Source organism: Streptomyces flavidovirens DSM 40150 (assembly GCF_000429085.1).
Classification (GTDB): domain Bacteria; phylum Actinomycetota; class Actinomycetes; order Streptomycetales; family Streptomycetaceae; genus Streptomyces; species Streptomyces flavidovirens.
In genome coordinates, this window is sequence record NZ_AUBE01000015.1 from 114,859 (window position 1) to 172,529 (window position 57,671).

Sequence of the window (57,671 nt, forward strand, 5' to 3'; positions counted from 1 at the left end):
TGCCCTTGACCTGCTCGGTCTTGGCCTTGGGCTTCTCGCCCTTCTTCCCAGTCACAGTGCTCACGTCCTGCCGGTCGAACGAATCGGACGCTGTTGCGTCTCACCGCAAACGCGTCGGTCAAACCTGCCGACGAGACAGGACGCGGAGATTCCGCTACATGTCTTGTGCATGCCATGACCCGTGATTACGGTCCCGGTTACGTGTCCGATCGGACAGCGCTCGGTTCCTCCGCCGTCCACGAGACGCGAGGCCGCCGGGGCAGGGCTTCACTTGGCAGGAGTTCATGTGACCGCTTCGTTCCGACCTCACCGCAGACGCACCACGCTCGCCGCCGCCGCGGCCACCGCCGTCGCGTTCGGCCTGCTTCCCACCGTCATCGCCCCGCCCGCCGGAGCAGCCGGAGCAGCCGGGGGCTTCCCGGTCCAGCTCGTGACCGTCGATACGCCGAACCGGGCCGCGAAGGCCCTGCTGAGCGGACTCGGCCTCGACATGACCGAGCACGCGGGCCACGACTACGTCGAGGTGGTACTGCACCGGGCGGCCGACGCCGAAGCCCTGCGGGCCGCCGGCCTCACCTGGAACGTACGCATACCCGACCTCGCCGAGCGCGAGTCCGAGATCAACACGGCGAACCGCTCGTACGCCGCCGCCACCCAGGAGTCACCGCTGCCCTCAGGCCGGGACACGTACCGCGATCTCGCCGACTACAACGACGACCTCGGCCGGCTGGCCGCGATCCGGCCCGACCTCGTGAAGAAGTTCGCCCTCAACCACAAGAGCCTTGAGGGCAAGGCGGTCTACGGCGTGGAGATCGGGCACAACGTGCGGGCCGCGCAGGACGGCCGGCCCGTCTTCCTCATGATGGGTGTGCACCACGCCCGCGAATGGCCGTCCGGTGAGCACGCCATCGAGTTCGCCTACGACCTGGTCAAGAACTACGGCAGCGACGACAGGATCACCGGTCTGCTGAAGAAGGCCCGCGTCGTGGTCGTGCCCGTCGTCAACGTCGACGGCTTCGAGAAGTCGGTCAGCGACGGGCACTTGATCGACCTGCGGTCGGTCGACGACGGCGGTACGGCGTCGATCCTGGCCACGCCCGGCAACGCGTACAAGCGCAAGAACTGCCGCATCGTCGACGGCCAGGCACCGGTGGCGGGCGAGTGCGCGCTGGTGTCCAGTCCGGGCGGCTTCGGGGCGGGCGTGGACCCCAACCGCAACTACGGCGGATTCTGGGGCGGTCCGGGCGCGGCCGCGGAGCCCGTCCAGGCCACCTACCGGGGCGCCGGGCCGTTCTCCGAGCCGGAGACGCAGAACATCCGGGAGCTGGTGAGCACGCGGCAGGTGACCGCACTCATCACCAACCACACCTTCTCCAACCTGGTGCTGCGCCCGAACGGCGTCGCGCCCGACACCACCGGGCCCGACGGGCAGCCCGTCGGCGATCCGCCCGACGAGGCGGCTCTGAAGGACCTCGGCGACCGGATGGCGGCGCAGAACGGCTATACCAGCCAGCACAGTTGGCAGTTGTACGACACCACCGGCTCGACCGAGGACTGGTCGTACAACGCGACCGGCGGCTTCGGTTACACCTTCGAGATCGGTCCCGACGAGTTCCACCCGCCGTTCCCGAAGGTGATCGACGAGTACCTCGGCGCCGGTGCGTTCGCGGGGAAGGGCAACCGGGAGACGTACCTCATCGCGCTGGAGCACGCGGTCGACGCGCGTACGCACTCCGTCATCGCGGGCAAGGCGCCCGCCGGCGCCACGCTGCGGCTGAAGAAGACCTTCGCCACGCCGACGTGGTCGGGTGCGATCAAGGACACGCTCGACACCACGATGGTGGTCGGGGCGGGCGGCAAGTACAGCTGGCACGTGAACCCGTCGACCCGCCCGGTGGTCAAGGCCAGGCAGATCAAGGTGATCTCGTCCGAGCCGCTGAAGCGGGAGACGTTCACCGGTACGACGTTGCCCGCCATGCCGACGGACAAGGAGTTCACCGTCGACCGGGCGGCCGACGTCTTCGAGGTGAAGCTGGACTGGCCGACGCCCGACGACCTCGACCTGCGCGTGTTCCGCAAGAACGCCGACGGGACGCTCACCGGGGCCGGCAGCTCGGCCGGCAGTGTCGGAGTGAAGGAACGGGTGTTCCTGGAGAACCCCGAGCAGGGGACATACGTACTGCGGGTGGAGAACTGGGCGTCGGTCGCGCCCTCATGGACCATGACCGCCGCGCTGTTCGACGCCGGCGAGCGGACGGCGGGAGGCCTCATCGAGAACTGGACGCTGTCCTGCGAGAAGAACGGCAGGGTCCTCCAGCAACTGCCGGTCGTCGTGGACCGGAACCAGCAGGTCAAGGCGGACCTCGGCCTCTGCGCGCAGAAGTGGACGACCGGATGACGGCCGCCCGCGTACGGACGGGCCGGCTCGCATCCGTCGTCGTCTCGCTTCTTCTCCTCGCCCCCCTCTCGGCGGGCCCCAGCTCGGCCACGACCAGCACCGCCGACGTCGCGGTCAGCACCGTCGGCGGGCAGCAAGTCGTCGACGGCAAGGTGCCGAAGGCGCTCAGCGGTGATGTGCCGGTCACCGGTACGGCGAGACCGGGCGCACCCGGTGAGCCACCGGCCGAGCCCGCGCCGCTGGTGGCCGACGCCGGTGACAGCGCCTTCGTCGCCTCGGGTGAGAAGGCCGTGCTGCTCGGCGCGGCGCACGGCGGTACGGCGCCGTACACCTGGGCCTGGTCGGCGGTGCGGGGCAAGGTGGCCGGTGCGGACTCGGCGAGCGCCGAGTTCGACACCGCCGGCCTCGCCCCGGCGACGTACGAGCTGCGGCTGGCCGTCACCGACGCGCGCGGCACCACGGTGAGCGACGACGTCAAGGTCGTCGTGGTCGAGGAGACTTCGGACCAGCTTCTCAAGGAGACGAAGACCGACCCGACACCGGGCGTCTTCCCCGCCGGGACGGCCGTGGAGTTCCCCTTCGCCGTTCCGGCCGGGGTGAAGTCCTTCGACGTCACCCTGTCGTGGAAGACGACGGCCCAGGACTACGACCTGCGGGTGGCCGATCCGTCCGGTGAGGTCGTGGCGCGATCGGAGTCGGGTGAGCATCCGGAGCGTACGTCGGTCTCCTCGCCGGTGGCCGGGACCTGGAAGGTCGTCGCGGTCAGGTGGGCCACGGTGACGGACGAGGTGACGGCCGAGGTGGTGGCGCGTACCCGGCCGGCCGATCCGCGTCCGGTCGTGAAGGCGGGCGGTCCGTACGAGTTCGAGACCGGAGCCGGGCAGCGGCTCAGCGGCTCGGTCTCGGGCGGCGCCGATCCCGTACAGGCGGCCTGGGACCTGGACGGCGACGGGCGGTTCGACGACGGTGACGGTACCGCCGTCACGCCTTCGCTCCCCGAGGGCCGGCATCTGGTCACGCTCAAGGCGACCGACGCCCATGGCCTGGAGCGGCGGGAGACGACCTCGGTGCTCGTGGGTACGGCGGACCGGCTCGCCGCCGGACCGCCCGTCACGGTGATCGGCATCGCCGACACCGGCATCAACCCGTACCACCTGGAGTTCTTCGCGCGGACGTACCCGGACCCCGATGTCCTGGCCCTGACGAAGAACTTCACGCGCCACCCGTCGGAGTACGTCCCCGGCTATCCGGCCGCCGCACCGGCGATCCCCGTCACCCTCGGCAAGGGCTACCTGCCCGAGGAGGACAAGGACCTCTGGACCACCGGGCGGACGACGGGCGGCACGCTCCACTGGATCCCCGGCACGAAGATCATCGGCGCGTACTCGTCGAGCATGGACGGCGCCCACCCGGTCCTCGACGACCACGGGCACGGCACGGGCTCGGCGTCGGTCTCGGCCGGCAACCGGTACGGCTACTGCCCGTCCTGCCTGCTCGTCATGGTGGAGGGGCTGGACGAGACCGTGGCGGTGAAGTACCCGTGGATCGACATCACTTCGCACTCGTTCGGTTACGTCGCGGGCGCGCCCGTCGGCCCGGTCGTGAGCGGCGAGGAGGCCACGAAGAAGGCCGCCGAGCGCGGCCAGACGGTCCTCTTCGCCGCCGGGAACGGCGTCGGGAACGCCTTCGACGTACCGGTCAGCACCTGGCACTCCGACCAGACAGGACCGGACTGGAACATCACCGTCGGGGCGCTGCGCCGCAACGACCAACGTGCGGTCGTCGGTGACGGGATCCCCGTACACCTGTCGTCGTGGGGCATCGGCAGCCTGCCGTCCGCCTGCCATACGGCGGTGTACTGCCAGGACCAGTTCAGCGGGACGTCGGCGGCGACGCCGTACACGGCGGGTGTCTTCGGTACGACCCTTCAGCGGGTACGTGAGGCGATCGGGGACGCGAGACCGGGCCAGAAGCCCGGCCAGGTCGTCGCCGAGGGCGCGGCGCTGGAAGGCAGCGTCTACCTCGACGACGGCAGGCTCACGCGCGGCGAGCTGCGTGAGGCCGTGCTGAAGAACGCCTTCCCGCTGGGCAAGGACGACCTGCCGTCGCCGTCCTGGCCGGCGGGCGCGCCGTACACGCCCGCGAACGTGCTCTTCGAGGGGTACGGCGCGGCGACACCGGAGAGCGGGCGCCGGGCGGTGGACGTCCTGCTCGGCCGTGCGCTGCTGCCGGAACGGCCGGTGGAGGACGACTTCTTCGCCGCCGACCGGGCGATCCGGGACAGTGTCTGGGGCGGTTACGACCGGGACGGCGACGGCACAGCGGATCGTGCGCCGATACCGTCCGGTGTGTCGGTGGGGCTCGATGACGTGGCGACGCTCGACGGCTCGCTGGGAGTGCTGCGTACGGTACTGGCCGCGCGGGGCAGCGGCGGAACGCGAGTGGCGGACGGCCCGCTGTCCGCCGACGCACTCCACTACTACCTGCACCAGCGGCCGGACTGCGGCGGCGAACGGACCATGGAAGCCACCGACAGCGCGGGCGACCCGGACGGCTGCCCGGCCGGGGACACCCTTTCGTCGGCGGCGCCGTACTTGCCCGTGTCGGCGTACCCGGCCACGGACGAGCTAGGCGAGCCTCTCGCGTCCGGATCGCGGGTACGGGCGGAGCTGTATCTACGGACGCGCGCGCCGGCCGTGGTGACGCCCACGGCGGTGCTGATGGCTACGGACCGGGAGATCGGCCGTGGAAAAGCCGCGACTCAGCCGGTCGTCGGAAGTGTGCTGTGCGGTGCCTCGGGCTCGCCCTGCTGGGTGAAGTTCACGATCGACTTCACGACCGCGCGGCCCGCGTTCACGGGCGAGCAGCTCGCCGTGCAGCTACTGATGGACAATACGGCGCTGACCGAGGTCGGTTACGAGGACGGCCACGCGTCGAGGATCTCGGTCGACCCGGCGCCGCTGCCGCCGACCGGACTGGAGTTCGGCGTCACGGTCACCGCGCCCTCGGACGGTTCAGAGGTCGCGGCGGGCGAGACGGTCGTCGCCGGCGGCGGGTACGCCTTCCCGGACCTCGGGAGCGACCCGGACGGCGTCGGCGGCCGGCCGGAAACCCGGCGGGTGCAGGTGTCGGTCGACGACGAGTCGTTCGGCTCACCGCTGTCGGCGAAGCTCGACGAGGCCGCCGGGGTCTGGCAGGCGTCGGCCGGAAAGCTCGCCGTCGGAGAGCACGTGCTGTACGTCCGCGCGGTACGGGACGGCACGCCGTCGGCGGTCGCACGGACGACCTTCCGCGTCACGCCCGACGCGCGGGTCGAGTGGCAGGTCGTCGACCGTAACGCCCCCGTGGACCCGGCGGCGTGGCGGCAGGCGACGGGCGTCGACGACTGGAGGTTCGATTTCGCGACATCGGCGTACGGCACCGGCCACAAGACGCTCGTCGTCCGTCTCGTAGAACGCGGCACAGAAACGGCACGAGAGGCGGTACGGGCACGGCTGCGCTGAGACGACGCCCCCGAAGGCGCTCCAGGTCCGGGCCCCGCCCCCGCGCGGATAACCAGCCCGTCCGGCGATTGAGGACCGGTGTCCGGGATCCGGGGCAGCGCCCCGCACCGACAACCAGCCCGCCCGACGACCGAGGACCGGGGCCAGGATCCGGGACAACGCCCCCGCACCGACAACCAGCCCGCCCGACGACCGAGGACCGGGGCCAGGATCCGGGACAGCGCCCCCGCACCACTAACCAGCCCGTCCGGCGACTGAGGACCGGGGCCCCCGGGGTCCGGGGCAGCGCCCCGCACCGACAACCAGCCCGTCCGGCGACTGAGGACCGGGGCCAGAGTCCGGGGCAGCGCCCCCGCACTACTAACCAGCCCGTCCGGCGATTGAGGACCGGGGTCCGGGGCGGCGCCCCGGTTGTGGGAAGGGGCGGGTAGGGGAAAAGCCCCGCAGGGCCCCCGCCCCCCACCCCCGCGCCGGGCGGGCGGGGGTCCTCCGGGGCCCGGCCGTCTCCTCCGTCCGGGGTCAAAGGCGGCAGGCCGGTCAGGCGGAGGACGAGGACACGCGCGCGCCCGCGTACAGCGCTGAGTCCACCCGGCCCACAGCCGATCGGGCTTCGCCGGCCAGGGACCGCCGGTCGGTCAGCGGCAGCGGTGGGTGGGGGGTGATCCGTACGGTCAGAGCTGACGCGCCGGCCACCCGGCGCAGCGAGGTGACGAAGTCCTCGTCGCCGAGGAACGCGGCCACCGTGCTGGGGGCGCCCAGTTGCTCGTACGCGATCGTCACCGGCCGGACCGGCGCCCCCGCATCGAGCGCCGCCTGGAACGTCGCCCGCCGGAACCGGCCGCCGGGCGCGGAGCACCAGGTGGTGGCCTGGGGGAAGACCAGCACGGAGCGGCCTGAGCGAAGGGCCGAGGACAAGTCGGCCACCGCACGGGGGAGTTCGCGCAGCCCCTCCCGGTCGATAAAGCGTGTGCCCACGCGTCGCGCCAGGGTACCGATGACCGGCCACTGGCCGATCTCCCGCTTCGCGAGGAGGGTCACGGGCTCCACGGCGAGTACGGCGATGACGTCGAGCCAGGAGACGTGGTTGGCCACGATCAGGGTGCCCGTACCGCCGCCGGGCACGGTCAGCGGTTCCAGGCCGGCGTCCAGGCGGATTCCCAGCGCGGCGAGGATGCTCCTTGCCTGGCCGCGCAGCGTGCCCGGTTCGGCGAGCCGTTCACCACGGGCCGCGCCCCTGGTGATCGCGTACGCCAGGGCAGCGCACCGGCGTACGGACTCCGCCATCGGGACCCGGGGGGCGGCATGGGCCGCGCAGTCGGGAGTGCACCCGGCGTCCACGGCCCAGGGGCCCCCGCTCACCGGGTTCACGGGGTTCACGGGGTTTCGCCCAGGAAGTAGCGGCGGTAGCGGTCCCCGAGCCGGTCCATGTCCAGCAGGACGAAGAAGTCGGCGACGTCGAACTCGGGGTCGTGGGTGGGCGCCCCGCACATCCACGCGCCGAGCCTGAAGTAGCCGCGCAGCAGCGGCGGCAGGCCGGCGTAACCGGGCTGCTTGGCCGGCAGTGCGTCGGGCCTCCAGGGCCGTCGCGGGTGGACGCGCAGTTCGGGCGGCGAGGAGTGCTTCGCCGTGCCGAGCAGCCAGGCGCCGGCCGCGGCCGTGCCGCCGTCCGACAGGGGTACGGAGGCACAGCCGGCCAGGTAACGGTGGCCGGAGAGCAGGACGTAGCGGGCGAGCGCGGACCACATCAGGTTGATCACCGCGCCCGAGCGGTGGTCCGGGTGTACGCAGGAGCGGCCCGCCTCGATCATGGCCGGGCGCAGGCCGTCGAGGGCCCGCAGGTCGAACTCGCTGTCGGAGTAGGACCGTGCGGTCCGTCCGGGCGGCAGGAGCCGGTAGGTGCCGACCACCTCGCCGGTCGTGCTCTCGGTGACGATCAGGTGGTCCACGAGGTCGTCGTACGGGTCGATGTCGTGCCCGGCCAGGGGCGAGTCGAGGGTCGCGCCCATCTCCTCGCCGAAGACCCGGTACCGCAGCCGCTGCGCCGCCCGGATCTGGTCCTCGGAGTCCGCGATGGAGGTGACGTACGAGCTGGCGGGCGTCGGGGCGGTGGCTGTGGTGTGCATGAGGCGCATGGGTGCCGTTCTCCGTCCGGTTCGGGGCCGATCGCGCAAGGAGCATGGCGGGGGCGACGGTCGTACCGGTGACAAGGAGGACTGGCCGCCGGATCCGTCGCATGAACAGCGGGGTTCGGGGCCGGACGGCTGTCGCTTCGAGGCGCGGGTGAGTAATACTCTCCGTATGGGCTCACGCATTACCCGTGTCCGACGGGCGACCTCACGGGACGCGAAGCGGCTCACGCGGCTCGTACGGACCTCCCGCGCCTACGAGGGCCCGTACGCCCCGATGGTGGCCGGATACCGGGTGGGGCCCGACTACATCGAGACGCACCGGGTGTTCGTGGCCGTCGGTCCGGACGACGACCGGCTGCTCGGCTTCTACGCTCTGGTGCTGGACCCGCCGGAGCTCGACCTGATGTTCGTGGCCGACTCCGCCCAGGGCCTGGGCATCGGCCGCCTGCTCGTCGCGCACATGCGCGGCGAGGCGCGCGCCGCGGGGATCTCCGGCGTGCGGGTGGTCTCGCACCCGCCCGCCGAGGGTTTCTACCTCAGCGTGGGCGGCGAGCGGACCGGAACCGAACCCGCCAACCCGCCCGCGGTGATGTGGGACCGCCCGGAGCTCGTCATTCCGGTCGGATGGGACCGCCATTCGGAGGACTGAGGGCGATCGGCGGGAACTGAGCGGGCCGCGCAAGCGTTGGCGGGTTGGGCAAAGAGATCGTCAAAGGGCGCGGCCCGCGCCGGATTGAGCAGGGATCTTCATGGGTGTCAGTCTCTCCAAGGGCGGCAATGTCTCGCTCTCCAAGGAGGCCCCCGGCCTGACCGCTGTCATGGTGGGCCTGGGCTGGGACGTACGCAGCACGACCGGGACCGACTTCGACCTCGATGCCAGCGCCCTGCTGCTCGATGTCAACAGCAAGGTCGTGTCGGACCAGCACTTCGTCTTCTTCAACAACCTCAAGAGCCCCGACGGCTCGGTCGAGCACACCGGTGACAACCTCACCGGTGAGGGCGAGGGCGACGACGAGCAGATCAAGGTGAGCCTCTCCACGGTTCCCGCCGAGGTCGACAAGATCGTCTTCCCGGTGTCGATCCACGAGGGCGAAAGCCGCGGCCAGAGCTTCGGCCAGGTCCGCAACGCCTTCATCCGGGTCGTCAACCAGGCGGACAACAACGAGCTCGCCCGTTACGACCTCTCCGAGGACGCCTCGACCGAGACGGCCATGGTCTTCGGCGAGCTGTACCGCAACGGCGCGGAGTGGAAGTTCCGCGCCGTCGGCCAGGGGTACGCCTCGGGCCTGCGCGGCATCGCGACGGACTTCGGCGTCAACATCTGATACGCCGCCTCGGGGCTGTCCGCGCCGGCACGCCCGGCCCGGACAGCCCGGTTCGCCGTGCGCGGTCGGCCGTGACGGAGCCGCGAGTGTCGCCGAACTAACACGGGCATTCTTTATGCAACTTGTTGCACAACGGTGCCCGCGTCGACTACACATTGCGGCATGAGTCCGACGACTGCGTACCCGCGCCTGCTGAGCCCCCTCGACCTGGGCTTCACGACCCTGCCCAACCGCGTGCTGATGGGTTCCATGCACGTCGGACTCGAAGAGGCCGAGCGCGGCTTCGAGCGGATGGCCGAGTTCTACGCGACCCGCGCCCGCGGCGGCGTCGGCCTCATGGTCACCGGTGGCATAGCCCCCAATGACCGCGGCCGCCCCTACCCCGGCGGCGCCAAGCTGACCACCCCCGAGGAGGCGACGCAGCACCGGCAGGTGACGGACGCCGTGCACCGCGAGGGCGGCAGGATCGCGATGCAGATCCTGCACTTCGGGCGGTACGCCTACCACCCCGACCTCGTCGCCCCCAGCGCGATCCAGGCGCCCATCAGCCCGTACACGCCGAACGCCCTGACCGACGCCGAGGTCGAGGAGACCATCGAGGACTTCGTCCGTGCGGCAGGGCTCGCCAAGTCGGCGGGTTACGACGGCGTGGAGATCATGGGGTCCGAGGGCTACCTGATCAACGAGTTCATCGCCGCGCACACCAACCACCGCGACGACCGGTGGGGCGGCTCGTACGAGAACCGCATGCGCTTCCCCGTGGAGATCGTCCGCAGGGTGCGCGAGCACGTCGGCCCGGACTTCATCCTCATCTACCGGCTGTCGATGCTCGACCTCGTCCCCGGCGGTTCCTCCCTCGACGAGGTCATCACGCTCGCCCGCGCGGTCGAGGCGGCCGGTGCGACGATCATCAACACCGGCATCGGCTGGCACGAGGCCCGCATCCCCACCATCGCGACCTCCGTGCCGCGCGGCGCGTACGCCTGGGTGACGAAGCGGGTCATGGGGTCGGTGAAGATCCCGCTGGTGACGACCAACCGCATCAACACCCCCGAGAAGGCCGAGGAGCTGCTCGCCGACGGCTGCGCCGACATGGTGTCGCTCGCCCGCCCCTTCCTCGCCGACCCCGACTTCGTCGCCAAGGCCGAGGCCGGCCGCTCCGACGCCATCAACACCTGCATCGGCTGCAACCAGGCCTGCCTCGACCACACCTTCAGCGGGCTCATCACCTCCTGCCTGGTCAACCCCCGCGCCTGCCACGAGACCGAGCTGGTCCTGACTCCCACCCGCCGCGCCAAGCGCGTCGCCGTCGTCGGCGCCGGGCCCGCCGGGCTCGCCTGCGCGGTGACGACGGCCGAGCGCGGCCACGCCGTGACGCTGTACGACGCCTCCGAGGTGATCGGCGGCCAGCTCAACATCGCGCGCAAGGTGCCCGGCAAGGAGGAGTTCAACGAGACGCTGCGGTACTTCCGCAGCCGGCTCGACGAGCTCGGCGTCGAGCTCCGCCTCGGCACCCGCGCCACCGCCGAATCCCTCACCGCCGCCGGCTTCGACGAGATCGTCCTCGCCACCGGCGTCACCCCCCGCGTCCCGCGGATCGAGGGCATCGACCACCCCAGCGTCATCAGCTACCTCGACCTCCTGCGCGACGACGCGAAGGCGGGCGACCGCGTCGCGGTCATCGGCGCGGGCGGCATCGGCTTCGACGTGGCCGAATTCCTCACCGACACGTCCACGGACGCGGACGACGCGGCGAGCCTCAGCCCCGAGGTCTTCTCCGCCCAGTGGGGCGTCGACATGGAGTACGGCTCACGCGGCGGCCTCCAGGCCCCGGTCCGCGCCCCCCAGACCCGCACCGTCCACCTCATCCAGCGCAAGGCCACCAAGGTCGGCGCCGGACTCGGCAAGACCACCGGCTGGATCCACCGCACCGAGCTCAAGCACCGCGGCGTCACGATGGTCGCGGGCGCGACGTACGACCGCGTCGACGACGAAGGACTGCACCTCACGGTCGACGGCGAGCAGCGGCTGATCCCCGTGGACACGGTCGTGCTGTGCACCGGGCAGGAGCCGCGCCGCGAGCTGTACGACACCCTGCTCGCCGCCGGACTGCCCGTGCACCTCATCGGCGGCGCGGACGTCGCAGCCGAACTGGACGCCAAGCGCGCGATCCGGCAGGGAACGGAACTCGCGGCCACCCTGTGACGTGGACCTGCCTAGGATGCGCTCATGTCCCTCCCGTACGCCATCCTCACCGCACTGCTCGAAAAGCCGTCGTCCGGGCTGGAGCTGACCCGCAGGTTCGACAAGTCCATCGGCTACTTCTGGTCCGCCACGCACCAGCAGATCTACCGCGAACTGGGCAAGCTGGAGGAGTCCGGCGCGATCCGGGCCCTGCCCGGGCCGCGGCAGCCGACGCGGGGACAGAAGAAGGAGTACGAGGTCCTGCCGGCCGGCCGGAACGAACTGGCCGCATGGGTGGCGAAGATCGAGGATCCCAAGCCCATCCGTGACGCACTCCTGCTGCGCCTGCGCGCGGCGGGAGTGGTGGGTACGCAGGGCCTGGAGGCGGAGGTGCGACGCCATCTGACGCTTCACCGGGCGCAGTTGGCGGAGTACCGCGCGATCGAGGAGCGGGACTTCGGGAACGGCAGGGACAGCGAGGGCGACCGGCTGCGGCATCTCGTCCTGCGCGCCGGGATCGACCTGGAGAACTTCTGGGTGGGCTGGCTGGAAGCGGCGCGTGCGGAGCTCGCGGACATGGGCCCGGGCGTCAGCACGGGCCCGGACACCGGCACTGATGCGCGTACGGGCCCGGAATCCACGGCCTGAGTGGATTCCGGGCCCGTACCGTACGACGGTCAGCCCTTGTTCTGGGACGCCCAGAACTCGTCGAAGGTGAGCTTGCCGTCACCGTTGCTGTCATGGGAGTTGATTACGGCCTGGGCCACCGTCTCGGTGACGTAGGGGTCACCGAGCTGCGCCATGACGCTCTTGTACTCGACCGCCGAGATCGTGCCGTCCCCGTTGATGTCGTACCGCTCGAAAGCCTTGCGCGCCGACTCGATGTCCGCCACTGGATCCACCCCTTCTGGTGCTGATAGAACCCGCACAGATTATCGGCCCGGCCGCCGGTCCCTGATGGCGCACTGAAGTACCTCCGCAAGTACTTCTCCGCAAAACCTTTTCCGCACGGGAACAGTGCGTTTTCCGCCCCGGATTGCACAGTTCCGGCCAATACCAGGGGCCACTTCGTCACTCTCTGCCGCCGGGCGATAACTTCATGGCGTCGCCGCCACACCAGGAGCACAGGGCCCCTCGGGACTAGCGGCGCCAAGGGCGTTCTTCAGTGGACCTCACGACTGACGCAATTCACGTTTCAGCCCTATACCCCCAATGCCGCGTCATCTGTTCCGAGGGCAGCCATGCCCCCAGTGACGCCGGCGAACTCAAGCCTCTGCGCGCCGCGCGCGATCAGGCATATGCCGTCGAAAAACCCGAAGCCTACGGAAGGACTGCGGACAATGACCGACAAGCTGCTTGATTTTCCCCTCTCGCGGCGGGGCGACGTACTTCCCGAAGAGTGTTCCTGGCTTCGCGAGCAGCAGCCGGTGGCCCGGGTACGCACGCTCACCGGGGACAGTGCCTGGCTGGTGAGCAGTTATCCGCTGGCCAAAAAGGTGCTGGAGGACGAGCGGTTCAGCCTCAGGGAGACGGCCGCTCCCGGCGTGCCGAAGCAGTACGCGCCGACCATCCCGCCCGAGGTCGTCAAGAACATGGGGCACCTCGACAGCGCCCGCCTGCGCGGCGCGGTGATGAAGGCGCTCAACCCGCCCACGGGCGGCGGGCTGCACGGCTGGCTGCGCCTCACGGCTGACCGGCTCATCGACGACCTGATGGCCTGGGGGCCGCCGGTGGACCTGCGAGCGGGGTTCGCCGATCCCTTCTCGGCGGCCCTGCACTGCAAGGTTCTCGGGGTGCCGTTCGAGGACTGGCCCCGGCTGATGTCGAGCCTGGACATCGCGTTCATGACCAGCGCGCAGCCCTTCGAGGGCTCGCAGCTCAACTGGTACAAGGACGTCGGCTACATGGTGGAGCGGCTGAACGCCCCCGCGTCCGAACGCGCGGGCCTGCTGGGAGAGCTGGCCGCGCTGCGGGACGACGCGGAGTCCTCGCATCTGACGGACGAGATGCTCGCCACCGTCGCCGCCTCGCTGTTCGGCGCCGGCGCGCTCTCCACGTCCGCGTTCCTGGTGCTCGCCGTGCTCGCGCTGCTGCAACGGCCGGAGCTGATCGGTTATCTGCGCGCCCACCCGGACCGGATGGGCCGCGCCGTCGACGAACTGCTGCGCTGGAACCTGTCGATCGGCGACGGTCTGCCCCGCCTCGCCCTCGCCGACGTACAGCTCGGTGACGTGCTCGTCCGCAAGGGCGAACTGGTCCTTGTCCTGGTCGAGGGCGCCAACTTCGACCCGGAGGTCTTCGAGGACCCCCACATCCTGAACCTGAACCGCGAACACAACCCGCATCTCGCCTTCGGCGGCGGCAAGCACTTCTGCCCGGCCTCGGCGCTGGGCCGCGCGCACGCGGAGACAGCGCTGGCGGCGCTGGTGGACCGGATGCCGAGGCTGGGGCTCGCGGTCCCGGCGGAACAACTGGTGTGGCGTACGGGCTTCATCAAGCGGCTGCCGGAGCGGCTGCCGGTGCTCTGGTAGGGGCGCCGGGGCACGTAACGGAGACCAAGAGACCTCGCGTCAGCGGAAGATGCCCGTGTGGCCCAGTGAGTAGCGGCCCGGCTGGGGGTAGACCGCGAGGCCGTGCGGGCCGCCGCCGACCGGGATGCGGGCGAGCTGCTCGCCGGTGGTGGTGTCGATGGCGTACACCTCCGAGTCGTAACGCCCGGACAGCCACAGCACCTTGCCGTCGGCCGAGACACCGCCCATGTCGGGGCTGCCCCCGTCCGGCAGGTGCCACTTCTTCGTCAGCTTGTTCTTCTTGAAGTCGAAGACGGAGACGGACCCCTCGCCCCGGTTGGAGACGTACATCTCCCTGGAGTCGCGCGAGACGTAGAGGCCGTGGCAGCCCTTGCCCGTCGGCAGCAGATCGGGGGTGGTGAACTTCTCGCCGTCCAGGACCCACATGCCGTGCGCCATCATGTCGGCGATGTAGATCGTCTTGCCGTCGGGCGAGATCTTCACGTCCTGCGGCATCGCGCCCTCGAACGGCAGCTTCTGCTGGCCGATGACCTCCATCTTCTCGGTGTCGACCTTGAGGAGCTCGCCGGAGAACTCGCAGGAGACGACGAAGTACCGGCCGTCGGCGGAGAAGTCCGCGTGGTTGACGCCCGCGCAGCTCACCGGCACGGTCTTGACGCGGTCCATGGTGTGCGGGTCGCGGAAGACCAGTTCGCGGTCCATCGACGCCATGACGACGGCGTACTTGCCGTTGGGCGTGAAGTAGAGGTTGTACGGGTCGTGCACCTCCACCGGCTTGCCCACCGCGCCCGTGGCGGGGTTGATCGGCGTGAGGGTGTGGCCGCGGTTGTTGTTGACCCACAGGGTCTTCATGTCCCACGACGGCACGACGTGCTGCGGCTGGACACCGACCGGGATCGTCTTGATGACCTTGTACGTCTTGGGGTCGATCACCGACACCGTGTTGGAGTTGGTGTTGGGGACATAGACGCGGGACGGGAAGTTCTTGACGACCGGCGACAGTTGGTTCGGCCGGTCGGCGGCGTACACGTCCTTGGGGTCGAGCACCGGTGGCATCCCCGGCAGCCCGGCGGGCGCGGTCTTCTTCACTTCGGCGGGCGACGCCACGCCCTTGGTGCCGCCCGCCTCGGCGGGCCCCTTGCCGTCGGAGTCGGCGCAGCCCGCGAGGGCGGCGAGGAGGGCGCCGGCGAGCAGCGCGGTCGTACGTCGAATGATCGTCGTCATCGGGTCAGCAGCTCCGTGGTGGTCACCGCGCGCAGGCCGCGGCGGTCGAGTTCGTCGAGGAGGGCGGGCAGGGCGGCGACCGTGTCCGCGTAGCCGAAGTGCAGGCTCACCACGGATCCGTTGCGGATTTCCCCGCTGATCTTCCGGGTGACGGCCGGGGCGCCGGGCGAGGTGAAGTCGAGCGAGTCGACGTCGTACGACAGGACGTGCGGGTAGCCGGCCCGGTGCGCCAGCCGCTGGACGAGCGGCGTGGCGTACCGGGTGCGCGAAGGCCGGAACCAGGTGCCGATGGAGCCGGTGAGCCGGCGCAGCCGGTCCGCGCAGCCGCTGATCTCGGCGTACGCCTCCTCCTCACCCATGGCGGAGATGGCGAGGTGTCGCTGGGTGTGGTTGCCGAGGTCGTGGCCGCCGTCGATGATCCGGCGGGCGAGCCGCGGGTGGGCGTCGAGCCAACTGCCGACCACGAGGACGGTGACGCGGGCGCCGGCCCGCTCAGCCTCGGCGAGTACGGCCTTCGCGGTGGCCGGGTCGCCCTGCCCGTGGAAGGTGAGGGCGACCCGGCGGCGGTCGCGCGGGCCGTGGGTGATCTGGACGGGCAGGCCGGGGAAGCGGTGGGGGGCGGGGGCCGGGCGTGGCACCGCGGACGGTACCGGGGCGGGCGCGGGTGCCGCGGAGTCCGCGTCGCAGCCGGTGGCGAACGCTCCCGCGACGGCCGCCCCGGCCGCTCCGGCTCCGGCGCGCAGCACGCTGCGGCGGCAGGTCAGTGTCACGCGCCCTATTTAAGGGGTAATGCGAGCAAAAGATACCGATTGAGCCAATTCGGGGTCTAGCGGGTCGCCGGTGCTCAGGTGTCCAACACCCACTTCCGGTATGGATTCACTCGCCCTGGCCCATATTTATGCGGACATTGCCAGGTGAGTGGCTCAGCTCACCTGCGATTCATCGCAGGAATGCCCAATGTTGCGGCGTTTTGACCCAGTGCGGGCTTTTGGCGCCCTGCTCACCTGTCTGCCATAGTCGGTGCCACGACCCCCATTGACCCGGGCCAGGTCGCCATCACAAGCGGCCGTGGATCACACCCCCCCGTTCCACGGCGCTCCACAAAAGCCCCCGAAGTGCCGCACCCCGGCCCGCAGGGGGCTTTTGTGCATGCCGCGGCATTTCTGAAGGTCAGCGCTCGGCGGTACGGTCACTGACCCGCATCTCGAACCAGGTGGTCTTGCCGCGCGGCAGCAGATCCACGCCCCACCGGTCGGAGAGCTTGTCGACGAGGAAGAGCCCGCGGCCACTGATGTCGAGTTCACGCACGGGCATCAGGCAGGGCAGGCCGCGCGACGGGTCCCGCACCTCGACCCTTATCCAGCCCCGGCGGCGCAGCATGCGCAGTCCGAAGACGCGGGCGCCGGTGTGCCGCACGGCGTTGCCCACGAGCTCCGAGACGAGCAGCACCGCATGCTCGGCGGTCTGCGGGGAGAGCTGCCACTGGCGCAGGACCACGCAGTGCGTGAGCCGCCGCGCCGTGGCCGCCGACTCCGGCCGGGAGGGCAGCCGTACCTCTTCGTCGGTCGGGTTCCCGAACAACTCCACGGCTTTGAACGCCTGTTCGTCTTCAATAGCCGGTGTCCACCGTGCGGCGGTCGCGCTGCCGCGCGGCCGCGGTTGCTCGACACCCTCCAGCCCCGCCATGCCCCCCATCATGGCCGTCCGAAAGGCCCTCCGGGGCCGTTCCGGGGGATTCGGCCCCTCGGAACCACCCCGCCAGGGGGTACGGGTTGACATATGCCGGTGGCAGAAAATGCATCGACGCACAGCAACTGACCTGCGGTTGGCGACGGACGCGTCTGATCACGGAGCCCTCGCGCCAAGGTCCCCTTCAGGCCGCGTTAAGGCCGGGTTAATCCGCCCGAGAGGAGTACCCGCCACCTGTGCGCCAACTTGCCGACGGTCAGAGGAACTTGGCCTTACCGGGGCCCTCGTCGACAAAGCTGCGCATGCCACGCTCCCGGTCCTCGGTGGCGAACAGCCCCGCGAACCAGTTGCGTTCGATGGCCAGCCCGGTCTCCAGGTCCGTCTCGAGACCGGCGTCGACGCACTCCTTGGCCGCGCGCAGCGCCATCGCGGGGCCCTGGGCGAGCTTCGCGGCCCAGGCGTGCGCCTGCTCGTACACCTCGGCCGCCGGCACGACCCGGTCGACCAGGCCGATGGTCAGCGCCTCGTCGGCGCGCACGTGCCGCCCGGTGAAGATCAGGTCCTTGGCCCTGGACGGGCCGACCAGCCGCGCGAGCCGCTGCGTGCCACCCGCGCCGGGGATCAGGCCGAGGAGGATCTCGGGCTGGCCGAGCTTGGCGTTGTCGCCGGCGATACGGAAGTCGGCGCACAGGGCGAGCTCGCAGCCGCCGCCCAGCGCGTAGCCGGTGACCGCGGCGACGACGGGCTTGGGGATGCGGGCGACGGCGGTGAAGGAGTCCTGGAGAGCCCTGGAGCGTACGACCATCGCCGCGTGGTCCATCGCCTGCATCTCCTTGATGTCCGCGCCGGCGGCGAACACCTTCTCGCCGCCGTAGATGACCACGGCGCGCACGTCGTCGCGCCGGGTCGCCTCTTCGGCGAGCTCACGCAGCCGGTCCTGGGTGGCGATGTCCAGCGCGTTCATCGGGGGGCGGGCCAGGCGGATGGTGCCGACGCCCTCGGAGACTTCGAGATTCACAGTCATACGAGCGAGGTTAGCCGCCGTTAACGACAACGGACCCGGTGCGCTCCATCACAGTGCACCGGGTCCGTACGTACGTACCGCGCGTGTTACTTCTTCCACTCCGCCCAGGACATGTTCCAGCCGTTGAGGCCGTTGTCCGGCTGGATCTGCTTGTCGTTGGAGTTCTTCACGACGACCACGTCACCGAGGATCGAGTGGTTGAAGAACCAGGCGGCCGGAGTCTGCTTGTCCCACCCGCCCCGCACGTCCCGCAGACCCACGCAGCCGTGGCTGACGTTCGCCGACCCGAAGGTCCCGGCGCCCGCCCAGTAGTTGCCGTGGATGAAGGTGCCGGAAGTCGACAGACGCATCGCGTGCGGTACGTCCTTGATGTCGTACTCGCCGCCGAAGCCGACGGTGGCGCCGTTCATGCGCGTCACCCTGTACTTCTCGCTGATGACCATCTGGCCGTTGTACGTCGTCGTCGACGGGGCGCCCGCGGTGATCGGGACGGTCTTGAGGACCTTGCCGTCGCGCTTGACCGTCATCGTGTGGGCCTTGGCGTCCACGATGCTGACCTGGCTGCGGCCGACCGTGAACTTCACCGTCTTCGACTGCTTGCCGTACACGCCCGGCCGGCCCTCGACGCCGTCGAGGTTCAGCTTCAGCGTCACCTTGGTGCCGGCGGCCCAGTACTTCTCGGGGCGGAAGTCCAGGCGGTCGTTGCCGAACCAGTGGCCCTCGACCGGCACCGACGGCTCGGCCGTCACCTTGACCGCCTTCTCGACGTCCTCCGGCTCGGTGATGCCACGGCTGAAGCGCAGCGAGACCGGCATTCCCACGCCCACCGTCGAGCCGTCCTCGGGCGTGAAGTAAGTGACGAAGGTGTTCTTCGGTACGAGTGTCGTGAAGGTGGTGTCCTTCGCGGACTCACGGCCCTCGGAGTCCTTCGCGATCGCGTGGACCTTGTACTTGGTCGCGGCGCCGAGGTGGTGCGCCGGCTCCCAGGAGGTGCCGTCGCCGGTGATCTTTCCCTCGACCTCGTTGCCCTTGGTGTCCTCGACCTTGACGGACGTCAGCCTGCCCTTGTCGGCGCCGATCTTCAGCGCCCCGCTCGTGGCGACGTTCTTCGCCTCGTCCCTGGGCACGATCGTCACCACCGCCTGCGACGCCTCGGTGTCGCCGGTCTTACCCGCCCCGTCCTTCTTGCCCTTGCCGCCACCGTCGCCGGAAGCACCGCTTCCCGCGCACGCCGTGACGAACAGCAGCATCGCCCCCAGCAGCAGAGCCAGCAGTCCCGGTCCCCCGCGCCGAGATCCGCGCCCCCGCCGCGCTCCGGCCGATGTCCCCGGTATCGGCTGCCTTTTCACGTGTTGTTCTCCCCTCGCACGGCCTGGCCCCAGCCATGGCCCGCACCCCCACGCGCAGCAACCGCGCGCCTGGTGAATGGTAATCACACCGGGCGTTTCGCCGACTCCCCGTGTATGTCACCATTCGGTCCCAAGTGACGGGGAGACCGGTGCGGGCCGTGCAGGTCAGCGAGGGGTCACCGGAGAGCGGAGCCGGCCTTCCAGCGGTTCCAGTCCATGTTCCAGCCGCCGAGGCCGTTGTCGGGAGCGACCTTCCGGTCACGGGAGTTCACCACTTCCACCACGTCCCCGACCAGCGTGCGGTCGAAGAACCAGCCGGCCGGGGTGTCGGGGCTGCCGCCCTTCACATCGCGCAGCCCGATGCACCCGTGGCTGGTATTGACCGATCCGAACGTCTCGGACGGGGCCCAGTAGTTGCCGTGCAGGAAGGTCCCCGAAGCCGTCAGCCGCATCGCGTGCGGGACATCGGGGATGTCGTACTCGCCACCGAAGCCGACGGTCCTGCCGTCCATGCGTGTGACGTCGTACAGCTCGGTGACGACCATCTTTCCGTTGTACGTCGTGGTCTTCGGCGCGCCCGCGCTGACCGGCACGCTCACCGGCTTCTCGCCGTCGCGCCGTACCACCATGGTGTGCGCCTCGGCGTCCACCGTCGAGACCTGGGAACGGCCGACCGTGAAGCCGACCTCCTTGTGCTGGATGCCGAACACACCGGGCGCCGCCTCGACGTCGCGCAGTCCCAGGTCGACGCTGACGCGGGTGCCCGGCTTCCAGTAGTGGCGCGGCCGGAAGTCGAGGCGCTGGGCGGCGAACCAGTGGCCGGACACTTCCACCGGCGGCTGGGAGCTGATCTTGATGGCGCGTTCTACGGCGGCGCGGTTGACGACGGCACGGTTGAAGGAGAAGGACACGATCATGCCGGTGCCGACGGTCGAGCGGTTCTCCGGCTTGAAGTAGCCGATGAAGCGGTGCTCGGGGACGACCGTGGTGAACGAGGTGTGCCGGGCGGAGCGGCGGCCGTGGCCGTCGACGGCGACCGCGTCGACCGTGTACTTGGCGGCCAGCCGCAGCGGCCCGGAATCCGGCCGCCAGCTCAGCCCGTCGTCCGCGATCCGGCCCGTGACCTCGTGCTGGTCGGCGTCCTCGACCCGTACGACCTGGACCCGTTCCAGCCGCCCGTCGGGGACCTTCACTTCGATCCGGGCGTCCGCCCCGATTCCCTTCGCGCCGTCCTCGGGAACGATCCGGATGGCGTCCCCGGGGGAGCGCGGCTTGCCGCCGAACAGCGGTTCGCCGTCGGCCGTGCACCCGGCGAGCCCGGCGACGAGTGCTGCCCCTGCCAGTGCGGCGGCCAGGGCCGCCCGTGCGCGTCTCACTGCGTCTCTCACGTCCGGCCCAACGACCGCCCCCCTCCAGGGGAAACGTGAGTACGACCCCTGTTCCGGGCAGAACAGGTGGGAGGACTGCGCGAGGGGGCCACGGCCGGGACGCCGTACGGTCTCAAGGATCCGCCGGTCCCAACGAGCCGCGGGAGGCTTACAGGTGTCCAGCGCACCCGAGCAGGAGGCAGTACAGGAGGCGGTGCGGGCAGCGGTGACCGAGGCGGTGCACGACAGCCGCCCCGCACCCGCACCCGCCCCGGCCGCCGTCAACGGGCGGCGCCCGGGCCACGACCGGGGCGGGCCGCCCGTCTGGCCCGGCGCGCCGACCCCTCTGGGGGCGCGGTTCCGTGTCGGGCCCGACGGTGTCGCGGGCACGAACTTCGCACTGTGGGCGGGCGGCGCCGAGGCCGTCGAGGTGTGCCTCTTCGACGAGGACGGCACCGAGACGCGCTGCCGGCTGACCGAGCTGACGCACGAGATCTGGCACGGTTTTCTGCCGGGCATCCGCGCGGGGCAGCGCTACGGCTTCCGTGTGCACGGCCGGTGGGACCCGTGGACCGGCGCGCGCTGGAACCACGCGAAGCTGCTTCTCGACCCGTACGCGCGGGCCGTGGACGGCGACTTCTCCCTACCCGGCGAGGTGTACGGGCACGTCAGGGACTGGCCGCAGCAGAACGTCGCGGACACGGTGCGCGACGACCGCGACTCGGCGCCGTACGTCCCCAAGGGTGTGGTCGTCCACGACGACGCGCCGGGTGATGAATGGGTGGACGACCGGCGGCCCAAGACGCCGTGGGCGGACACCGTCATCTATGAACTGCATGTACGCGGCTTCACGAAGCTGCATCCGGGCATCCCGGAGGAGTTGCGCGGTACGTACGCCGGGCTCGGGCATCCGGCGGCGATCGGGCATCTGAAGCGGCTGGGGGTGACGGCGGTCGAGCTGCTGCCGGTGCACCAGTTCGCCCACGAGGACCATCTGCTGCGGCGCGGCCTGCGCAACTACTGGGGTTACAACTCGATCGGCTACTTCGCGCCGCACGCGGGCTACGCGGCGTCGGGCACGGCCGGGCAGCAGGTCGGCGAGTTCAAGGAGATGGTGCGGGCCCTGCACGCGGCCGGTATCGAGGTCATCCTCGACGTGGTCTACAACCACACGGCGGAGGCGGGCGAGCTGGGGCCCACCCTGTCGCTGCGCGGCATCGACAACCGCGGCTACTACCGCCTCCAGAACGACGCCAGGCGGTACGCCGACTACACGGGCTGCGGCAACACCCTGCACGTCGTACAGCCGAACGTGCTGCGGCTGATCACGGACTCGCTCAGGTACTGGGTCACCGAGATGGGCGTGGACGGTTTCCGCTTCGACCTGGCGGCGGCCCTCGCGCGCTCGATGCACGACGTCGACATGCTGTCGCCGTTCCTCGCGGTGATCGCGCAGGACCCGGTGCTGCGGCGGGTGAAGCTGATCGCCGAGCCGTGGGACGTGGGCAACGGGGGCTATCAGGTCGGCGCCTTCCCTCCCCTGTGGACGGAGTGGAACGACCGCTACCGGGACGCTGTACGGGACTTCTGGCGGGGCGCGCTGCCGGACGTGCGGGACCTGGGCTATCGCCTCTCCGGGTCGAGCGATCTGTACGCGTGGGGCGGCCGCCGCCCGTACGCCTCCGTCAACTTCGTCACCGCGCACGACGGCTTCACGCTGCGGGACCTCGTGTCGTACCACCAGAAGCACAACGCGGCGAACGGCGAGGGCAACCGGGACGGGACGAACGACAACCGTTCGTGGAACTGCGGGGCCGAGGGCGAGACGGACGACGCCGGGGTGAACGCCCTGCGGCGGCAGCAGTTGCGCAACCTGGTGACGACGCTGCTGCTGTCGACCGGCGTTCCGATGCTGGTCGCGGGCGACGAGATGGGGCGGACGCAGGGCGGCAACAACAACGCGTACTGCCAGGACAACGAGGTCGGCTGGATCGACTGGTCGCTGCTCGACGACCCCGGCTGGCGGGAGCTGTTCGCGCTGACGTCGCGGCTGCTGGCGCTGCGGCATGCGCATCCGGTGCTGCGCCGGCGCGCGTTCTTCTCGGGCCGGCCGCAGGCGGCGGACGGGCTGCGCGACCTGGCGTGGTTCACCCCGCGCGGGGAGGAGATGACGCAGGAGGACTGGTACGCGCCGGCCTCGACCGTGGGGTTCTATCTGTCCGGCCGCGACATTCCGGGACGTGACGCGCGGGGAGCGAAGATCACGGACGACAGCTTTCTCGCCGTACTGCACGCGGGGGGAAGTCCGGCCCGTTTCGTGCTGCCAAGGCCGCCGTGGGCGCGGACGTACGAACTGGTCGTCGACACCTCGCGGGAGAGCCAGGAGGAGGGGCCGGGGACGGTGTGTCCGGCGGGCGGGGAGATCACCGTGCCGGCCAGATCGGTGCTGCTGCTGAAGGCCAGTACGGCTTAAAACAAGTGAGCGCTGTCAGTGGTGAACCGTACGCTCGAGCGTGATGACCAGAACGGATGCACCCACCAAGGAACGATCGGCCGTACGTTCACTGCTGCGCCTGTGGCCTTACGTGCGCCCGGTCCGCACACGCCTGCTCTGCGCGGCGTTCGTCGCGGTGCTGGCCTCGTGCCTTGGCCTGGTCATCCCGCTGGTTCTGAAGTGGATCGTGGACGGACCGGTGGCGGACCGGGATCCGGGCGGGGTGTGGCTCGGTGCGCTGTACCTGCTGCTGCTCGGGCTCACGGAGGCGGCGCTCTTCGGGCTCCGGAGATGGCTGGTGGCGCGGCCGCTCGCCGGGGTGGAGGCGGCGATGCGCGGCGATCTGTACCGGCATCTGCAACGGCTGCCGGTGGCCTTTCACGACCGGTGGCCGTCGGGGCAGTTACTGTCGCGCGGGACGACGGATCTGATGCTGCTGCGGATGTTTCTCGCCTTTCCGCTTACCTTCCTGCTGGTCAACGGGGTGACGATCCTGGTGGGCTTCGTCATCCTGCTGCAGCAGCAGTGGTCGCTGGGGCTGGTGCTGCTGGCGCCGGTGATTCCGCTGGTAATGCTGTGCCATGTGTTCGAGTCGAAGTACTCGCTGGTCGCGCGGCGTTCCCAGGACCAGGTCGGTGATCTGACGACGGTCGTCGAGGAGAGCGTGCTCGGCATCCGCGTGATCAAGGGGTTCGGCCGCCACCGCAGTCAGGCCCACGCCTTCCGGGAGCTGTCGCTGACGCTGCGGGGCACCGAGCTGACCAAGGCGCGGCTGCTCGCGTGGATCTGGGCGGTGATCACCGCCCTGCCGGAACTGGCCGTCGGCGCGGCGCTGGTGCTCGGCACGGTCCAGGTCGCCGACGGCGATCTGTCGGCGGGCACGCTGGTGGCCTTCCTGTCGACGGCGCTGGCGCTGCGCTGGCCGGTGGAGTCGATCGGCTTCCTGCTCGCGGTCAGCCAGGACGCGGCGACGGCGACGGAGCGGTACTTCGAGGTGATGGACGCGAGGGAGGAGGCGCAGGGGGATACGCCACAGCCCAAGTCGCCGCCGCCCACGCCGGCTCCTTCCCCGTCGACTCCTTCCCCGTCGGCTCCCCCTCGGGACGGGATCGTCTTCGACGGAGTCGAGTTCCGTTACCCCGACGCGCACGACGACGCGCCGCCTGTCCTCGCGCACATCGATCTGCACGTACGGCCCGGCGAGACCATGGCCCTCGTCGGAGCCACCGGCAGCGGCAAGACGACGCTCACCACGCTCGTACCGCGACTGCACGAAGTGACGGGTGGTCGGATCACGCTCGACGGGCAGGACATCACGGCCATACCGCGCGAGCGGCTGCGGGAGCTGGTGTCCGTCGCGTTCGAGGAGCCGACGCTGTTCTCGGCGAGCGTCGGGGAGAACGTCCTGATGGGAGCGGGCGACGGCGACGGCGAGGCGGCGCTGGGGCGGGCCTTGGACACCGCGCAGGCCGGCTTCGTACACCGGCTGCCGCAGGGCACGGCCACGCAGGTCGGCGAGCAGGGGCTGAGCCTGTCCGGCGGGCAGCGGCAGCGGCTCGCGCTGGCCAGGGCGGTGGTGGGCAGACCGCGCTTCCTTGTGCTCGACGATCCGCTGTCGGCGCTCGACGTGCACACGGAGGCGCTGGTGGAGGCGGCGCTGCGGCGCGTCCTGGCGGACACCACCGCGCTCGTCGTCGCGCACCGCCCGTCCACCGTGCTGCTGGCCGACCGGGTGGCGCTGCTCTCCGGCGGCCGCATCGCGGCCGTAGGCACACACCAGGAACTGCTGCACAGCAGCGACGAGTACGCCTGGCTGATGTCCGGGACGCGCGCCAGCGGAGCCGTCAGCGAGAAGGGGGACACCGCATGACCACCACGGCGGACGGCCGGGCGGACGGCCGGGAGGACGGCCAGGCCGGCGCGGACAGCGGCCCCGCCCCGAAGCCGCAGGCACATGCGCAGGCGCAGCGCGAGCCCGCGGCCGGGTCGGCGGACGTCGCCGGGGCCGGGAACGCAGCCGCCCCGAAGACCGCAACCCAGACGACGGCCGGAACCGCAGCCGCAGCCGGGGCGAGAAACGCGGGTGACACCCGCGGCGCAGGCGCGGGTACGGATGGTGGGGGGCGGGGTGGTGATCCGTTTGACCGGGATGCGTTGCCTGCGGCACGGGGGGCGACGGGGGCGCTGCTTCGGTCGCTGTTGCGGCCCCGGCGGGGGCGGGTGGTCGTCGCCACGCTGATCCTGCTGCTCCAGCAGGCGGCGGTGCAGGCGGGCCCGCTGCTCGTCGCGTACGCCATCGACCGGGGCGTACCGGCCCTGCGGCGCGGCGACTTCGGGCCACTGATCATCGTCGCGGCCGGCTATCTGCTCTGCTCGGTCGGCGCGGGCCTGCTCCAGTACGCCTTCATCCGGCTCGCCGCCCGCGTCAACCAGGACGTACTGCTCGATCTGCGCGGCAGGATCTTCCGGCACGCGCAGGCGCTGAGCGTCGACTTCCACGAGCGGTACACGTCCGGGCGGCTCATCTCCCGGTCGACAACGGACGTGGAGTCGCTGCGGCAGCTGCTCAGCGAGGGTCTCCAGGAGCTGATCGGTGTCATCCTCTCCTCCGTCTACATCTGCGCGCTGCTGCTGTATCTCGACGTGGGCATCGGCGGGCTCGCGGTGCTCTCGTTCGTACCGCTGTATCTGCTCATCCGGCGCTACCGGCGCCGTGTCTCCGTCATCTTCGGCAAGCGGTCGACGGCGATCGCCGCCGTGATCGTGAAGTTCGCGGAGACGATGAACGGGATCCGGCCGGTACGGGCGTTCCGGCGCGAGCGGGCGAACGACGCGCAGTTCCACGCGCTCAACCACCGCCACGAGCGGACGAACGGCGACGGCCTGCTGGAGATGGCCCAGTACGTCGTCGGCTCACGGCTCGTCGCCAACACGGCGGTGGCCGGGATGGTGCTGTGGGGCGCCTACCAGGTCGCCGACGGCAGCCTGGAGCTCGGTGTTCTCGCCGCGTCCGTGCTCTATCTGCGGCGGCTCTACGACCCGATCGACCGGCTCGGGATGTTCCTGAACTCCTACCAGTCGGCCGCCGCTTCCCTGGAGAAGATCGCGGGCCTGCTCGCCCAGGTCCCGAGCGTCCGCGAGCCGGCCGAGCCGCGTGAACTGCCCCCGCTGGACGGCGGCGGGCCGGGCCGCGAAGTCGTCTTCGACGGCGTCAGCTTCTCCTACCGCACCGGCGGCGAGGTCCTCCCGCGCTTCAGCCTGACGCTGCCGGCGGGCCAGACCGTCGCCGTCGTCGGCTCGACGGGCGCCGGCAAGTCGACGCTCGCGAAGCTGCTGGCGCGCTTCTACGACCCGACCGAGGGCCGCGTCCTGCTCGACGGTACCGACCTGCGCGACCTCGCCGTGCCCGAACTGCGGCGTGGGGTGGTGATGGTGACCCAGGAGGCGTTCCTGTTCTCCGGCACGGTCGCCGAGAACATCGCCATCGGCCGCCCCGACGCCACCCGCGAGGACATCGAGCAGGCCGCGAAGGCGATCGGCGCGCACGACTTCATCAGCGGTCTGCCGGAGGGGTACGACACGGACGTACGCAAACGGGGTGGCCGGATCTCGGCGGGCCAGCGGCAGTTGGTCGCCTTCGCCCGCGCACTGCTCGCCGACCCCGCCGTGCTGATCCTCGACGAGGCGACGTCGTCCCTGGACGTTCCGGGCGAGCGGGCGGTGCAGCGGGCGATGGACACCGTGCTGCGCGGGCGTACGGCGGTGGTGATCGCGCACCGGCTGTCGACCGTGGAGATCGCCGACCGGGTGCTGGTCATGGAGCACGGCCGCATCGTCGAGGACGGCTCACCTGCCGATCTCATCCGTGGTACGGGGCACTTCGCCGACCTGCACCGGGCGTGGCGCGACAGCCTTGCCTGACACCGCTCACAGCCGGCCCGCCTTCGCCCTCCCCTCCAGGTACTCCTCGAACGTCACTGTCCCGACGGCCCGGTCAGGGGCCAGGATGCCGCCCTCCCGGAACGCCCGGAACGCCTTGCCCGGCAGCCGCACCGGCACGAGTCGCCGGCGCCGCCCCGCCGCGCGCAGCGTCGACGCGGCGAGGTCGCGGGCCTCGCGCACCTCGGGCCCGCCCATGTCCGGCACCCGCCCGGACGGGGCGCCCTGGGCCAGCTCGGCGAGCCGCCCGGCGACCTCCGTCACCTCGATCGGCTGGAAGCGCACACCGGCCGGCACCAGCGCCACCGGGAGCCGCCGCTGAACCAGGGTCATGGCGGCCACCAGGTCGTGGAACTGGGTGGTGCGCAGGATGGTCCACGGCAGTCCGGACGCCTCGACGAGCCGCTCCGCGGCGAGCTTCGAGTCGTAGTAGGGGAAGGGCACTCGGTCCACGCCCACGATCGAGATGTACACCAGGTGCGGGGGGCCGGCCCGCCGCGCGGCCTCGATCAGCCGCCGGGTGGTCGCCACGTCGTTACGGGCGTTCGTGGCGCAGTGCACGATCGTCCCCACGCCCCGCACCGCGGCGTCGAGACCCGCGCCCGAGGCGAGATCGCAGACGGCCCACTCGTACGGCCGGTCGTCGCTCCCACTCCGGGGGCGGCGGCTCATCGCCCGTACGGCCGCGCCGTCCGCCAGCAGCCGGTCCACCACGGGGCGTCCCAGCGTGCCGGTGGCTCCCGTGACCAAAGCCGGTTCGTTCATCGTTACGTTTCCTTCCGTCCAAGGCGCGTTGAAAACTGGTCAGTTCGCCACATCATCGCTCCTCGGTTCCGGGCGCCGCCGGACGCCTCTACAGCGTTGTGGTGACGGCCCGCCAAACGTCCGCTTAACGAACATGGCTATTCGGACAACGGACGATTTCCGGCCAACTTCTTGACGCGCTCCTGACAGCGAGTGCTCACTGCTGCCACTCTTCCCCCGTTCCGCGCTCCACCTTGCCAGCTCCGCACGGCTCTGCCCGGGCAGCCCACCCAAGCCGCCCGCCACCCCCCTTGCAGAAGGAGTTCGCGTGAGATCCACGCCCAGACGACGTGCCACCGCGACCGGCGCGCTGCTGACCGCAGCGGCACTGCTCACCGTCGGCGTACAGGCCGGCACCGCATCGGCCGACGATCCCTGGTCCGCCGCCCCGAAGACAGCGGCAGCGGGGAAGGCCGACCCCGGCGCCCTGCCTGCGAAACTCTCCCCCGCCCAGCGCGCGGAGTTGATACGCGAGGCCAACGCCACCAAGGCGGCCACCGCCAGGGAACTCGGCCTCGGCGAGAAGGAGAAGCTCGCCGTACGCGATGTCGTCCAGGACCGCGACGGGACCACCCACACGCGGTACGAGCGCACGTACGACGGACTCCCCATCCTGGGCGGCGACCTGATCGTCGCCGAGACCAAGGCGGGCAGGACCGAGGGCGTGACCAAGGCGTCCAGGGAGCAGCTCAAGTCCGTCGACATGAGCGCCGAGGTCGCACCGGCCGTCGCGGAGAAGCAGGCGCTGGGCGCCGCGAAGGCCGAGGGGTCGAAGAAGACCGAGGCCGACCGCGCCCCGCGCAAGGTCGTGTGGATGGGGCAGGGCAAGCCCACGCTGGCGTACGAGACGGTCGTCGGCGGCCTGCAGCACGACGGCACGCCGAACGAGCTGCACGTCGTCACCGATGCCTCCACCGGCAAGAAGATCTTCGAGTGGCAGGCCATCCACAACGGCACCGGCAACACTCAGTACAGCGGCCAGGTGACGGTGGGCTCCGCCCCGTCGTACACGCTGACCGACACCGGGCGCGGCAACCACAAGACGTACAACCTCAACCGCGGTACGTCGGGCACCGGCACCCTCTTCTCCGGCCCGGACGACGTCTGGGGCAACGGCACTCCGCAGAACCTGGAGACCGCGGGCGCGGACGCGGCGTACGGCGCGGGCCTGACCTGGGACTACTTCAAGAACGTGCACGGCCGCAGCGGCATCCGCGGTGACGGCGTCGGCGCGTACTCGCGCGTCCATTACGGCAACGCGTACGTCAACGCCTTCTGGTCGGATGCCTGCTTCTGCATGACGTACGGCGACGGGGCCAACAACGCCAAGCCGCTCACGTCGATCGACGTCGCCGCGCACGAGATGACGCACGGCATCACCTCCAACACGGCCGGCCTCGTCTACAGCGGCGAGTCGGGTGGCCTCAACGAGGCGACCTCGGACATCTTCGCCGCCGCCGTCGAGTTCAACGCCAACAACCCCAAGGACGTCGGCGACTACCTGGTCGGCGAGAAGATCGACATCCGGGGCAACGGGACGCCGCTGCGCTACATGGACAAGCCGAGCAGGGACGGCTCGTCGAAGGACGCCTGGTACTCGGGCATCGGCAGCATCGACGTCCACTATTCGTCCGGCCCGGCGAACCACTGGTTCTACCTGCTCTCCGAGGGCAGCGGCCCCAAGACCGTCAACGGCGTCAGCTACGACTCGCCGACCTCCGACGGTCTGCCGGTGACCGGCATCGGCCGGGAGAAGGCCGCGCAGATCTGGTTCAAGGCGCTCACCACAAAGTTCGGCTCGTCGACCAACTACGCGAGTGCGCGCACCGGTACGCTCGCGGTCGCCGGTGAGCTGTACGGCACCACCAGCGCGGAGTACAAGGCGGTGGCTGATGCCTGGGCCGGCGTGAACGTCGGGACGCGGCCGGGCGGTGGCGACCCGGGGACGGGTACGTCGTTCGAGAACACCACCGACGTGGCGATCCCGGACAACGGTGCGGCGGTCACCTCTTCCGTGACCTCGACCAAGACGGGTGCGGCGCCGAGCACGCTCAAGGTCGGCGTGGACATCGTTCACACGTGGCGCGGTGACCTGGTTGTCGACCTGCTCGCACCGGACGGTACGGCGTACCGGCTGAAGGGGTCCAGCGGGTCGGACTCCGCGGACAACGTCAAGGAGACGTACACGGTCAACGCGTCGTCCGAGGCGGCCAACGGGGTCTGGAAGCTCAGGGTCCAGGACGTGGCGGCGCAGGACACCGGCTACATCAACAGCTTCAAGGTGACGTTCCCGTAGTAACGACGGGAACGGATCGAGCGGCCCCGGGGAACACTCGTTCCACCGGGGCCGCTCAACGTGCGGGGCTCCTTTTCCCCTACCCGCCCCTTCCCGAACTGGGGCGCTGCCCCAGGCCCCGCTCCTCAAACGCCGGAGGGGCTGGATTTGGCTGCGGCAGGGCCTGGGGCTTGCCCCCCGGCGGCGGAGCCGCAAATGTCACAGCCGGGAAGGGGCGGGTAGGGGAAGCTCCGCAGGACCGCCCAGGGGCGAAATCGCGGGTCAGCGCATCAGTACGCCCGCGCCCTCCCCCGTCGCCTCGGTCGGCAGCGCCACCAACCCCATGTCCGCACTGTGCGGCAGCAGGCGGTGGGACGGCAGTATCCGGACCGTGTAGCCGAAGGGGCCCGTGCGGTCGAGGGCCAGCGGGCCCTCGTACATCCAGCGGCCCTCCAGGTCCGGGCCGCCCGCCGGTTTCAGCGGGAAGGTCTGCGCCTCGCCGATCGCGTCGTCCGGGTCGACCCGGCCCGCGACCGCCTGCACCTCCACGTCATCGGGGGACAGGGGGCCGAGAGCCACGCGTACGCGCAGGCCGAGCGTCGAGCCCAGCTCCGCGGTGCCGTTGACCGGGGTCGCCGCCAGCGCCTCGACGTGGTCCACCGCGACCTTTGGCCACGCGGCCCGCACCCGCGCCTTCCACTGCGCCAGCTCGCGGGCCGCCTCCGGGACCAGCGCCCGGTGCGCCTCGGCGGCCGGGGCGTACAGCCTCTCGACGTACTCCCGCACCATGCGCCCCGCCAGCACCTTCGGGCCGAGCCTGACCAGGGTCTGACGGACCATCTCGATCCAGCGGTCGGGCAGTCCGCCGCGCCCCCGGTCGTAGAAGCGCGGCGCGACGCGCTGCTCGATCAGCTCGTAGAGGGCGTTCGCCTCCAGGTCGTCGCGCCGGTCCTCGTCCGTCGCCGCGCCGTCGGCGGTCGGGATGGCCCAGCCGAAGTCCGACTCGAACCACTCGTCCCACCAGCCGTCGAGCACCGACAGATTGAGGCAGCCGTTGAGGGCGGCCTTCATTCCGCTCGTCCCGCACGCTTCGAGTGGGCGCAGCGGATTGTTCAGCCAGACGTCGCAGCCGGGGTAGAGCTTCTTGGCCATGCCCATGCCGTAGTCAGGCAGGAAGACGATCCGGTGGCGTACCCGCGGATCGTCCGCGAACCGCACCAGCTCCTGCACCAGCCGTTTCCCGCCGTCGTCCGCCGGGTGGGCCTTGCCCGCCACCACGATCTGCACCGGCCTGGTCGGGTGGAGCAGCATCTCCATCAGGCGGTCGCGGTCGCGCAGCATCAGGGTGAGGCGTTTGTAGGAGGGGACTCGGCGCGCGAAGCCGATCGTCAGGACGTCGGGGTCGAGCACCTCGTCGATCCACCCGAGTTCCGCGTCCCCGGCGCCGCGCTGGTGCCAGGACGCGCGCAGGCGCTCGCGTACCTCCTGCACCAGTTGTTCGCGCAGGGTGCGCCGCAGGTCCCAGATGTCGGCGTCCGCGATGTCGGCGACGGAGTCCCACCGGTCGGAGCCGCCGAGGGAGCCGACCGACAGGGCGTCCTCGGCACGGCCCGCGCCGATCTTCCGCGCCCCGAGGCGCATGACTTCGGGGGCGACCCAGGTCGGCGCGTGCACGCCGTTGGTGACGGAGGTGATCGGCACCTCGTCGGGGTCGAAACCGGGCCACAGGCCCGAGAACATCTGGCGGCTCACCGCGCCGTGGAGCGTGGAGACGCCGTTGGCGCGCTGGGCGAGCCGCAGGCCCATGACCGCCATGTTGAAGAGGTTCGGCTCGCCGCCGGGGTACGTCTCCATGCCGAGCTGGAGGATGCGTCCGACGTCGACGCCCGGCAGCTCGCCGTTGTCACCGAAGTGGCGCGCGACGAGCTCGCGGTCGAAGCGGTCGATGCCGGCCGGGACCGGTGTGTGCGTCGTAAAGACGGTCCCGGCACGGACCGATTCGAGCGCGGGGTCGAATTCCACCCCTTCGCCCGCCAGTTCCCTGATCCGCTCCAGGCCTAGGAAGCCGGCGTGGCCCTCGTTGGTGTGGAACACCTCGGGGGCCGGGTGGCCGGTCAGCCGGCAGTACGAGCGGACCGCCCGCACGCCGCCGATGCCGAGCAGCATCTCCTGGAGCAGCCGGTGCTCGCTGCCGCCGCCGTAGAGCCGGTCGGTGACGTCGCGCTCCCCCGCCGCGTTCTCCTCGACGTCCGAGTCGAGCATCAGCAGCGGTACGCGTCCGACCCGCGCCTGCCAGATGTGGGCCCGCAGGGACCGGCCGCCCGGAAGGGTGAGTGCGACCTGGCTGGGGGTGCCGTCGGGCTCCCGGAGGAGGGAGACGGGGAGTTCGTTGGGGTCGAGCAGGGGGTAGTGCTCCTGCTGCCAGCCTTCCCTGGACAGGCTCTGCCGGAAGTATCCGTGGCGGTAGAGGAGCCCTACCCCGATGAGGGGTACGCCGAGGTCGCTGGCGGCCTTCAGGTGGTCGCCGGCGAGGATACCGAGGCCGCCCGAGTATTGCGGGAGGGCGGCGGTGACTCCGAATTCGGGTGAGAAGTAGGCAACGGCGGCGGGCAGTTCCGGCGTCGGGTCCTGCGACTGGTACCACCGCCTGCCGCGCAGATAGTCGTCCAGGTCGTCTGCCACGGCGGTCAGCCTGCGCAGAAAACGCCGGTCCTGGGCCAGCTCGGCCAGCCGCCCGGCAGGTACGGCCCCGAGCAGCCGTACGGGATCACCCCCGGAAGCTGCCCAGCCTTCGGGGTCCACGGCCTGGAACAGCTCGCGGGTCTCGGTGTGCCAGGACCATCGCAGATTGCGGGCGAGGTCACTGAGTGGTCGTAGGGGTTCGGGAAGAACGGGGCGCACGGTGAATCGACGAATGGCCTTCACGTGTTCCACCTTCGCAGGGGACATACGAACCGGGTCGGACGCACGACGGCGTGTGCCCGGCCTTTCCCTGACGAAGGTAGTGCCACCCCGCCCCCCGCAACCACGGCGCACGGGAGCGCTGAGGATCAACGCAGGGCGTGCACCCCGACGCCGTACGGCGATCCCAGGTTGACCGTGACCGGGTCGAACGCCCCGGTCGCCGCGTACGTGGCGGCGATGGCCGCCAGCTCCTCGGGCGGGATCACCTCGTCGATGTCGGTGAAACCGCCGGGTGCCCGCTCGTGCGCCAGATTGATGACGACCTCGGGGCCGAGCCGCCGGTTGGCCCGCTGGAGTTCGGTCATCGCGGGCCTGCGCTCCGCCTCGTACGCCATCAGCGCATCGGCCGGATCGGCGTGCCGCGCCATGGCGTGGGCGAGGGCGCGGGCGTCCACGATGGACTGGGTCGCGCCGTTGGACCCGACCGGGTACATGGCGTGGGCCGCGTCACCGATCAGCGTCGTACGGCCATGGCTCCAGCGCTCAAGGGGGTCGATGTCCACCATCGGGTATTCGAACGCGCGGTCCGATGCCCGCAGTATTTCCGGGACGCTGACGCCGTCGAACTCCCAGCCCTCGTAGTGGCGCAGGAACTTGCCGATCGGGACCGGCCGGTTCCAGTCGCCGCGCGAGGGGTCGTCGATGGACTCGGCGGGCATCGCGAGAGCCCAGTTCACCAGCACCTCCCCGGTCTCCGGGTCCGGTTCTGTCATCGGGTAGACGACGGCCTTCTGCCGGTCGGAGCCCGCGATGAACATGAACGCGGCCGTACGGTCGGCGGGCATCCGCGAGGTGCCGCGCCACACGAGCATGCCGTTCCACGGCGGCTCGCCGCTGTCCGGGTGGAGCGCGGTGCGGACGGCGGAGCGGATGCCGTCGGCACCGATCAGTACGTCCGGCTCAAGGACGGCGTGTCCGCGGGTCCCGCCGTCGCGGTGCTCCAGCTTCACGTGCGCGCGGCCGTCCGGCAGCGGGGTCAGCCCGGACACCCGGACGCCGCCGACGATGGCCTCCGCGCCCAGCCGTTGCCGTACCGCGTCGGCGAGCGTCAGTTGGAGGTGGCCGCGGTGGATGGACAACTGCGGCCAGTGGTAGCCGGCGTCGAGACCGCGCGGATCGCGGGAGATCAGGCCGCCGGAGCAGTGGTAGTAGCGCAGCTCGCGGGTGCGTACGGCCCGCTGTTCGAGTACGTCGAGGAGCCCGAGCGCGTCGAGTTCGCGCACGGCGTTGGGCATGATGTTCAGCCCGGCGCCGGCCGGCTGGATCTCGCGCGCCGCCTCGACCACGGTGATCCGGTCGAAGCCGGCCGCGTGCAGGCTCAGGGCGGCGGTGAGTCCGGCTATGCCGCCGCCTGCGATCAGTATGTGCGTCATGGGTGGGTAGGCCCTTCAGGCGTTCGATGCGACCGGGGTGCGCGGCCGTGCGGTGGCGCGGCGCACCAGGTTCTCGTTGTCCCGCGTCAGGTCGAGGACGGAACGCAGCAGCTCGATGGGGGCGCCGCCGGAGCCCACCTCGTAGAGCCGCACCTCCTCGCTGTACGCCTTGCGGGCGATGCCGATGTGGCGGGCCCGGAAGGTCTTGAGGATGCGCAGTACGCGGGCGAGGGAGATGGCGGAGGCCGCGAGCCGCGGGGACAGCCGCGCCGCGTTCTCCCATTCGATGGCGGCGGACAGCTTGGAGACGGCGGAGGTGCCGACGCGGTGCGCGGCGTAGAAGTCGCGCCAGCGCGGCAGGGAGTACTGCACCGACTCGGCGAGGAACCGGTCGTACTCCGGGCTGCTGTGGTCGCACTGCCACAGCGTCAGGTCGACCAGCCACAGCGGTACCTGTGCGGCGGCCGGGCCGAGGTAGTCGCTGCCCGCCACGTCGATCTCCTCGAAGTACGGGCGCAGGACCCGCGCGAAGAAGACCGGCGAGACGTTGGCGACGGTGAAGTCGATGGAGTCGACCATGGACTGGACGTGCTGCGCGGTGCGGTCGAGGGCGAGGGCGAAACCCCGATCGTGCGGTTCGAGGCGGGCCAGCGCGGCGCAGGTGTCGAGCGACGCGGCGAGGCTGGGGAAGACCATGCGGACGGCGTCCTGGAGGTTGCCCTCCATCTCCTCACCGGTGTACATGCGCCGGCGTACGCCGATGGGGTTCCACGTCGTGTAGTGGTGCACGGTGTCGCGCGGCACCATGTCGGTACGCCGCCCGAGCGCCTCCAGGACGGGCAGGGCCTCGGGTACGACGGCCAGCGGCTCGGTGCCGTGCCGTTTGAGCGAGCCGAGGATCATGCCGAGGTCGCGCATGGCGGCGAGCGACTCGACGACGCTCCACCGGTCGACGGTGGCGGGGAGCGGCAGGAGGGTGCGCAGGGCGACGGTGAGCGCCGGGACGTCGGCGTCGCGGTTCATCGCGGGCAGTACGGCGAGCAGCGGGTCGGCGGCCAGTGGGTCGGCCTCGCGTATCTCCGATATCCGGTAACGCGGCTCGCGCAGTGCGTCGAGACCGGGCGCGACGAGGTCGACGGCGTTCCGCAGCTCGGTGACGTGCGTGAGGTGCGTGAGGTGCGTGGTCATGGGATGCCCCCCTCGGGCAATGGGATTCGGTGGATGCCATGCGGTGCGGCCGACGGCGTGGTTCCGCCGCGGTGTGGGCGCGGCGGAGGTTTGCGCAGTGCGGTGATGCGGTCCCTGGTGGCGGCCCCGGATCGATCGCGACGGCGGCTCGTGGCCGGCCGTCGCGTGGTGCCGGTCAGCGCCGGGGTGTCCCGTACTCCGGGCAGCGCTGCCCGTTCCGTACGGCACGCCCTGGCGCGCACCGGCGCGCGGCGAGTCCCGCGCGCGGGCGGGCGGCGCCCCTCAACGCCGCCCGCCGCGGCCTCACTTCACGGCGTCCTCCACCTGCTCCCGGTGTGCCGGGAGATCGGCCGGTGCGGGGAGGCGCAACCGGGTGGAGAGCAGTGCGGCCACGCCGGCGAAGGCGGCGCCGACGAGGAGCGCGGCCCTGAAGCCCGCGGTCTCGGCCGTGGCGGCGGCGCTGGTGGACGCGTCCGTGACGGTGGTGGCGACGGCGACCAGGACGGCGAGGCCGAGGACCGAGCCGAACTGCTGGCTGGTGTTGACGAGCCCGGAGGCGAGGCCCGTCTCCGCGGGCGACGCCTCGGCCGTCGCGGCCACATTGGTGGTGACCATGACCAGGGGCAGGGCGACGCCGAGTACCAGACTGGGGACGAGCACGGTGGTGAAGAAGGTGCCTTCCGCGGCGAGCGCGAGGGCCAGCCAGGCCGTACCGGCGAAGAGCAGCCCGAAGCCGAGCGTCATCGTGGACCGCAGGCCGAGCCTGGCGATGAGGCGCCCGCTCTGCGGCGCGGTGACCACGACGACGACCGACAGCGGCAGCAGCCCGAGCCCGCCGAAGAGCGGCGAGTGGCCGAGCACGCTCTGGAGGTACAGGCTGACGAGGAAGAACATCGGGAAGAGAGCCATCTGGGCGAGCGCGCTCAGCGCATTGGCGAGCCGCAGCGCGGGGCGCCGCAGCACGGCGGGCGGCACCAGCGGACGCGCGATCTTCCCTTCCAGTACGGCGAAGGCGGCGAGCAGCAGCAGTCCGCCGCCACCGGTGGCGAGCGTCCGCCCGCTGGTCCACCCGGCCTCGCCCGCGCCGACGAGCGCGTACGCGAGCAGGCCGAGCCCACCGGTGGCGGTGAGCGCGCCGCCGAGGTCGAAGCCGCGCTCGGCGGCGCGCGTACCGCCGTCGAGGAGGCGCAGGGCGAGCAGGCCGAGCGCCAGCCCGACGAGCACGTTGAGCCAGAAGGTGGAGCGCCAGCCGAGGAGGTCGGTGAGGACCCCGCCCAGCACGGTTCCCAGTACGCCGCCGAGGCCGCCCATCGCGGCGAACGCGCCGAGCGCCTTGTGCCGCCCGGGCCCGTCCGGGAAGAGGATCAGCAGCAGGGCGAACGCGGCCGCCGCGGCCAGCGCGGCGCCCACGCCCTGGACGGCTCGGGCGGCGATCAGCGCGCCGGAGGTCTGGGCGATCCCGCCGACGGCGGAGGCGGCGGCAAGCAGGCCGAGACCGGCCACGAAGAGCCGCCGGTGGCCGAGGAGATCGGCGGTACGCCCGCCGAGCAGGAGCAGCCCGCCGAAGGTGATGAGGTAGGCGTTGGCCACCCACGACAGTCCCGCCGAGCCCGAGCCGAGATCCTCACCGATGGAGGGCAGCGCGACGTTGATGATCGCGGTGTCCATGATGAGCAGAAGCTGGGTGGAGGCGAGCAGCGCGAGGGCCGCCTTCGCAGAGCCCTTCACCGATTCGCGCCTCGCCCTGCCGGGCGCTCCCCGCCGCCCGCCCCCAGCGTGTAGCCGTCGAGGCAGGCCTGCGCGAGCGACTCGCAGGCGCCGGTGTCGCCCTCCCACACCTGCTGCATCAGGTAGATGTGCGGGGCGCCGTGGTAGAAGCGCTCGTACTGCTCGTGCCGTCCGGCGAACTCCGAACCGAGCGCGTCCCAGGCCAGCTTGAGCAGCTTGATCCGGTCCTCGGCGGGGTGTCCGGGCGAGCGGATGTATTTCTTGACGAGCGGCCCGAGCTCCGGGTGCAGCAGGTCCTCGGCGGAGGCGGGAAGCTGGATGACGCCGCCGCCCGCGAGCATCTTGATCTCCTGCACGGCCTGCGGGTAGAGCTCACCGGCCATGATGCGCTGCGCGAAGGAGATCTCCTTGCCGGGCTTGACGCCCTGCCCGCCCTCGACGTTCTCGTACGACGCCTCCGCGGCCAGCACGAAGGCCTTCGCCTGGGCGACCTTGCCCATCAGCCGGCCGATGGCCTGGGTGACGGGCGGAAGCTGGTAGGTGTTGTTGGCCTTGGTGACGAGGATGGCGAGGCCGGTGAGGAATTCGAGCTTGGTCCAGAAGCGGGTCGCCGCCTGGTGGACGAAGTTGACGTACGCCGGGGTCTGCCACCACATCGAGAAGCTCGCGTCGACGTTGCGGTAGGCGAGGACGTTCTCCCACGGTACGAAGACGTCCTCGCAGACCAGCAGGGCGTCGTTCTCGTCGAAGCGGGAGGACAGCGGGTTGTCGAAGACGCTGCGCGCCTGCGCCTCGTACGACGTGCGGGAGAGGAACTTCAGGCCGGGGGTGTCGATCGGCACGGAGAAGCAGACGGCGTGCTCGATGTCCTGCGGGGCGAGCGGCTCGATGGTCCCGACGATGACCTCGTTGCCGAAGACGGCGCCGGTGCCGATCATCTTGGCGCCGCGTACGACGATCCCGCCGTCCCGCTCCGCGACGACGCGGACCACCAGGTCGTCCTCCTCCTGCTCGGAGGCGGACCTCGTGCGGTCGATCTGCGGATTGGTGATGGTGAAGGTGGGGTAGAGGTCGCCCTCGGCGAGCCGCCGGTGGTAGGCGAGGGCGTTCGGGGCTCCGTCGAACGACTCCGTGGTGAAGACCTGCGGGAGCGCGGCGAATCCGGCGGCCCCGGCGGCCATGTAGTCGGGCGTACGGCCGAGGAAGCCGAAGCTGGCCTCCGCCCACACCTTGTGGGCCCGGCGGCGGGCGACCAGGTCCTCGTACGAGCGGGGGATCGCGTACGCGCGGTGCACGCCCTGCGACGTGAGCACGGATGTGTGCTCGGAGTCGTGGGCGAGGTCGAAGAGGCGGGCGATGGATCGCGCGGTGTTGCGGAAGGCCGGGTGCCGGGTGACGTCCTTGACCCGCTCGCCGTCCAGCCACACCTCTCGGCCGTCTCGCAGCGATTCCAGATAATCCTGACCGGACCTCGTCACCAATTCTCCTCATACGGAACGGCAATGCCGCTGCCGAGCCTGTCTGGCCGCGCCCGCCCCGGCAATGAACACCCGTCCACCGGTCCTTATGAACCGGCCAGTCGGGTGCGGGTGGCCCGGCCCGCCCCGCAGGCCCCTACGCCGGCCCCGCCGCGATCCGGTACTCGCCCGGCGTCGTGCCGAACCACTTGCGGAACGCGAGGTGGAAGCCCACCGAGCTCTGGTAACCGACCCGCTGCGGCACCGCCGACTGCGCCACCGTCGTCTCCCTCAGCAGCCGCGCCGCCTCCTGCATACGGCGCCCCGTCAGGTGCCGCGCCGGCGCGTCCCCGACCAGCGTGCGGAAGGCCGCGGTGAAGGCGGACCTGGACATGCCGACCTCGCGGGCCAGCGACTCGATCGTCCACGGCTCCGCGAACCGGGTCGCGATGATCACCATCGCCCTGCTGATGCCGGGGTGCCGCAGCACCGGCAGCGCGGACGGGTTGTCGGCCAGTTGGCGCAGCAGCGGCCGCAGCGCCAGCACCAGCGCCATCTCGAACGCGCGCAGCGTGATGAGCCGGTCGCCCGGCCCGACGGGCCGGTCCGGCGCCGCGAGCAGGCGCAACGTGTCACGCAGCAGCGGCTCGGCGGCGACCTGCGGGCCGTCGAGCACCAGGGCCCACGGCAGCGCTTTGTAGAGGCCGGTCGCGGCGCTCGCGTCGTAGTGCAGCCCGGCGCACAGCAGTCGGCTCTCCGGTCCGCTGCCCTCGATCCTGATCTCGCCGGACGTGCCGGGCTGGCGCTCGGGCAGCACCGCGCGCAGCGGCATGCCCTGCCGGTCCGGCCGGTCGGAGAGGCGGTGCGCGGTCCCGGTCGGGAAGACGGCGAGGTCGCCCACGTTCAGTTCGAGGGGGGTCTGGCCCTCGCCGCTGATCCAGCAGCCGCCCTCGACGATGTAATGGAGTACGGCGCAACTCTGCTCGGCGTCGCCCTCGATGGCCCACGGGGCGTTCACATGCCAGCGGCTGTCGAAAACGCCGGTGAGGCGCAAAGGCTTCAACAGCTCGCTGAGCAGGTCGTCGCTTTCGCCGCTTTCGCCGCCTTCGTCGCCTGGTCGTTCCATCGCGTCCATTGGACGATCCCTCAACCCTCGCCCCGGTTTGTTAATTGATCGGCCGAAGCCCCCGCCGCCAGCCTGGAAAGGCCGTTCACGGCAACAGCCTCACCCTATCGAAGGGCTCCAGACACTCATGTCCGATCACATTCCGATGCGCGTCGCGGTCGTGGGGGCGACCGGCTTCCAGGGCGGCGCGGTGGCCCGCCTGCTGGCGGAGCGGAAGCACCGCGTCCGCACACTGACCCGCAAGTCCGAGAGCGAGCGCCCCGAGCTCGGGGGAGCCGCCTTCGTCCTCGGCGACCTCGCGAACGCGGACGACGTACGCCACCTCTTCGAGCGCGCCACGCACGCCTCGGTCGTGATGCCGCTGGTGTACGACACGGAGACGGTCGAGGCGTACGCCCGGAACATCGCGGACGCGGCCCGTGGGGCCGGAGTGCGCAGAGTTGTCTACAACTCCAACACCCGTGTCCCCGAGGCCTCCACGAATGTGGCGGCCTTCGAGACCCGGCGGCTCGCCGAGACGGTTCTGCGCGAGGGCCTGCGCGACAGCGGTGTGGAGCTGGTCGTGCTGCGGCCGCCGGTGTACCTCGACAACCTCTTCAGCCCGTGGAACGGCCCGGCGCTGGCGAAGGACGGCGTACTCGCCTACCCGCTGCCCGCCGACACGAGGACCGCCTGGCTCTCCCACCGGGACCTCGCCGAGGCCGTGTACGCGGCGCTGACCGTGGACGGTGTCGCCGGCCGCACGCTGGACATCGGCGGCTCGCAGAGCCTGACCGGGGACGAGCTCGCGGCGGCCTTCGCGCAGGGGCTCGGCCGCGATGTGCACTACGCGCCGCTGCCGCCACACGTCTTCGAGGAGGGGCTGGCGCAGGCCATCGGACCCCGGGCGGCGGCCGGTGTGGCGGGCATCTACCACTACATGGCGAGCGGCGCGGGCCCCGAGCTGATGGCGGGCGACGACGGCAGCGCCGCCGAGGCGCTCTGCGTGAAGCCGGCACCGGTCGACGAGTGGGTGGCCAGGCAGCCGTGGCAGATCTGGGCGGACGACGCGACCGCGGTCTCCTAGGACCTGTCCGGCGGATCAGGCGCGGCCCCGGCCATGATCCGTCGGACAGACCCTGGTCCTCCCCTCTCGGGTCCTCCCCTTTTTGTGAAGACCTGCGGACAACCTGAGTGATCACCTCCGCAATCCCCTCACCAGCGATATCGCCAATTCCGGCCCCACGTGCGGTCTTGTAGTGCTTCACAGCGCACGAGAGGCTGCCCGGCGGTGTCTGCCGCAGCGCCACGGGGGCCGGCGGACAGGGCCGGATCAACTCCGCAGTACGTGCGCCAAGTTGAGGAGGGGACTCAGCACATGGCACAAACGCGCACTTCCCGCCCGCGCCTCGCGGGAGCCGTCACCGCTGTCACCACGGCAGCGGTTCTCTCGGCCATCACGCTGCCCGCGCAGGCCGCCCCGGCCGAGGGGCGGATACTGGGAGCCGGCGCACCCGGCTCGGTCGGCAACAGCTACATCGTCACGCTCAAGACAGGACCGGGGGGAATCAAGGCTCCGTCCGAGGCCGGCAGCGACCTCGCGCAGCGGTACGGGGCGGCCATCAAGCACACGTACAGCACCGTGCTCAACGGTTACGCCGTGAGAGCGGACGAGGCGCAGGCCAAGCGCCTCGCGGCGGACCCGAACGTCGCCTCCGTGGTCCAGGACACCAAGGTGTCGCTGGCAGGCACCCAGCAGAACCCGACATGGGGCCTGGACCGGCTCGACCAGCCCGGTCTCCCCCTGGACAAGTCGTACACGTATCCCGAGAGCGCCGGCGGCGGCGTGAACGTGTACGTCATCGACACCGGTATCCGCTCGTCCCACCAGGACTTCGGCGGCCGGGCGAGCAGCGGCTGGGACTTCGTCGACAACGACGCCACCGCCCAGGACGGCAACGGTCACGGCACGCACGTCGCCGGCACCGTCGCGGGCCGGACGTACGGCGTCGCGAAGAAGGCCAGGGTGGTCGGCGTACGGGTGCTCGACAACGCCGGCTCCGGTACGACGGCCCAGGTCATCGCGGGCATCGACTGGGTGACGAAGAACGCCGGGAAGCCGGCCGTGGCGAACCTGAGCCTCGGCGGTTTCGCCAACGCCCAGCTGGACGCGGCCGTACGCAACTCGATCGCGTCCGGCGTCACGTACACGGTCGCGGCGGGCAACGACGGGCTGCCGGCGAACCTGTACTCGCCGGCCCGCGTCGCGGAAGCGCTCACGGTCGGCGCGACGGATGTCAAGGACGCGCGTGCGAGCTTCTCGAACTGGGGTCCGCAGCTCGACCTGTTCGCACCCGGAGTGGCGATCTCGTCCACCTGGAACACGGGTGACACGGCGACAAAGACCATATCCGGTACGTCGATGGCGGCCCCGCACACCGCGGGCGCGGCAGCGCTGTATCTGGCCGGACACACGTCGGCGACCCCGGCGGACGTGAGCCGGGCGCTGACCGGGAAGGCGGCCAAGGGCAAGGTCACGGGCGCGGGCCTCGCCTCGCCGAACCTGCTGCTCCAGGTGAACAACTGATCGCAGCGGCACACCCGCACACCCGCACAACCGCACACCCGCACACCGGAAAACGGACGGCCCCGCCCGAAAGGCGGGGCCGTTTCTTTTCGGCATTCTTACGCGGCGGTAGTTAACAATCCCCCGGATTGCGCACCCGTGGTACGAGGGAAGGCTCCTGCGGTACGCACCCCCCACGTACCCAAGTCGGCCCAAGTCGGTCCACCCGAGTGAACGTGGACAGGAGCGGTGATGCCCGCACCCCACCAGTCGCCAACGGAGCAGATAAAAAGGACAGACCCCAAGAAAGCCCCCGAACGCGAGCCGCGCTCGTCCGCGGCCGCTCAGCCCCCAGGTGAGCCAATGATCGGTCGCATCCCTGTCCTGGACGTACGTCCCGCCGTCGACTGCGGCAGAAGGCCGGCGAAGGCGGTGGCCGGTGAGACGTTCGAAGTCACCGCCACCGTCTTCCGCGAGGGCCACGACGCCGTCGCCGCCAACGTCGTCCTGCGTGACCCGGCGGGCCGGGAGGGGCCCTGGACGCCGATGCGCGAACTCGCGCCGGGCACCGACCGGTGGGGCGCGCGCGTGACGCCTCTCGCCGAGGGGCAGTGGACGTACGCCGTGGAGGCCTGGTCCGATCCCGTGGCGACCTGGCGCCACAACGCCCGCATCAAGATCCCGGCGGGCCAGGACACCGAGCTGGTACTCGCGGAGGGCGCGGAGCTGTACGAGCGGGCCGCCTCCGGCGTGCCGAAGAAGGACGGGCGTGAGGCGGTCCTGGCCGCCGTCGACGCGCTGCGCGACACCGCGAAGCCCCCCGCCGTCCGGCTCGCCGCCGCGCTCGACCCGGAGGCGGACGCGGCGCTCGGCCGCCACCCGCTGCGCGAGCTGGTCACGTCCTCACCCGAGATGCCGCTGCTCGTCGAGCGCGGGCGCGCGCTCTTCGGCTCCTGGTACGAGTTCTTCCCGCGCTCCGAGGGCGTCCGTACCGACAAACGGGGGAAGCAGACCGGCGGAACGTTCAAGACGGCCGCCGAGCGGCTGCCCGCCGTGGCCGCGATGGGCTTCGACGTGGTGTACCTGCCGCCCATTCACCCCATCGGCACCACGCACCGCAAGGGCCCCAACAACACTCTGTCCGCGTCGGCCAGGGATGTCGGCGTGCCCTGGGCGATCGGTTCGAAGGACGGCGGCCACGACGCGATCCACCCCGGCCTCGGCACCTTCGAGGACTTCGACGCCTTCGTCGCGCGCGCCCGGGACCTGCGCATGGAGATCGCACTGGACTTCGCGCTCCAGTGCTCGCCCGACCACCCCTGGGTCACCGAGCACCCCGAGTGGTTCCACCACCGCGCCGACGGCTCGATCGCGTACGCCGAGAACCCGCCGAAGAAGTACCAGGACATCTACCCCATCGCGTTCGACGCCGACATGCCCGGCCTGATCCGCGAGACGCTGCGGGTGCTGCGGCTGTGGATGAGCCACGGGGTACGGATCTTCCGCGTCGACAATCCGCACACCAAGCCGGTGGTCTTCTGGGAGAAGGTCATCGCGGACATCAACCGCACCGACCCCGACGTCATCTTCCTCGCCGAGGCCTTCACCCGCCCCGCGATGATGCACACCCTGGCGGCGATCGGCTTCCAGCAGTCGTACACGTACTTCACCTGGCGCAACACCAAGCAGGAACTGACCGAGTACCTCACGGAGCTCACCGGAGACGCCGCTTCGTACATGCGTCCCAATTTCTTCGTGAACACCCCGGACATCCTGCACGCCTACCTCCAGCACGGCGGCCGTCCCGCCTTCGAGGTACGGGCGGTGCTCGCCGCCACCCTGGCGCCCTCGTGGGGCGTGTACGCGGGCTACGAGCTGTGCGAGAACACCCCGGCCAAGCCGGGCAGCGAGGAGTACCTGAACTCGGAGAAGTACCAACTGCGTCCGCGCGACTGGGAATCGGCGGAGCGCGAGGGCCGCACGATCGCCCCGCTGATCACCACCCTCAACCGCGTGCGCCGCCGTCACCCGGCGCTTCAGCAGCTCCGCGATCTGCACTTCCACCACGCCGACAACGACGCGGTCATCGCGTACTCGAAGCGCTCCGGTTCGAACATCGTTGTGGTGGTCGTCAACCTCGACCCTCACCACACCCAGGAGGCCACGGTCTCGTTGGACATGCCGGAACTCGGCCTCGACTGGTCCGATTCCGTCCCGGTGCGCGACGAGCTCACCGGCGAGACCTACCACTGGGGCAGGGCCAACTATGTGCGCCTCGAGCCGGGCCGTACGCCCGCGCACATCTTCGTCCTGCGACCGTCCCCGCCGATCGGAGGGTCACCCACATCATGATCGTCAATGAGCCCGTCCACGACACGTTCGAAGACACGCCCGCCAAGGACCGCGACCCGGAGTGGTTCAAGCGGGCGGTGTTCTACGAAGTGCTCGTCCGTTCCTTCCAGGACAGCAACGGAGACGGCGTAGGCGACCTCAAGGGCATCACCGCCAAGCTGGACTACCTCCAATGGCTCGGCGTCGACTGCCTCTGGCTGCCGCCGTTCTTCAAGTCTCCGCTGCGCGACGGCGGTTACGACGTATCGGACTACACGTCCGTCCTCCCCGAGTTCGGCGACCTGGCCGACTTCGTGGAGTTCGTGGACGCCGCGCACCACCGTGGCATGCGCGTGATCATCGACTTTGTCATGAACCACACGAGCGACCAGCATCCGTGGTTCCAGGAGTCGAGGTCCGATCCGCAGGGTCCGTACGGCGACTACTACGTCTGGGCCGACGACGACAAGCAGTACCAGGACGCCCGGATCATCTTCGTCGACACGGAGACGTCCAACTGGACCTTCGACCCCGTCCGCAAGCAGTACTTCTGGCACCGCTTCTTCTCCCACCAGCCGGACCTCAACTACGAGAACCCGGCCGTGCAGGAGGAGATGATCTCCGCCCTGCGCTTCTGGCTCGACCTGGGCATCGACGGCTTCCGCCTCGACGCCGTCCCCTACCTCTACCAGGAGGAGGGAACCAACTGCGAGAACCTCCCCCGCACCCACCAGTTCCTGAAGCGGGTGCGCAAGGAGATCGACGCGTCCTACCCGGACACCGTGATCCTCGCCGAGGCCAACCAGTGGCCGGAAGACGTCGTCGACTACTTCGGCGACTTCAAAAAGGGCGGCGACGAGTGCCACATGGCCTTCCACTTCCCGGTCATGCCGCGCATCTTCATGGCCGTACGGCGCGAATCGCGCTACCCGGTCTCCGAAGTCCTGGCCAAGACCCCGGCCATCCCGTCCAACTGCCAGTGGGGCATCTTCCTGCGCAACCACGACGAGCTGACCCTCGAAATGGTCACGGACGAAGAGCGCGACTACATGTACGCGGAGTACGCCAAGGACCCGCGGATGCGCGCCAACATCGGCATCCGCCGGCGGCTCGCACCCCTCCTCGACAACGACCGCAACCAGATCGAGCTGTTCACGGCGCTGCTCCTGTCCCTCCCCGGTTCGCCGATCCTGTACTACGGCGACGAGATCGGGATGGGCGACAACATCTGGCTCGGTGACCGGGACGCCGTACGCACACCCATGCAGTGGACGCCCGACCGCAACGCCGGCTTCTCGTCCTGTGATCCGGGACGGCTGTTCCTCCCCACGATCATGGACCCGGTCTACGGGTACCAGGTCACCAACGTCGAGGCGGCGATGACCTCGCCCTCGTCGCTGCTGCACTGGACGCGGCGGATGATCGAGATCCGCAAGCAGAACCCGGCCTTCGGCCTCGGCTCGTACACCGAGCTGCCGTCGACCAACCCGGCCGTGATCGCGTTCCTGCGCGAGTACAAGGACGACCTGGTGCTGTGTGTCCACAACTTCTCGCGCTTCCCGCAGCCGACGGAACTCGATCTCCAGACCTTCAACGGCCGTCATCCGGTCGAGCTGATCGGCGGGGTGCGTTTCCCGGCCATCGGCGAATGGCCGTATCTGCTGACCCTCGCAGGTCACGGCTTCTACTGGTTCCGGCTGCGCAAGGACGCGTCGCCGCTCCCGGCCAAGCGCGCCTGAAGTGCCTTCTGCGGCGGGGCGGTTTCCCCCGCCCCGCTGTGGGCACTCATCCCGTCATATCGGGTCCGTACGGACGATCCCCGACCCGACACTTCCCGCGTTTCGGCTGCGGGGAGAACCCCACGCACCGCCCGGACAGCTACGGTCGCAATCCGGGACACTCTGCGCATCCTGTGGTGTGCCCGGGGAAAGGACGCGATGCCATGTCGGAGGCTGCATCCACCCGGAGTACGGCCGCCCGCCGCGCCACTCCTCCAGCCCCACCCCCGGCGCTGCTCCCCTCGCTGGCGCCGCTGCTGTACGAATGGCTGCCCAGGCAGCGGTGGTTCGCGGGCAAGGGACGCCCGGTCACCGGGTTCTCGCTCGTCGCCGCCACGGAGTTGCTGCCCTCGTCCGGCGGTGTTTCGGGCGCTCCCGGCCTGCTGCATCTGCTGGTGAGCGTCCAGCAGCCCGCCGCGGCCACGCACGGTCCGCCGGGGCCACCGGTGGCCGACTGCTACCAACTGCTGCTCGGCGTACGGTCCGCGCTGCCGCCACGTCTCGCGCCGGCCCTGATCGGGCACGTCCAGGACGGGCCGCTGGAGGGTCTCACCGTCTACGACGCGCTGCTGGACCCGCGTCTGGCCGGACTGCTCCTGGAACGGCTGCGCAACACCGGTGTGCAGGGGGCGCTGCGCTTCGAGCGGGACCCGTCGGTCGTCATCCCGCCCGGTCTCACGCCCAGGCCGCTCGGCGCCGAGCAGTCCAACTCGTCTCTCGTCTATGGAGATTCGTTCATTCTCAAGGTCTTCCGCCGGGTCAGCCCCGGCTCCAACCCCGATCTGGAGCTGCCGCTCGCCCTGGCCCGCAAGGGCTGCGAGCGGGTGCCCGCGCCGGTCGCCTGGTACGAGGCCGACAACACCGACGATCCGTACCAGCCGTACGCCCTCGGGGTCCTGCAGCCCTTCCTGCGCGGCTCGGAGGACGGCTGGCAGCGCGCGCTGCGGGCCCTGGCCGTCGGCAACGACTTCACCGCCGACGCGCAGGCGCTGGGCCGGGCCACCGCCGAGGTGCACACCGCGCTCGCCGTCGCCCTGCCGATGGTCATGCTGCGCAAGCAGCAGACCGAGGCGCTGGCGGCGGCGATGACCGAACGCCTCGACGCGGCGGCGCAGGCGGTGCCGGCGCTCGTCCCGTACGTCCCCGCCCTGCGCACCGCCTTCGACGCGTTCGCGGCGCGGGGGCGGGCGGGGCGGGCCTGGCCGGCCCAGCGGGTCCACGGCGACCTGCACCTGGGCCAGGCGCTGCGCGCACCCGGCGGCGAGTGGTCGGTCATCGACTTCGAGGGCGAGCCGTCGCGCCCGCTCGCGGAGCGGCGCCGCCCGCAGCCGGTCGTACGCGATGTGGCGGGCATGCTGCGGTCGTTCGACTACGCGGCCCGCTCCCACCAGCCGTGGGACGCGGACTGGGCGACGCGGTGCCGGGAGGCGTTCTGCGACGGGTACGCGAAGGCGTCGGGGACCGACCCGCGCGACGAGCCGGAGCTGCTGCGGGCGTACGAGACGGACAAGGCGGTGTACGAGGTCCTCTACGAGGCCCGGCACCGCCCGGACTGGCTGCCGGTCCCCCTGGCGGCCATTCACCGCCTGGCCTCGTCGCCCGGCGCCCGCACCCCCGGCCACCGCCCGGAAACCACCCCGCACCGCACCACTGGCCCGCTGCCCGGAACACCCAGGCACAGCGCCCCCACCCGGCCGCCGGGAACACCCCCGCACAGCGGCCCCGCCCCGTCCTCGGACACCGCGGCCCACCGCGCGTCCGACCCGCCCCCGGAGACCGACCACACACCGGGACCGACACCATGACCCCTCTCCCCCCGACGCCGGTGACGCGTACCGCGCCCCGGTCCGCTCTCCGGGGGCTGCGTGCCGCGCAGCCGTCCGGGGCCGCCCGTGGGCGCCTGTGGCTCCGGCGCGCGGCCGGGCCGCCGCGCCCGGTCGCCGCCGCCCCGGCGCGGCGCGCTCCAGCCCACCTCCGCCCGTCCACCGCACCCGACCGGATCCTCCCGAGGAGGCCGCACCCGTGACCCCCCGTCCACCGTCCCGCAAGTCCGCCGATTCCCCGAGCGTGCCCACGTCGCCCGAGAGCGCGCCGCCCGTACCGCCGCGCAAGCGTGCCAAACCCGCCAGGGCCCCCAAGCAGGCCGACGCCGTCGAGCCTTCGCAGGCACCGCAGGGTGCTCCGCAGCCCCTGAAGGCCGCCGAGACCCCGCCGCCGCGCAAGCCCTCCAGGGCCGTGAAGCAGGCCAAACCCGCCAAGGCCGCCGCCAAGACCGGTGCGGCGGCGCAGGCCGCCGCCGCCGGCCCTCCGGACTCCGCCCCCAAGGCCGCACAGGACGCGGAGTCCGGCAAGGCGGCCAAGGCCACGAAGCCAGCGAAGACCGCCAGGCCCGCCAAGTCCCGGCGGACCACCGCGCAGCCCACCACCCCCGCGGACCAGCCTCCCGACTCCGCGCCGAAGGCCGTGCAGGACACCGAGTCCACCACGCCCGCGCGGCGCACCAGGGCTCCGAAGCGGGAGCCCGACGGCCCCGCGCTCCGGGGGAGCGACCGGGACCGGCTGCTGGCCGGCGGTCATCACGACCCGCACGGGCTCCTCGGCGCCCATCCCGCCGACGGCGCGGCCACCGGCGTCGTCTTCCGCGCGCTGCGGCCCTTCGCCCGCGCCGTCACCGTGCTGGCCGCCGGTCACCGCACCGCGCTGCACGACGACGGCGACGGGCTGTTCTCCGGCGTACTGCCCCTGGACGCCGTGCCGCCGGAGTACAGCCTGCTCGTCACGTACGACGACAACGAGCTGGAGGTGCAGGACCCGTACCGCTTTCTGCCCGCCCTCGGTGAACTCGACCTGTACCTCATCGGCGAGGGCCGCCACGAGGAGCTGTGGCGGGCGCTCGGCGCTCAGCCGATGGTCCATCAGGGCGTGAGTGGCACCCGTTTCACGGTCTGGGCGCCGAACGCGCGCGGCGTCCGTGTCGCGGGTGACTTCAACTACTGGAACGCCACCGGGTTCCCGATGCGCTCCCTCGGCTCGTCCGGCATCTGGGAGCTGTTCGTGCCCGGTGTCGGGGAAGGGACGCTCTACAAGTTCGAGATCATGCGGCCCGACGGCAGTCACACGCTGCGCGCCGACCCGATGGCCCGCCGCACCGAGTGCCCGCCCGCCAATGCCTCGATCGTGACGGCCTCGCACCATGTGTGGCGTGACCAGGAGTGGATGGAGCACCGCGCCGACCGGCCGGTGCACAAGGCGCCGTTCTCGGTCTACGAGGTGCATCTGGGGTCCTGGCGGCCCGGACTGTCCTACCGCGAGCTCGCGGAGCAGCTTCCGGCGTACGTCGCCGATCTCGGCTTCACCCACGTCGAGCTGATGCCGGTCGCCGAGCACCCCTTCGGCGGCTCCTGGGGTTACCAGGTCACCGGTCTGTACGCGCCGACGGCCCGCATGGGCACGCCCGACGACTTCCGGTACCTGGTCGAGTCGCTGCACCGGGCCGGTATCGGCGTCATCATGGACTGGGTCCCGGCCCACTTCCCGAAGGACGACTGGGCGCTGGCGCGATTCGACGGCCCGAACCTGTACGAGCACGAGGACTGGCGGCGCGCCGAGCACCCCGACTGGGGCACGCTGGAATTCGACTACGGGCGCCCGGAGGTGCGCAACTTCCTGGTCGCCAACGCCACGTACTGGTGCGAGGAGTTCCACATCGACGGCCTGCGTGTCGACGCGGTCGCCTCGATGCTCTACCTCGACTACTCGCGCGAGCACGGCGAGTGGGCGCCGAACGAGTTCGGCGGCCGCGACAACCCGGACGCCGTCTCCTTCCTCCAGGAGATGAACGCGACCGTCTACCGCCGCAACCCCGGCGTCGTGACGATCGCCGAGGAGTCCACCGCCTGGGACGGCGTGACCCGCCCCACCGACAGCGGCGGTCTCGGCTTCGGTCTCAAGTGGAACATGGGCTGGATGCACGACTCGCTGGTGTACGTCAGCAAGGAGCCGGTGCACCGCAAGTACCACCACAACGAGATGACCTTCTCGATGGTGTACGCGTACAGCGAGAACTACGTCCTGCCGATCTCGCACGACGAGGTGGTGCACGGCAAGCAGGCCCTGGTGAGCAAGATGCCGGGCGACTGGTGGCAGCAGCGCGCCAATCACCGTGCGTACCTCGGCTACATGTGGGCGCACCCCGGCAAGCAGCTGCTCTTCATGGGGCAGGAGTTCGCCCAGGGAGCGGAGTGGTCGGAGGGGCACGGTCCCGACTGGTGGCTGCTCGACCCGTCGTACTCGGCGGAGCCGGACCACCGTGGCGTACGCGACCTGGTCCGCGACCTCAACCAGGTGTACCTCGACACGCCCGCGCTGTGGGAGCTGGACACGGTCCCCGACGGTTTCGCGTGGGTGCTGGGCGACGCCGCCGAGGACAATGTCTTCGCGTTCCTGCGCTTCGACGCGAAGAGCGGCCCGCTGCTGGCCGTCTCCAACTTCTCGCCGGTGGTGCGGCACGGGTACCGGCTGTGCGTACCGGACCTGATCCCGGCCTGGACGGAGGTCCTGAACACGGACGCGGCCCGGTACGGCGGCAGCGACGTACGCAACCCTGAGCCGCTCAAGCCCGAGGCGGGCGGGGCGCACGGCGGCCGGCCCTACCTGGAGATGACGCTGCCGCCGCTGGCGACGGTGTGGTTCAAGCCGGCCTGATCTCCTCCTGCGTCCGCCGCGCGAGCCCTTCCCGGAGGCATTCGGGAAGGGCTCCCGTGTGGACGACGGCGAGCTGCTGCGTGGCCCGCGTCAGGGCGACGTACAGGTCGTTGGTGCCGCGCGGCGAGCCGGCGAGGATCTGGCCGGGCTCGACGACGACCACCGTGTCGAACTCCAGGCCCTTCGCCTGCCGCGGGTCGAGGAGCACGACGGGCCGGGTGAGGTCGGGGGCCGGGCCGTGCGACGCACCGGGCAGCGCGGCGGCGAGCTCCTCGTGCAGGGCGGTGGGCGCGACGACGGCCAGCCGTCCCTCCGCACTGGCCAGCTCCGCGACCGTCCTGGCGACGGTACGGGCGAGGCCGTCCGGGTCGGCGGCGTGCGCCAGGGGGCGGGTCCCCGTGGAGCGGACCGAGCCCGGCGGCTCGAAGGCCGGGTCCTCGGCCCGTCGTACACCGGCCGCGACCTCCATGATCTCGGCGGGCGTACGGTAGTTGACGCCGAGCCGGGTGTGCTCCCAGCGGTCGCCGACGTACGGCTGGAGGATTTGCTGCCAGGAGTCGCAGCCCGCCGCGTCTCCGGTCTGGGCCGGGTCACCGACCAGCGTCATGGAGCGGGTGGGGCAGCGGCGCATCAGCAGGCGCCAGGTCATGGCGGACAGCTCCTGCGCCTCGTCGACGATGATGTGCCCGAAGGCCCAGGTGCGGTCGGCGGCGGCGCGTTCGGCGGTGCTGCGGTGGTCGGCCTCCTCGTGGCGTTCGGCCATCCGCTCGGCGTCGACGATGTCGTGCGCGCCCAGGACCTCGGACTTCTCGTCGTCGATGTCCTCGAACTCGTAGGTGCGGGACGCGTACGCGACATCCAGCACGCCTTGCGCGTAGGCGATCCGCTGCTGGCGCTCGGCCTCCTCGGCGGCCCGCGCGGCCGAGTCGTCCTGGCCGAGCAGTTCGGCGGCCTCGTCGAGGAGCGGCACGTCGGCGGGCGTCCACGCGCCGCCGTCCCGCCGGATCAGCTCGGCGTCGATGCCGGGGAGGTGGGCGGGGTCCGCGAGGAATTCCGTGACCAGCCTCTGGGGGGTGAGCGGGGGCCAGAGCTGGTCGATGGCCGCGTGGACGTCGTCGCTGAGGGCGATGGCCTTGCCGAGCTGGGCGAGGTCGTCGGGTCCGAGGAAGTTGGGGCCGCCGTACGGGTCGGCGCCGATCCGGTCGGCGAGCTGCTCGGTGAGCGCGTCGATGATCCGGAAGGCGAAGTGGGGGCGGGCGAGGTTGTGCGGCAGGCCGGTCTGGCGGGCGGCGGCGCGGGCGTCCTCCGCCATCGCCCGGTCCAGGAAGAGCGTGCCGTCGTCGTGCTCGATCTCGATCCACGGGTCGGGCACGCTCTGGTGGTCCCGTACGAAGCGGGCGAGCGCGTCCGCCATCGCGGCCCGCCCCTTGACCTCGGTGGCCGCGGCGGTGTCGGTGCCGGTGGCGGCGACGCCCGGGAAGAGTTCGCCCACGGTCGCCAGCAGCACTCCGGTCTCACCGAGCGAGGGCAGCACTTCGCCGATGTAGGCGAGGAAGGCCGGGTTGGGGCCGACGATCAGCACGCCACGGCGGGCGAGCAGGTCGCGGTACGCGTAGAGCAGGTACGCCGCCCGGTGCAGCGCGACGACGGTCTTGCCGGTGCCGGGTCCGCCCTCGACGACGAGGACGCCCTGGTGGGAGGCGCGGATGATGCGGTCCTGCTCGGCCTGGATGGTCTGCACGATGTCGTGCATCCGGCCGGAGCGCGCCGCGTCCAGTGCGGCGAGCAGCACGGTGTCCGCGGCGGAGCCCTCGTGGCCGGTGCGGGTGGTGTCGGTGAGATCGAGGATCTCGTCGTGCAGCGCGGTGACGTTGCGGCCCTCGGTGGTGATGTGCCGACGGCGGCGCAGGCCCATCGGGGAATAACCGGTCGCGAGATAGAAGGGGCGCGCGACATCGGCTCGCCAGTCGACAACGAGAGGCGTGCGGTCGGCGTCGTTCTGCCGGATTCCGATACGGCCCATGTGGTACTGGCGTCCGTCCTGGAAGTCGAGCCGCCCGAAGCAGAGCCCGTTCTCCCCCGCGTTGAATGCGGCGAGCAGCCCGGACTGCTCGGCGACCAGCACATCGCGCTCCAGCTTCTCCTGGTGACCCGCCCCCACCTGCGTCAACGCGGTATGTACGGCGGCCTCGGCGTGATCACGCAGTTCATCGAGGCGCGCGTAGAGGCCGGTGATGAATTCCTGCTCTTTCTGAAATTCCTCGGTTGACAATTCAGCTCCCAACAAGCTACGCTGCATCCATACGGCACCTCTGTGACCGATTTTAAACGTGGTCACGGAAACGCTCAATATACGCAGAGAAATACCCCGGATGTCAATTCATCCGGGGTATTTCTTTTGCCTGGCCGCCGAGACCGCTACACGTCCGCGAGCTCGTGGAGGAGCTTGCGCTTGGGGCGGGCGCCGACCATCTGCTTCACCGGCTCACCGTCGCGGAAGACGAGAAGCGTCGGCATCGACAGCACGCCGTACCGCGCCGCGGTGTCGGGATTGGTGTCCACGTCGAGCTGCACGACCTTGAGCCTGGCGGCCTCCTCGCGGGCCACCTCGCTCAGTACGGGCGCGAGCTGGCGGCACGGGCCGCACCAGTCGGCCGTGAACTCCACCAGGACGGGCCGGTCGGACCGCAGTACGTCGTTCTCGAAGGTCGCGTCCGTCACCGCGTCCACATCCACTGCTCGCACCATCAATGTCTCCTCAGTTGTCAGTCAGTTCGCAGCGCGGCTCGGGACCGCCCGGCAGTTCCGCTTGCGCTTCGAGTTCGGCGCGGGCGAGCTGGGCACCCACCTGCGTGCGCACCGCGTCCAACTGGCCGATCAGCACGTCGAGTTCGGCCAGCTTGCGCCGGTACACCTCCAGGGAGGCCGGGCAGGAGTCCCCCGCCGGGTGGCCGGCCCGCAGGCAGTCCACGAAGGGGCGGGTCTCCTCCAGGTCGAACCCGAAGTCCTGCAGGGTCCGGATCTGCTGGAGGAGCCGCAGGTCGTCCTCGTCGTACGTGCGGTAGCCGTTGACCGCGCGCCGGGCGGGGAGGAGCCCGCGGGACTCGTAGTAGCGCAACGCCCGGGTGGTTGTCCCCGCGCGCTCCGCCAGCTCGCCGATTCGCATGCCCTGACGGTAATCCTTGACGTCGGCGTCAAGGCAAGGGAGAGATCCGGGTGCTCAGCCCTTGAGCTTGAGCACCTCGATCGTGCTCGACCAGTCGTCGGCGCCGTGTCCCTTGGCGATCGCACGGTCGGCGACGGCCTTGATCGCCTCCAGCTGGCCCGTGTCGAGGCCACGGTCCCGCGACATGTGCAGAAGGTGGTCGACGCTGGCGGTCATCATGCTCAGGTTCGCCTCCTGTCCGTCATAGTCGCCCGCGTCGATCGCTGCCGCCATGCCGGACGCGATGTCCGGCAGGATCGCGGCGATGGTGTTGAGATACGGAGCGAGGGCCGTGGCGGCGACATTGTCCTCACGTGCCAGGGCGAAGGCGTGCACGAGGCCCGACATGCTCGCGTAGAAAAGGTCGAGCATCGACAGGTCGTAGACGGCCGCGAGGGCGTGGTCCTCACCCAGGAAGGCGGCCTGCCCGGCCAGGGCCTTGAGGGTGGTCTCGTACTTCTCGAAAACCGGCCGCGCACCGGCGAATAAAATCAGCGCCTGCGCCCCGCCGACGAGCGGGGTCGGCACCATCACCGCGCCGTCCAGATACGTGATGCCGTGCTGCTCCGCCCAGTCCGCCGCCGTGCGGACCCGCTCTGGGGCGCCCGAGGTGAGGTTGACCAGGACGCGGTCGGCGAGGGCGTCGGCCAGCGGTTCGAGGATCGCCTGCGAGGCGTCGTAATTCACCACGCAGACGACGGTCAACTCGGCGGAACGGACGGCCTCTTCGGCGGTCCGGGCGAGGACCGCGCCGCGCGCGACGAGGTCCTCGCCCTTTCCCCCGGAACGGTTCCAGACGGTGGTGGGGTGCCCGGCGTCCAGGAAGGCGCCGGCGAGTGCGCGGCCCATGGCGCCGAGGCCGAGAACGGCAACAGGGACAAGGTTGTTGTGGGAAGTCATGACCACCATGCTTGGCCGCCGCTTCCCTTCCGGCAAGTACCTACTTTTTAGTCAGTACCTGGTCCCGCTCGCCCTTCGCTGCTTCCCCGGCCACCGGGGCCGGGCTCGGCCGGCGCGGCAGGAGTACCGCGACCAGCACCGTTCCCACCCCGAGGACCACCGCGCCGACCAGGCTGGTGTGCGCGACCGCGTCGGAGAAGGCGGCGCCGACCGCGTCGGCCATCTGGCGGGCGCCGTCCGCGAGTTGCCCGGCCTGCCCCTTGAGCTGCGCGGCCTGCTCCGGTGTTCCGGCCTTCGCCGCCTGGCCCGCGAGCTGCTTCGCCTGGTCGCCGATGCCCTGCGCCACGGCGTATCCGGCACCGACCGAGTCCTGGGCGGTGGTCAGCGCGTCGGCGGGGAGCTTCGTTCCCGCGGTGGCGTCGGCGAGGTGCGAGGAGTACGAACCGGCCAGCACCGAACCGAGGATGGCTATGCCCAGCGAGCCGCCGAGCTCCAGCGAGGTGTCGTTGACCGCGCCGCCGACGCCCAGTTCGGACTCGGGGAAGGCGCCCATGATCGCGTCGGTGCACGGCGACAGGGACAGTCCGATGGCCAGGCCGAGGATCATCAGGGGCAGTACGAGATCGCCGTACGCCGAGTCCGCGTCGATCCGCGCCAGCAGGGCGAGAGCGGCCGTGCCGCCGGCCATGCCCGCCGTGACCGTGATCTTCATGCCGAGGCGGGGGGTGAGGAACCCGGTCAGCGCGGAGCCGGCGAAGACGGCGCCGGCCAGCGGCAGCATCCGTACGCCTGTCTCGAAGGCGTTGTAACCGAGCACGAACTGGAGGTGCTGGGTAAGGAAGTAGAACGCGCCGAAGACCGCGAGGAAGAAGAGGGCGACGGCGAGGTTCGAGCCGGCGAAGCCCCGGTCGAGGAAGCGGCGTACGTCCAGAACGGGCCGCGGGTGGCGCAGCTCCCAGACGACGAACAGCACGAGTCCGACGCCCGCGACGACGGCGGCGGTGATCGCCGGCGCGTCCCAGCCGAAGTGCGGGCCCTGGATGATCATGTAGACCAGTGCGGCGACCCAGACGACGGACAGCAGCCCTCCGACGTAGTCGATGCGCCCGTGGTGGGCGGCCTTCGACGGCGGGATGAGTACGAACGTACCGACGAGCGCCAGGACCGCGACCGGCACGTTGATCAGGAACGTCGACGCCCAGCCGTGGCTCTCCAGCAGCGCGCCCGCGACGAGCGGGCCCGCCGCGATGGCGAGTCCGGCGGTGGCCGTCCACAGCACGATCGCCTTGGCGCGCTCGGCGCGCGGGAAGGTCGCGGCGAGGAGCGAGAGGGTGGCCGGCATGATCATCGCGGCGCCGACGCCCATGACCGCGCGGGCCGCGATCACGCCGGCGGAGCTGTCGACGAGCGACCCGGCGACCGACCCCGCGCCGAAGACGACGAGGCCGAGCACGAGCGCCCCGCGCCGGCTGTACTTGTCGCCGATCGCGCCGAGCAGGAGCATCAGCGCGGCGTACGGCACGGTGTAGCCGTCGATGACCCACTGGAGGTCGGAGCTGCTGAGTCCGAGGTCCTTGGTCATGTCGGGGGCGGCGACCGTCAGGGCGGTGTTCGCCATCACGATGATCAGCAGACTCAGGCACAGGACGAGCAGCGCCCACCAGCGCCGCCGGTACGGCTGCTCCATTTCCTCCACCGGCTGGTTCACGACCAGGCGCATGGCTCCACACCCTTCCGAAAGATCTTGCACATGACTGTGCAACTGCACAACTATGTGCAATTTAGCGGGCTGCACAGTGATGTGCAAAATGGTGAGCATGACCTCCGGTATCAGGGCCGACACCAACCGCCGCCGCATCCTGGATGTCGCGCTCGCCGAACTGCTGCGCGACCCGGACGCCTCCATGGACCAGATCGCGCGGGCGGCCGGCGTCGTCCGCAGGACGGTGTACGGGCACTTCCCGAGCCGCGAAGCACTCGTCGCGGCGCTCGTGGACAACGCGGTGGCCGCGGTCTCCGAGGCCCACGCGGCCAGTCGCGACGACGTCGCGGACCCGGCCGAGGCGCTCGCCCGCGCGACGCTCGCGGTCTGGCGGATCGCCGACCGCTACCGCCTCCTGGTGGCCCTCGCCCAGCG

General features: G+C 70.9%; 40 protein-coding genes (2 of these 40 only partly in view). 18 read left to right on the plus strand and 22 right to left on the minus strand.

Features of this window, described 5'->3' with window-relative positions:
* Nucleotides 1–64, minus strand: partial view of a CsbD family protein gene (locus tag G412_RS0121145; protein WP_028813819.1) — the 5' portion only. It extends 125 nt beyond the left edge of the window; the window shows 64 of its 189 coding nt (coding positions 1–64); the start codon lies at nt 62–64; its stop codon lies off the left edge, out of view.
* Nucleotides 65–286: 222 nt separating this feature from the next.
* Here G412_RS0121145 and G412_RS0121150 point away from each other — a divergent pair, with 222 nt between their 5' ends.
* Nucleotides 287–2,398: a M14 family zinc carboxypeptidase gene (locus G412_RS0121150; RefSeq protein ID WP_037649433.1), complete on the plus strand. Its 2,112-nt coding sequence runs from the start codon at nt 287–289 to the stop codon at nt 2,396–2,398.
* Entirely contained in the window at nt 2,395–5,901 is a 3,507-nt protein-coding gene (locus tag G412_RS35445; RefSeq protein WP_106964143.1) for a S8/S53 family peptidase, read from the plus strand. Before G412_RS0121150 ends, G412_RS35445 begins: the two co-directional genes overlap by 4 nt.
* A gap of 537 nt (nt 5,902–6,438) precedes the next feature.
* Here the strand turns inward: G412_RS35445 and G412_RS35450 are convergent.
* Together G412_RS35450 and G412_RS0121165 are read right to left on the minus strand one after the other, a co-directional pair.
* Nucleotides 6,439–7,278, minus strand: a complete 840-nt coding sequence (locus G412_RS35450) for a lysophospholipid acyltransferase family protein (RefSeq protein ID WP_244283147.1) — start codon at nt 7,276–7,278, stop codon at nt 6,439–6,441.
* A complete protein-coding gene (locus tag G412_RS0121165) occupies nt 7,275–8,033 on the minus strand; it encodes a GNAT family N-acetyltransferase (RefSeq protein WP_028813821.1) in 759 nt (252 codons plus the stop codon). The genes G412_RS35450 and G412_RS0121165 overlap by 4 nt, the downstream gene beginning before the upstream one ends.
* Nucleotides 8,034–8,199: 166 nt before the next feature.
* Here G412_RS0121165 and G412_RS0121170 point away from each other — a divergent pair, with 166 nt between their 5' ends.
* The 4 genes from G412_RS0121170 (at nt 8,200) to G412_RS0121185 (ending at nt 12,187) form a co-directional block, all read left to right on the plus strand.
* The gene (locus G412_RS0121170) at nt 8,200–8,679 is read left to right on the plus strand and encodes a GNAT family N-acetyltransferase (RefSeq protein ID WP_028813822.1); all 480 of its coding nucleotides are present in this window, start codon (nt 8,200–8,202) and stop codon (nt 8,677–8,679) included.
* 100 nt (nt 8,680–8,779) lie between these two features.
* Nucleotides 8,780–9,355 carry a TerD family protein gene (locus tag G412_RS0121175; RefSeq protein ID WP_028813823.1) on the plus strand — a complete coding sequence of 192 codons (576 nt, stop codon included), beginning with the start codon at nt 8,780–8,782 and terminating at the stop codon, nt 9,353–9,355.
* Nucleotides 9,356–9,517: 162 nt separating this feature from the next.
* Entirely contained in the window at nt 9,518–11,560 is a 2,043-nt protein-coding gene (locus tag G412_RS0121180; protein WP_028813824.1) for an NADPH-dependent 2,4-dienoyl-CoA reductase, read from the plus strand.
* A 24-nt stretch (nt 11,561–11,584) separates the two neighbouring features.
* On the plus strand, nt 11,585–12,187 hold the full coding sequence (locus G412_RS0121185; RefSeq protein WP_028813825.1) for a PadR family transcriptional regulator: 603 nt from the start codon (nt 11,585–11,587) through the stop codon (nt 12,185–12,187).
* 29 nt (nt 12,188–12,216) lie between these two features.
* On the opposite strand, the gene G412_RS0121190 is transcribed toward G412_RS0121185, so the two are convergent.
* Entirely contained in the window at nt 12,217–12,432 is a 216-nt protein-coding gene (locus G412_RS0121190) for an EF-hand domain-containing protein (RefSeq protein ID WP_028813826.1), read from the minus strand.
* A 447-nt stretch (nt 12,433–12,879) separates the two neighbouring features.
* Here G412_RS0121190 and G412_RS0121195 point away from each other — a divergent pair, with 447 nt between their 5' ends.
* Entirely contained in the window at nt 12,880–14,070 is a 1,191-nt protein-coding gene (locus tag G412_RS0121195; protein WP_028813827.1) for a cytochrome P450, read from the plus strand.
* A gap of 39 nt (nt 14,071–14,109) precedes the next feature.
* Here G412_RS0121195 and G412_RS0121200 read toward each other — a convergent pair whose 3' ends face one another.
* From G412_RS0121200 to G412_RS0121225, 6 genes are all read right to left on the minus strand, one after another.
* Nucleotides 14,110–15,294, minus strand: a complete 1,185-nt coding sequence (locus tag G412_RS0121200; protein WP_028813828.1) for a YncE family protein — start codon at nt 15,292–15,294, stop codon at nt 14,110–14,112.
* Nucleotides 15,291–16,064 (minus strand): polysaccharide deacetylase family protein, encoded by a 774-nt coding sequence (locus G412_RS0121205; protein ID WP_028813829.1) that lies wholly within the window; start codon nt 16,062–16,064, stop codon nt 15,291–15,293. The genes G412_RS0121200 and G412_RS0121205 overlap by 4 nt, the downstream gene beginning before the upstream one ends.
* Before the next feature lie 400 nt (nt 16,065–16,464).
* Nucleotides 16,465–16,992 carry an ATP-binding protein gene (locus G412_RS0121210; RefSeq protein ID WP_028813830.1) on the minus strand — a complete coding sequence of 176 codons (528 nt, stop codon included), beginning with the start codon at nt 16,990–16,992 and terminating at the stop codon, nt 16,465–16,467.
* 247 nt (nt 16,993–17,239) lie between these two features.
* Nucleotides 17,240–18,007, minus strand: a complete 768-nt coding sequence (locus G412_RS0121215; RefSeq protein ID WP_028813831.1) for an enoyl-CoA hydratase/isomerase family protein — start codon at nt 18,005–18,007, stop codon at nt 17,240–17,242.
* Between the two features lie 86 nt (nt 18,008–18,093).
* Nucleotides 18,094–19,356 carry a L,D-transpeptidase gene (locus G412_RS0121220; protein WP_106964140.1) on the minus strand — a complete coding sequence of 421 codons (1,263 nt, stop codon included), beginning with the start codon at nt 19,354–19,356 and terminating at the stop codon, nt 18,094–18,096.
* A 176-nt stretch (nt 19,357–19,532) separates the two neighbouring features.
* A complete protein-coding gene (locus G412_RS0121225) occupies nt 19,533–20,744 on the minus strand; it encodes a L,D-transpeptidase (RefSeq protein WP_028813833.1) in 1,212 nt (403 codons plus the stop codon).
* Nucleotides 20,745–20,898: 154 nt separating this feature from the next.
* Between G412_RS0121225 and glgX the strand changes: the two genes are divergently transcribed.
* Genes glgX through G412_RS35455 form a run of 3 tightly spaced genes read left to right on the plus strand, consistent with a single transcriptional unit; the run spans nt 20,899 to nt 27,138 of the window.
* On the plus strand, nt 20,899–23,196 hold the full coding sequence (gene glgX, locus G412_RS0121230; RefSeq protein WP_028813834.1) for a glycogen debranching protein GlgX: 2,298 nt from the start codon (nt 20,899–20,901) through the stop codon (nt 23,194–23,196).
* A gap of 43 nt (nt 23,197–23,239) precedes the next feature.
* Complete coding sequence (locus G412_RS0121235) at nt 23,240–25,087, plus strand: ABC transporter ATP-binding protein (RefSeq protein ID WP_028813835.1); 1,848 nt, start codon at nt 23,240–23,242, stop codon at nt 25,085–25,087.
* Nucleotides 25,084–27,138: an ABC transporter ATP-binding protein gene (locus G412_RS35455; protein WP_244283152.1), complete on the plus strand. Its 2,055-nt coding sequence runs from the start codon at nt 25,084–25,086 to the stop codon at nt 27,136–27,138. The genes G412_RS0121235 and G412_RS35455 overlap by 4 nt, the downstream gene beginning before the upstream one ends.
* 6 nt (nt 27,139–27,144) lie before the next feature.
* Here the strand turns inward: G412_RS35455 and G412_RS0121245 are convergent, their stop codons facing one another.
* Nucleotides 27,145–27,921 (minus strand): SDR family oxidoreductase, encoded by a 777-nt coding sequence (locus G412_RS0121245; RefSeq protein ID WP_028813836.1) that lies wholly within the window; start codon nt 27,919–27,921, stop codon nt 27,145–27,147.
* 307 nt (nt 27,922–28,228) lie between these two features.
* On the opposite strand from G412_RS0121245, the gene G412_RS0121250 reads away from it, so the two are divergent.
* The gene (locus G412_RS0121250) at nt 28,229–30,256 is read left to right on the plus strand and encodes a M4 family metallopeptidase (protein WP_028813837.1); all 2,028 of its coding nucleotides are present in this window, start codon (nt 28,229–28,231) and stop codon (nt 30,254–30,256) included.
* A 261-nt stretch (nt 30,257–30,517) separates the two neighbouring features.
* On the opposite strand, the gene glgP is transcribed toward G412_RS0121250, so the two are convergent.
* The 6 genes from glgP to G412_RS35460 form a co-directional block, all read right to left on the minus strand.
* Nucleotides 30,518–33,160, minus strand: coding sequence for an alpha-glucan family phosphorylase (gene glgP, locus G412_RS0121255; RefSeq protein WP_028813838.1), 2,643 nt, complete (start codon nt 33,158–33,160; stop codon nt 30,518–30,520).
* Nucleotides 33,161–33,285: 125 nt separating this feature from the next.
* On the minus strand, nt 33,286–34,572 hold the full coding sequence (locus G412_RS0121260; RefSeq protein ID WP_028813839.1) for a flavin-dependent oxidoreductase: 1,287 nt from the start codon (nt 34,570–34,572) through the stop codon (nt 33,286–33,288).
* Between the two features lie 15 nt (nt 34,573–34,587).
* Nucleotides 34,588–35,760, minus strand: coding sequence for a monodechloroaminopyrrolnitrin synthase PrnB family protein (locus tag G412_RS0121265; RefSeq protein ID WP_078607225.1), 1,173 nt, complete (start codon nt 35,758–35,760; stop codon nt 34,588–34,590).
* Between the two features lie 303 nt (nt 35,761–36,063).
* Nucleotides 36,064–37,488, minus strand: a complete 1,425-nt coding sequence (locus G412_RS0121270) for an MFS transporter (protein ID WP_028813841.1) — start codon at nt 37,486–37,488, stop codon at nt 36,064–36,066.
* Entirely contained in the window at nt 37,485–38,966 is a 1,482-nt protein-coding gene (locus G412_RS0121275) for a 4-hydroxyphenylacetate 3-hydroxylase family protein (RefSeq protein ID WP_028813842.1), read from the minus strand. The genes G412_RS0121270 and G412_RS0121275 overlap by 4 nt, the downstream gene beginning before the upstream one ends.
* Before the next feature lie 136 nt (nt 38,967–39,102).
* Complete coding sequence (locus G412_RS35460; RefSeq protein WP_037649477.1) at nt 39,103–40,071, minus strand: AraC family transcriptional regulator; 969 nt, start codon at nt 40,069–40,071, stop codon at nt 39,103–39,105.
* Between the two features lie 127 nt (nt 40,072–40,198).
* On the opposite strand from G412_RS35460, the gene G412_RS0121285 reads away from it, so the two are divergent.
* The 6 genes from G412_RS0121285 (at nt 40,199) to glgB (ending at nt 51,429) form a co-directional block, all read left to right on the plus strand.
* A complete protein-coding gene (locus tag G412_RS0121285) occupies nt 40,199–41,137 on the plus strand; it encodes an SDR family oxidoreductase (protein WP_028813843.1) in 939 nt (312 codons plus the stop codon).
* 291 nt (nt 41,138–41,428) lie between these two features.
* Complete coding sequence (locus tag G412_RS0121290) at nt 41,429–42,637, plus strand: S8 family peptidase (protein WP_028813844.1); 1,209 nt, start codon at nt 41,429–41,431, stop codon at nt 42,635–42,637.
* Nucleotides 42,638–42,979: 342 nt separating this feature from the next.
* Nucleotides 42,980–44,968: an alpha-1,4-glucan--maltose-1-phosphate maltosyltransferase gene (locus G412_RS0121295; RefSeq protein ID WP_028813845.1), complete on the plus strand. Its 1,989-nt coding sequence runs from the start codon at nt 42,980–42,982 to the stop codon at nt 44,966–44,968.
* Entirely contained in the window at nt 44,965–46,686 is a 1,722-nt protein-coding gene (gene treS / locus G412_RS0121300; RefSeq protein ID WP_028813846.1) for a maltose alpha-D-glucosyltransferase, read from the plus strand. Before G412_RS0121295 ends, treS begins: the two co-directional genes overlap by 4 nt.
* A gap of 203 nt (nt 46,687–46,889) precedes the next feature.
* Complete coding sequence (locus tag G412_RS39250) at nt 46,890–48,530, plus strand: maltokinase N-terminal cap-like domain-containing protein (RefSeq protein WP_244283154.1); 1,641 nt, start codon at nt 46,890–46,892, stop codon at nt 48,528–48,530.
* Nucleotides 48,531–48,747: 217 nt separating this feature from the next.
* The gene (glgB, locus tag G412_RS0121310) at nt 48,748–51,429 is read left to right on the plus strand and encodes a 1,4-alpha-glucan branching enzyme (RefSeq protein ID WP_341860598.1); all 2,682 of its coding nucleotides are present in this window, start codon (nt 48,748–48,750) and stop codon (nt 51,427–51,429) included.
* On the opposite strand, the gene G412_RS35470 is transcribed toward glgB, so the two are convergent.
* The 5 genes from G412_RS35470 to G412_RS0121335 all read right to left on the minus strand — a co-directional run bounded on the left by G412_RS35470 (nt 51,416) and on the right by G412_RS0121335 (nt 57,254).
* Entirely contained in the window at nt 51,416–53,701 is a 2,286-nt protein-coding gene (locus G412_RS35470; RefSeq protein ID WP_051338519.1) for a HelD family protein, read from the minus strand. The genes glgB and G412_RS35470 overlap by 14 nt on opposite strands.
* Nucleotides 53,702–53,847: 146 nt before the next feature.
* Nucleotides 53,848–54,177, minus strand: coding sequence for a thioredoxin (gene trxA / locus G412_RS0121320; protein ID WP_028813848.1), 330 nt, complete (start codon nt 54,175–54,177; stop codon nt 53,848–53,850).
* A 10-nt stretch (nt 54,178–54,187) separates the two neighbouring features.
* Nucleotides 54,188–54,595 (minus strand): MerR family transcriptional regulator, encoded by a 408-nt coding sequence (locus G412_RS0121325; RefSeq protein ID WP_028813849.1) that lies wholly within the window; start codon nt 54,593–54,595, stop codon nt 54,188–54,190.
* Between the two features lie 54 nt (nt 54,596–54,649).
* Complete coding sequence (locus tag G412_RS0121330) at nt 54,650–55,534, minus strand: NAD(P)-dependent oxidoreductase (protein ID WP_244283156.1); 885 nt, start codon at nt 55,532–55,534, stop codon at nt 54,650–54,652.
* A 40-nt stretch (nt 55,535–55,574) separates the two neighbouring features.
* Nucleotides 55,575–57,254: an MFS transporter gene (locus G412_RS0121335; protein WP_028813851.1), complete on the minus strand. Its 1,680-nt coding sequence runs from the start codon at nt 57,252–57,254 to the stop codon at nt 55,575–55,577.
* A 97-nt stretch (nt 57,255–57,351) separates the two neighbouring features.
* Here G412_RS0121335 and G412_RS35475 point away from each other — a divergent pair, with 97 nt between their 5' ends.
* Nucleotides 57,352–57,671: the 5' portion of a TetR/AcrR family transcriptional regulator gene (locus tag G412_RS35475; RefSeq protein WP_037649485.1), read on the plus strand. It continues 283 nt past the right edge of the window; only the first 320 of its 603 coding nucleotides appear in the window; the start codon lies at nt 57,352–57,354; its stop codon lies beyond the right edge, outside the window.

Bases quoted from the DNA above. Each gene is read 5' to 3' on its own strand.
- G412_RS35445 (WP_106964143.1), top strand. From the start codon at position 2,395: ATGACGGCCGCCCGCGTACGGACGGGCCGGCTCGCATCCGTCGTCGTC.
- G412_RS0121165 (WP_028813821.1), bottom strand. From the start codon at position 8,033: ATGCGCCTCATGCACACCACAGCCACCGCCCCGACGCCCGCCAGCTCG.
- G412_RS0121170 (WP_028813822.1), top strand. From the start codon at position 8,200: ATGGGCTCACGCATTACCCGTGTCCGACGGGCGACCTCACGGGACGCG.
- G412_RS0121175 (WP_028813823.1), top strand. From the start codon at position 8,780: ATGGGTGTCAGTCTCTCCAAGGGCGGCAATGTCTCGCTCTCCAAGGAG.
- G412_RS0121180 (WP_028813824.1), top strand. From the start codon at position 9,518: ATGAGTCCGACGACTGCGTACCCGCGCCTGCTGAGCCCCCTCGACCTG.
- G412_RS0121185 (WP_028813825.1), top strand. From the start codon at position 11,585: ATGTCCCTCCCGTACGCCATCCTCACCGCACTGCTCGAAAAGCCGTCG.
- G412_RS0121195 (WP_028813827.1), top strand. From the start codon at position 12,880: ATGACCGACAAGCTGCTTGATTTTCCCCTCTCGCGGCGGGGCGACGTA.
- G412_RS0121200 (WP_028813828.1), bottom strand. From the start codon at position 15,294: ATGACGACGATCATTCGACGTACGACCGCGCTGCTCGCCGGCGCCCTC.
- G412_RS0121210 (WP_028813830.1), bottom strand. From the start codon at position 16,992: ATGATGGGGGGCATGGCGGGGCTGGAGGGTGTCGAGCAACCGCGGCCG.
- G412_RS0121215 (WP_028813831.1), bottom strand. From the start codon at position 18,007: ATGACTGTGAATCTCGAAGTCTCCGAGGGCGTCGGCACCATCCGCCTG.
- G412_RS0121235 (WP_028813835.1), top strand. From the start codon at position 23,240: ATGACCAGAACGGATGCACCCACCAAGGAACGATCGGCCGTACGTTCA.
- G412_RS35455 (WP_244283152.1), top strand. From the start codon at position 25,084: ATGACCACCACGGCGGACGGCCGGGCGGACGGCCGGGAGGACGGCCAG.
- G412_RS0121245 (WP_028813836.1), bottom strand. From the start codon at position 27,921: ATGAACGAACCGGCTTTGGTCACGGGAGCCACCGGCACGCTGGGACGC.
- G412_RS0121260 (WP_028813839.1), bottom strand. From the start codon at position 34,572: ATGACGCACATACTGATCGCAGGCGGCGGCATAGCCGGACTCACCGCC.
- G412_RS0121265 (WP_078607225.1), bottom strand. From the start codon at position 35,760: ATGACCACGCACCTCACGCACCTCACGCACGTCACCGAGCTGCGGAAC.
- G412_RS35460 (WP_037649477.1), bottom strand. From the start codon at position 40,071: ATGGAACGACCAGGCGACGAAGGCGGCGAAAGCGGCGAAAGCGACGAC.
- G412_RS0121285 (WP_028813843.1), top strand. From the start codon at position 40,199: ATGTCCGATCACATTCCGATGCGCGTCGCGGTCGTGGGGGCGACCGGC.
- G412_RS0121290 (WP_028813844.1), top strand. From the start codon at position 41,429: ATGGCACAAACGCGCACTTCCCGCCCGCGCCTCGCGGGAGCCGTCACC.
- G412_RS0121295 (WP_028813845.1), top strand. From the start codon at position 42,980: ATGATCGGTCGCATCCCTGTCCTGGACGTACGTCCCGCCGTCGACTGC.
- treS (WP_028813846.1), top strand. From the start codon at position 44,965: ATGATCGTCAATGAGCCCGTCCACGACACGTTCGAAGACACGCCCGCC.
- G412_RS39250 (WP_244283154.1), top strand. From the start codon at position 46,890: ATGTCGGAGGCTGCATCCACCCGGAGTACGGCCGCCCGCCGCGCCACT.
- trxA (WP_028813848.1), bottom strand. From the start codon at position 54,177: ATGGTGCGAGCAGTGGATGTGGACGCGGTGACGGACGCGACCTTCGAG.
- G412_RS0121325 (WP_028813849.1), bottom strand. From the start codon at position 54,595: ATGCGAATCGGCGAGCTGGCGGAGCGCGCGGGGACAACCACCCGGGCG.
- G412_RS0121330 (WP_244283156.1), bottom strand. From the start codon at position 55,534: ATGACTTCCCACAACAACCTTGTCCCTGTTGCCGTTCTCGGCCTCGGC.
- G412_RS0121335 (WP_028813851.1), bottom strand. From the start codon at position 57,254: ATGCGCCTGGTCGTGAACCAGCCGGTGGAGGAAATGGAGCAGCCGTAC.